Below are 57,671 nucleotides of genomic sequence, written 5' to 3'. Positions count from 1 at the left end.
CCGCCGTCACAACCGCTGCCGTGCGGACGTCCGGGGCCACGAGCGGCTCCGGGTCGAACACCTCGAGCTACCACGTGAAGCAGGGCGACACGGTCTCCGCCATCGCCTCCCGCGTCGGCGTGTCGACCACGGCGCTCCTCCGCGCGAACGACCTGTCACAGCGCAGCGTCATCTACCCGGGGCAGACGCTGCGGGTACCGCACGGCACGTCCTCGTCGACGTCGGTGTCCACGGCGTCGGCGCCGTCGACCCGGTCGAGCGTCAAGATCAGCGCCGGCGACACGGTCGCCTCGATCGCCGCCGCCCACCACGTCTCCGTCAAGTCGCTCCTGTCGGCGAACGGCCTGTCGTACACGAGCACCATCTACGCCGGCAAAACACTCGTCATCCCGTCGTCGAACGCCACTGCCGCACCGGCGGTCGCCGCCAGCGCAGCCGTCAGCGGTGCCGTGGGCCTGAGCGCCGAGCAGCGACAGAACGCGGCGACCATCGTCGCCGTCGGTCGCTCCATGGGCGTCCCCGACCGCGGCATCGTCGTCGCCCTCGCCGCCGCGATGCAGGAGTCCAGCCTGCGGAACATCCCACACGGCGACCGCGACTCGGTCGGTCTGTTCCAGCAGCGCCCGAGCCAAGGGTGGGGCCCCGCGGCGACGCTGCAGGACCCGGTGCACGCCACCAAGCTGTTCTTCGGTGGTCGGGACAACCCGAACGCCGGCAAGACGAGTGGGCTGCTCGACGTGCGCGGCTGGTCCTCGATGAGCATCACCGATGCGGCCCAGGCCGTGCAGCTCTCCGCCTACCCGAAGGCCTACGCCAACTGGGCGACGGCCGCCGAGGGCTGGCTGGCGACCCTCTGAGCCTCATCCGGAAGATCGAGATTGGGTCACGACCGGTGCGCCGGTGCGTCCGGCTGCCGTCTCGATTCGTAGAATGCCGCCGATGACCACCAACGCCGCCACGGACCCCATGATCGGTCGCATGATCGATCAGCGGTACCGCGTCCGCTCGCGCATCGCGCGCGGGGGCATGGCGACCGTCTACCTCGCGACCGACGTGCGCCTCGAGCGACGCGTCGCCATCAAGATCATGCACGGGCACCTGGCCGACGACCAGGCCTTCCGTGAGCGCTTCATCCAGGAGGCCCGGTCGGCCGCCCGGCTGTCGCACCCGAACCTGGTGGGCGTCTACGACCAGGGCGCCGAGGGCGAGACCGCCTACATCGTCATGGAGTACATCCCCGGCATCACGCTGCGGGACCTGCTGCAGGAACACCACGCCCTGACGCCCGAGCAGGCGACGGACATCCTGCGCGCCGTGCTGGCGGGCCTGGCGTCCGCGCACCGCGCCGGCATCGTGCACCGCGACCTGAAGCCCGAGAACGTCCTGCTCGCCGACGACGGTCGCATCAAGCTCGGCGACTTCGGCCTGGCCCGGGCCACGACCGCGAACACGGCGACCGGCGCGGCCCTGCTCGGCACGATCGCCTACCTGTCCCCCGAGCTCGTGACCCGCGGCGCCGCCGACTCGCGCAGCGACATCTACGCGCTCGGCATCATGCTCTACGAGATGCTGACCGGCGAGCAGCCCTACAAGGGCGAGCAGCCGATGCAGATCGCGTACCAGCACGCCAACGACTCCGTCCCGGCCCCGAGCGCCGCCGTGTCCGGGGTGCCGCCGGAGCTCGACGAGCTGGTCGCCTGGTCGACCGCGCGCGACCCCGAGGACCGTCCCCGCGACGCCCGCGAGATGCTCGACCACATGTCGGGCAACCAGCAGCGGGCGACCGGTCAGTACCGCACCGCCGTGCTCCGCCCCGAGAACGGGACCGCGATCCTGCCCTCCGGCGGCGGGGGAACGCTCGGCGCCGCAGCGGCCGCCGCCTCGGTCGGAGCCGCAGGTGCCGGTGCTGCCGACGAGACCGCCATCATCGACCGGGCGGGTGACCGCGACACCGGTGACCGCGTTCGGACGCCCGCGCGGGCCCGCACCAACGCCCCGGGGCCCCGTCGCACCGGTGCCCAGCCCGGCGTCCTGTCCCCCGCCGGCCAGCGGCTCGCCGACCAGTCGGCGAAGCGTCGGAAGCGCGGCTGGATCGCCCTGTCCGTGGTCGTCGTGCTCGCGCTGATCGGAGCCGGCTTCGGCTGGTACTTCGGCCCGGGGCCCGGTGGCAACGTGCGCATCCCGGAAGTCGCGGGCAAGTCGGTCTCGCAGGCCCGACAGCTGCTCGAAGCACAGGGCCTGCAGGCGGCGTCGAAGACCGGGACACGGTTCGACGCCGTCGTCGCGAAGGGGCAGGTCTCCACGACCGAGCCGGCTGCGAGGCGCGAGGTGCAGAAAGGCACGGCGGTGCAGATCGTCGTCTCGAACGGCCCCCGGATGATCCCGCTGCCGGCGATCGTCGGGCAGCCGCTCTCCACCGTGACGGCCGCGCTCGACGACGACTTCGAGCTGCAGGACGACCGGTACCAGTTCTCCGCCGACGCGCCGAAGGACACCGTGATCGCGGCGACCGGTCGGGCGTCCGGGGGCAAGGCGCTCGACCTGACGACGGTGAAGGCGTACGGCGAGACCGGTCGGATCACCCTGACGGTGTCGCTCGGCCCCGTGCCCGACGTGGTCGGGAAGACCGTCGACGAGGCCTCCGCCGCACTCGACGTCGTCGGGCTCGTCCTCGGCGCCCGGACCGAGGAGTACAGCGAGACCGTCCCGACGGGGCAGATCGTCTCCGCCGCCGTGCAGGAGTCCCCCGCCGTGCGCGGGTCGGCGGTGGACGTCGTCGTGTCGAAGGGCCCGACGCCGATCACCGTGCCGAAGGACGGAGTGGTCGGCAAGACCATCAACGAGGCGACGAAGACCCTCGAGGACCTCGGCCTCAAGGTCTCCGTGCCCGACTGCACGAACATCCTCTGCGGCTTCTACGACTGGAAGTCGACGCTGCCCGTCACCGGCACCGATCCGGGCGCCGGCGCGACCGTGTACCGCGGCGACACGGTCACCCTGTCCTACGACCAGTAGGGCCGGCGCAGGCGCTGCATGGGCGGTGTGTGTCGCCAGAGAGCCATTGTCTCGCCCGATCGCGCCGACACCGTCAGGACGGACGGGAGGCCCGTGGCGGCGCCGTCACGGGCCTCCCGTCCGACACGCGAAAGCGACTGAACCCCGCGAACGTGCCGGGAGGTTCTGTCGCTTCGTCGAGATGGTTCCTGCGCTACGAGCGGTCGGGCTGGTGCGCGCCGAGTTCCTCGGCCACCAGGAAGGCGAGCTCGAGGGACTGCATGTGGTTGAGGCGCGGGTCGCAGAGCGACTCGTAGCGGGTGGCGAGGGTGGCCTCGTCGATGTGTTCCGAGCCACCGAGGCACTCGGTGACGTCGTCACCGGTGAGCTCGACGTGCATGCCACCGGGGTACGTGCCGACCTGGCGGTGCGCCTCGAAGAAGCCCAGGACCTCGTCCACGACGTCGTCGAACCGGCGGGTCTTGTAGCCCGTCGGCGTGGTCAGGCCGTTGCCGTGCATCGGGTCGGTGACCCACAGCGGATTGGCGTCCATGCCCTTGATCGCCTCGAGCAGCTTGGGCAGCTCGTCGCGGATCTTCCCGGCACCCATCCGCGTGATGAAGGTCAGGCGACCCGGCTCACGGTTCGGGTCGAGCTTGTCGACGAGCGCCTTCATGTCGTCCACGGTCGTCGTCGGGCCGAGCTTCACACCGATCGGGTTGCGCACCCGCGACAGGAAGTCCACGTGGGCACCGTCGATGTCACGCGTGCGCTCACCGATCCAGATGAAGTGGCCGGACGTGTCGTACGCCAGGCCCGAGCGGGAGTCGATGCGGGTCATCGGGCGCTCGTAGTCCATCAGCAGCCCCTCGTGCGAGGCGTAGAACTCGACGTGCTTGAGCGCTTCGAAGTCGGCACCGCAGGCGGCCATGAACCGGATCGCGCGGTCGATCTCCTTGGCGAGGTGCTCGTACCGGGCGTTCGCCGGGTTCGAGGCGAAGCCCTTGTTCCACGAGTGCACCTGCCGCAGGTCGGCGAAGCCCCCTTGCGTGAACGCTCGGACCAGGTTCAGCGTCGACGCAGCGGTGTGGTAGCCCTGCACCAGACGACGCGGGTCCGCTTCGCGGCTCTCCGGCGTGAAGTCGTAGCCGTTCACGATGTCGCCGCGGTAGGCGGGCAGCGTGACGTCGCCGCGGGTCTCGAAGTCGCTCGAGCGGGGCTTGGCGAACTGTCCGGCCATCCGGCCCATCTTGATGACGGGCGTCGAGGCGCCGTAGGTCAGCACGACGGCCATCTGCAGGATCGTCTTGACCCGGTCGCGGATGGAGTCGGCGGTGGCACCGGCGAAGGTCTCGGCGCAGTCACCGCCCTGCAGCAGGAAGGCCTTGCCCTGGGCGGCCGCGGCGAGCCGTGCGCGCAGCTCGTCGACCTCGCCCGCGAACACGAGCGGCGGGAGCGTGGCGATCTCGGCCGACGCCGCCTCGGCAGCGGCGGCGTCGGGCCAGGTCGGCTGCTGCTTGATCGGGAGCGTCCGCCAATAGTCGAGCCCCTCGATGACGTCCGGATCCTGCAGGGCGACGAAGTCGGTCGACTCGGGCAAGGGCGTTACCTCGGTGTTCTGTGCGGGCGGCCCGGCGACGCTGACCGGCACGTGGCCGCGCGTCGGCGATGGGCGTCCTGGCGGGGTGCCGGGACCATCAGAGCCTAACGTGCAGGCGTCGACTTCCGTTCCCGCATGACGGCCTCGCGCGCAGAGCTCGCGCGCTCCTTCACGCTGGTGGCGTAGACGTCGACGTACTCCTGACGGCTCAGCCCGGCGAGCTCGTGCATGACCTCGTCCGTGACGCTGCGCAGGATGAAGCGGTCCGTCTCGAAGCCCTGGAACCGCGAGAAGTCGAGCGGCTTGCCGAACACGACCCCGACGCGCTTGATCTTCGGGAACCGCTGCCCGATCTGCTGCACCTCGCGCGTGCCGACCATGGCCACCGGGACGACGAGCACGCGCCCCTCGAGGATCATCCGGGCGATGCCGGTGCGTCCGCGGTAGAGCTTGCCGTCGGGGCTGCGCGTGCCCTCCGGGTAGATGCCGAGCTGCTCACCGCGCGCCAGGACCTGCAGCCCGGTGCGCAGCGACGCTTCGGACGCCTTGCCACCGGAGCGGTCGATCGGCAGCTGGCCGATGGCGTTGAAGAACGTCTTCGTCGCCCAGCCCTTCAGCCCGCGGCCGGTGAAGTAGTCGCTCTTCGCCAGGAACGACAGTCGACGATCGAGCACCGCTGGCAGGATCACCGAGTCGATGAACGAGATGTGGTTCGAGGCGAAGATGACCGGGCCCGTCGTGGGGACGTGTTCGCGCCCGACGACCCACGGCCGGAACAGGGTGAGGATGAGCGGTCCGAGCACGAAGTTCTTCAGCAGCCAGTAGGTCATCGACGACTCCAGGTGGTGAGAAGGTCCGGGTGGTGCACGGGTGTTCGCGTTTGCGTTTGCGTTTGCGTTTGCGCGCCGACCCTACGCCGTCCGGGCGTGGATGCGAGCGAGGTCGGCAGCACCGACGACGCCGGCGTCGTTGACGAGTTCGGCGATGACGAAGTCGGGCTCCGGGTGGTACCCGCGGGCCGGCAGGTTGTTGAGGTACGCCTGCTTGATCGGGTCGAGCAGCCGGTCCCCCGCGCTGGCGACGCCGCCGCCGAACACGAAGAGCTGCGGGTCGAGCACGGCGGAGAGCGACGCGCACGCCTCGCCGAGGTGCCGACCGAGCCGACGGAGTGCCGCGAGGGCACCCGGGTCGTCGGCCAGGATCAGGTCGCCGACGATCTTGCCGTCGAGCTGGCCACCGTTGTCGGCGCGGGCGTCGGCCAGGGCCGAACCGATCCCGCCGGCGTCGGCGACGTCGTTGGCCATGCGCTGCAGGGCGCGGCCGGAGCCGTACTGCTCGATGCAGCCACGGGCGCCGCACCCGCAGGGCAGGCCGTTCGGGACGATGCGCAGGTGCCCGATCTCGCCACCGGTGCCGAAGCCGCCGCGGAACAGCCGGTCCTCGGTCACGATGGCACCGCCGACCCCCGTGCCGATGGTGAGCATCGTCATGTCGGACACGAGCCGACCGGCACCGAACCGGAACTCCGCCCAGCCAGCGGCGTTCGCGTCGTTGTCGACGGTGATGTGCAGATCGCCGAGGCGCTGCTGCAGCTTCTGCCGGAGTGGTTCGTTCCGCCACCGGATGTTGGGCGTGTAGTAGACGATCGACTGCGAAGCGTCGATGAACCCGGGGGCGGCGACCCCCACGGCGCCGACCTGGTGGAGCGAGCTGAGTCGCTCGACCATCGAGACGACGTCGTCGAGCATGGCGTTCGGGTCCGCAGCGTTGGTGGCCACGCGGTCCTCGGCGACGATCTCGCCCAGTTCCGTCACGACCGCACCCGCGATCTTGGTGCCCCCGATGTCGATTCCGATGGCGTGCACGAGCAACGAGCCTACCGGTTCGCCGCGAAGTCGAGGAACGCCCGGAGACGCGCCCTATGCTGGCGGTGTCGCCTCGGTGTTGAGGCGCACTCGAGTCGAACCGGCAGACAAGGGAGTCACCGTGAACGATCAGCGTCCTGCACGCAGCAGCGCCTCCGCCGACACGTCCACCGCTGGCAGCGCTGCCACCGGGAGCACACCGTCGGCCGGGGAGCACCCCACCACCCCCGACGCCGGCCCCGTCGCCCCGGACCACGGCTCGGCGGCGCGGCTCCTCGGCGACCGCGTCCGTCTGACGCCGGAGCGTCCGATCCTCGCCCAGCGCCACGGCGACACCTGGACGACCTTCACGGCGGCCGAGACCCTGGCCCGGGTCCGGGGCATCGCGAAGGGCTTCGTCGCCGCCGGGCTCGAACCGGGCGCGCACGTCGCGATCCTGTCGCGCACCCGGCTCGAGTGGACCCTGGTCGACTTCGCCGTGTGGACCGCCGGCCTGGTGTCCGTGCCCGTGTACGAGACGAGCTCCCCCGACCAGGTGCGGTGGATCCTGTCCGACTCCGAGTCGGTCGCCATCGTCGTCGAGCAGGAGGAGCACGCGCGCCGCGTCGCCTCCATCGCACCCGACCTGCCCGCCCTGGGCCAGCACTGGACGATCGACGGCGGCGGCCTCGACGACCTGACCCGGCTCGGCGAGGACGTCACCGACGACGAACTCGACGCCCGCACCGCCCACGTGCACGGCCACGACGACGCCACGATCATCTACACCTCGGGCAGCACCGGCCGGCCGAAGGGGTGCGTCCTGCGGCACGACAACTTCACCGCCACGGTCGAGGGCGCGAGCGAGGCGATGCCCGAGGTCGTCGCCGACGGCGCCTCGACCCTGCTGTTCATCCCGCTCGCCCACGTCTTCGCGCGGTTCATCGCCGCGATGTCGGTCTCCGCGGGTGTCCTCGTCGGCCACGAGCCGGACACCAAGGACCTGATGCGGGCGGTGTCGACCTTCCAGCCGACGTTCCTGCTCGCGGTCCCCCGGGTGTTCGAGAAGATCTACAACTCCGCCGAGCAGAAGGCCGACCTCGGCGGCAAGGGCAGGATCTTCCGCGCGGCCGCCGACACCGCGGTCGCCCACTCCGAAGCCCTCGCCGCCGGCCGGGTGCCGTTCCTACTCTGCCTGAAGTTCAAGCTGTTCGACCGGCTCGTGTACGCGAAGCTCCGCGATGCCCTGGGCGGCCGGGTCGAGTACGCCATCAGTGGCTCGGCGCCGCTCTCCCCGCGGCTCTCGCACTTCTTCCGCTCGATCGGGGTGCTCATCCTCGAGGGCTACGGCCTGACCGAGACCACGGCACCCGCCACGGTCAACCGTGCCCGTGAACTCCGCATCGGCACGGTGGGTCGCGCCCTGCCCGGCATCGAGGTCCGGATCGCCGACGACGGCGAGATCCTGATCCGCGGCGTCGACGTCTTCGACCGGTACTGGCGGAACGACGAGGCGACCGAGCACGCCTTCGCCGACGGCTGGTTCCGCACCGGTGACCTCGGCCGGCTCGACGGCGACGGGATCCTCACGGTTACCGGACGCGCCAAGGAGCTCATCGTCACCGCGAGCGGCAAGAACGTCGCACCGGCACCGCTCGAGGACGGCATCCGCGAACACCCGCTCATCGGCCAGGTGGTCGTCGTCGGCGAGGGCAAGCCGTTCGTCGCCGCGCTCGTGACGCTCGACCGCGAGATGCTGCCCGGCTGGTGCGAGTCCCGCGGGATCGCCCCGGCGCTGAGCGCACACGAGGCCGCCTACGACGAACGCGTGCTGTCCGCCGTCCAGGAGGCCATCGACACCGCGAACAGCCGCGTCTCCCGCGCCGAGTCGGTCCGGTCGTTCACGATCCTCGACACCGACCTGACCGAGGCGTCCGGGCACCTCACGCCCAAGCTGACGATCAAGCGGTCGGTGATCCTGCAGGACTTCGCCGCCGACGTCGACCACATCTACTCCGGGTCGAAGGTGCAGACGACGGCGACCCCGGTCGTCGAGGGGCGGCGCCGAGGCCGCTCCTAGCGCCCGCCGGGCGTACCTGGTCACTTCGGGCGTACCGGGTCGGTTCTTCCGACCAGGGACGCCCGATCCCGCCAGGTGCGCGCGGTTGTGGACGCAACGGTCTGGAGGCCCGGATCGCGTCCGTCGGACGTGATCCGGGCCTCCAGGCGGTCCAGCGGGCGCCGGGGCGCCTGCGGGGTCAGGCCTCCTGCGGCTGCTCCGTCGCGGGGGCGTCGAGGACGGCGGTCGAACCGGTCGTGACGGTGGCCTCGGCCGGTCGACGGTTGGTGCGGGTGCGGTGCGAGCTCAGCTCGTCGTTCTGACTGGTCATGCGGGAGTCCTGGGGGGATCGGATGGGCCGTCGGTGGGAGGCCGACAGCAGCACGGTACCCCCTCGTCAGGACAAAGCGACAATCCCCCGTGGGGGTGTCACACCCGAGTTCACAGCCCGCGAACGCGGGCCTGTGGGACCGCTCAGTGGAACCAGTCCTGCGCGCGGATGTCGCGCAGCGCCTGACGGCGGATCTCGGGGTCGAGCGTCATCACGTAGACCGTGCCGTCGAGGTGGTCGCACTCGTGCTGGAGCGCCTCGGCCATCAGTCCGGTGCCCTCGAGGACGACCTCGGCGCCGTCGACGTCGACACCCCGGACCTTGGCGTACGGGTACCGACGCGTCGGGTAGCCGAGGCCGGGGACGGAGAGGCACCCCTCTTCCATGAGCTCGGGCTCCCCGGAGACCTCGACGACCTCGGGGTTCAGGACGTAGCCGACCTCGCCGTCGACGTTGTACGAGAACGCGCGGAGCCCCACGCCGATCTGCGGCGCGGCCACCCCGGCACGTCCGGGTTCCTTGACGGTGTCGACGAGGTCCTGCACCAGGTCACGGACTCCGGTGCTCCCGAGCAGTTCGGGTCGGATCGGATCGGCCGGCGATCGGAGGACGGGGTCGCCGAACAGGCGGATGGGACGAACGGTCAATTTACTGCAGCACCACCAGGAGGTCGCCGGCGTCCACCTGCTGGGTCACCGGGATCGCGAGTCGGCCGACGGTGCCCGACACGGGCGCCGTGATGGCCGCTTCCATCTTCATCGCCTCGATGCTCGCCACCGGCGTACCGGCTTCGACGACGTCACCGACGGCGACCTTGAGCGTCACCACGCCGGAGAACGGCGCGGCGACGTGCTTCGGGTCGGACGCATCGGCCTTCTCGGCCGCCTTCGTCTCGACCTCGACCGAACGGTCGCGGACGGCGACCGGGCGGAGCTGCCCGTTCATCGTCGCCATGACCGTGCGGATGCCCTTGGCGTCCACCTCGCCGATCGCCTCGAGCCCGACGAACAGGTCGACGCCCTTGCCGAGCGGGACGCTGTGCTCCTGCCCCGGGCGCAGCCCGTACAGGTAGTCGACGGTCGGCACGACGGACAGGTCGCCGTACTGCTCCCGCACACGCTGGAACTGCTGCGTCGGCTGCGGGAAGAGCAGGCGGTTGAGTGCCTGCTGCCGCTCGGGTCCGGGGGTCTCGAGGTGCGCACGCTCGTCCGCGGGCACCGGGGTGATCTCGAGTCGGACGTCACGCCCGGCCAGGACCTTCGAGCGGAACGGCTCCGGCCAGCCGCCGGGCAGGTCGCCCAGTTCGCCGGCCATGAACCCGACCACGGAGTCCGGGATGTCGTACTTGTCGGGGTTCTGCTCGAAGTCGACCGGGTCGGCACCGACCGCGGCGAGCTGCAGCGCGAGGTCGCCGACGACCTTCGACGACGGCGTGACCTTGGTCGGTCGTCCGAGGATCCGGTTCGCCTCGGCGTACCAGTCCTCGACCTGCTCGAACCGGTCACCGAGCCCGAGGGCGATCGCCTGCTGCCGGAGGTTCGACAGCTGACCGCCGGGGATCTCGTGCTTGTAGACACGCCCGGTCGGACCGGCGAGCCCGGACTCGAACGGGGCGTACACGCGACGGACCGACTCCCAGTAGGGCTCGAGGTCACCGACGGCGTCGAGGGACAGACCGGTGTCGCGCTCGGTGTGCGCCAGGGCGGCGACCAGGGCGGACATGCTCGGCTGGCTGGTCGTGCCGGCCATGGGTGCTGCGGCCACGTCGACGGCGTCCGCCCCGGCGCGGGAGGCGGCGAGCAGGGTCGCGAGCTGGCCGCCGGCGGTGTCGTGGGTGTGCACGTGCACGGGCTGGTCGAAGCGCTCGCGCAGCGCGGTGACGAGCTTCTCGGCCGCACCGGCACGCAGGAGACCGGCCATGTCCTTGATGCCGATGACGTGCGCGCCGGCCTCGACCATCTGCTCCGCCAGGCGGAGGTAGTAGTCGAGCGTGTAGAGGTCCTCGGCGGGGTCGAGGAGGTCGGCGGTGTAGCAGAGCGCCGCCTCGGCGACCGCCGTGCCCGTCGCGAGCACCGCCTCCAGCGCCGGACGCAGCTGGCTGACGTCGTTCAGCGCGTCGAACACGCGGAAGACGTCGACGCCGGACCGAGCGGCCTCGTCGACGAAGGCGTCGGTGACCTCGGTCGGGTAGGGCGTGTACCCGACCGTGTTGCGGCCACGGAGCAGCATCTGGATCGGGATGTTCGGCATCGCTTCGCGCAGCGAGGACAGGCGCTCCCAGGGGTCTTCCCCGAGGAACCGGAGGGCGACGTCGTAGGTCGCACCTCCCCAGGCCTCGACGCTGAGCAGCTGCGGGGTGAGCCGCGCCACGTGCGGTGCGACGGCGACGAGGTCCTTCGTGCGGACCCGTGTGGCCAGGAGCGACTGGTGGGCGTCCCGCATCGTCGTCTCGGTCACCGCGAGGGCCGTCTGGGCGCGGAGGGCCCTCGACCACTCGGCCGGGCCCATCGCCAGCAGGCGGTCGCGCTGTCCCTCGGGCACCGGCGTCGTCAGGTCGGTGGCCGGGAGCTTGTCGGCCGGGTCGGTGACGAGCGGCGACCGCTCACCGTTCGGCTTGTTCACCGTGACGTCGGCGAGCCAGGTGAGCACCTTCGTGCCGCGGTCCTTCGAGACGTGGCCGCCGAAGAGCTGGGGGCGTTCCTCGATGAACTTCGTCGAGACGTCGCCGCGGGCGAAGTCCGGGTCCTCGAGCACGGCCTGCAGGAACGGGATGTTCGTGCTGACGCCGCGGATGCGGAACTCGGCGAGGGCGCGCTTCGCCCGGGACACCGCCGCCGGGAAGTCCCGGCCGCGGCACGTCATCTTCGCGAGCATCGAGTCGAAGTGCGGGCTGATCTGCGCGCCGGTGGCGACCGTGCCGCCGTCGAGCCGGACGCCCGCGCCGCCGGGGCTGCGGTAGGTGCTGATCCGGCCGGTGTCCGGACGGAAGCCCTGCGTCGGGTCCTCGGTCGTGATGCGGGTCTGCAGCGCGGCGCCGTGCACGTGGACGGCGTCCTGCGACAGACCGAGGTCGGCGAGGGTCTCCCCTGCCGCGATGCGCATCTGCGACTGCACCAGGTCGACGTCGGTGACCTCTTCGGTGACCGTGTGCTCGACCTGGATGCGCGGGTTCATCTCGATGAAGACGTGCTGGCCGACGCGTTCGCCCTCGGTGTCGAGCAGGAACTCCACGGTGCCGGCGTTGACGTAGCCGATCGAGCGGGCGAAGGCCACGGCGTCGCGGTGCAGTGCCTGCGCGATCGCGGGGTCGAGGTTCGGCGCCGGGGCGATCTCGACGACCTTCTGGTTGCGCCGCTGCACCGAACAGTCCCGCTCGAACAGGTGGATCGTGCCGCCGTCGGTGCCGGTCGCGTCGGCGAGGATCTGCACCTCGATGTGGCGCGGACGGATGACGGCCTGCTCGAGGAACATCGTCGGGTCGCCGAACGCACTGTCGGCCTCGCGCATCGCGGCTTCGAGGGCGTCGCGCAGCTCGGGCTTCGTCTCCACCCGGCGCATGCCACGGCCACCACCGCCGGCGACGGCCTTGGCGAACACCGGGAACCCGATCGCGTCCGCGCCGGCGATGAGCTCGTCGATGTCGCGGCTCGCCGGGGTGCTCGCGAGGACCGGGACGCCGGCCGCGATCGCGTGCTCCTTCGCGGTGACCTTGTTGCCGGCCATCTCGAGCACGTGCTCGCCCGGGCCGATGAAGGTGATGCCGTTCGCGGCTGCTGCCGCGGCGAGCTCCGGGTTCTCGGACAGGAACCCGTACCCCGGGTAGATCGCGTCGGCCCCCGACTCGCGGGCGACGCGGATGATCTCGGAGACGTCCAGGTACGCCCGGACCGGGTGGCCCCGCTCCCCGATCAGGTAGGCCTCGTCGGCCTTGAGCCGGTGCAGGGAGTTCCGGTCTTCGTACGGGTAGACGGCCACTGTACGGGCCCCCAACTCGTAGGCGGCACGGAACGCGCGGATGGCGATCTCGCCACGGTTCGCAACGAGGATCTTCGTGAACACGACGTCCCTTTCAGCCCGGGTTGAGGTGAGACAACCCTAGTGGCGGTAACGTTGCTCAACGTGCATGTACTCAGCGTGAGCTCCCTCAAGGGTGGTGTCGGCAAGACGACGGTGACGCTCGGCCTGACCTCGGCCGCGTTCGCCAAGGGACTGCGCACGCTGGTGGTGGATCTGGACCCGCAGTCCGACGTCTCGACGGGCCTCGACATCAACCTCGCCGGCCACCTCAACGTGGCCGACGTCCTCGAGAACCCGAAGGAGAAGATCGTCCGTCAGGCGATCGCCCCCTCGGGCTGGACGAAGGGGTCGCAGGGCAAGATCGACGTCATGGTCGGGTCGCCCTCCGCCATCAACTTCGACGGGCCGCACCCGTCCATCCGCGACATCTGGAAGCTCGAAGAGGCCCTGGCCAACGTCGAGCAGGACTACGAGCTCGTCCTCATCGACTGCGCGCCGTCGCTGAACGCCCTGACCCGCACCGCGTGGGCCGCGTCCGACCGCGTCACCGTCGTCACCGAGCCCGGCCTGTTCTCCGTCGCCGCCGCCGACCGTGCGCTGCGCGCCATCGAGGAGATCCGCCGCGGACTCTCCCCCCGGCTGCAGCCCCTCGGCATCATCGTGAACCGTGCCCGGGTGCAGTCGCTCGAGCACCAGTTCCGCATCAAGGAACTCCGCGACATGTTCGGCCCGCTCGTGCTCTCCCCGCAGCTGCCGGAGCGCACGTCGCTGCAGCAGGCGCAGGGTGCGGCGAAGCCGCTGCACGTCTGGCCCGGCGAGTCCGCGCAGGAGATGGCGAAGAACTTCGACCAGCTGCTCGAGCGCATCATGCGCACGGGCAAGATCGGTCCGTACGCCGAGGGCGGCGCCGCCTAGGTCGGAGTCGGCACGCCGACGGGTCACAACACCCCGCTCACGTCCGCCGACTGGTCACCAAGGGTCGGCTCGGGCGCGCGCAGCCGACAGTTCGTGACCACTCGGCGATCCGCACGCGACGGTTCGTGACCTCGCCGCGACGGCCTGGAGGCGCGACCCGCCCGGGCAGACACGCCCGGCCCCGGCACGCCCAGCGGTCACAACACCCCGCTCACGTCCTCCGAGCGGTCACCAACGGTCGGCTCGGGCGCGCGCAGCCGACAGTTCGTGACCAGTCGGCGACCCGCACACGACGGTTCGTGACCACGCCGCGACGGCCTGGAGGCGCGCCCCGCCCCGGCAGACACGCCCGGCCCCGGCACGCCCAGCGGTCACGACACCCCGCTCACGTCCACCGACTGGTCACCAACCGTCGGGCGAGGCCTGCGCAAGCGACAGGTCGTGACCAATCGGTGCCGCGCACACGGCGGTTCGTGACCACGCCACAACGGCCTAGAGGCACGCCCCCGCCCCAGCGGACACGCCCGGCCCCGGCACGCCAAGGGTTCACAACACCCCGCTCACGTCCTCCGAGCGGTCACCAACCGTCGGCCGAAGACCGCGCAGACGACAGTTCGTGACCGCTCGGCGCCGCGCACACGGCGGTTCGTGACCACGCCACAACGGCCTGGAGGCACGCCCCGCCCCAGCGGACACGCCCGGCCCCGGCACGCCCAGCGGACACGCCCGACCCCGGCACGCCCAGGGGTCACACCACCCCGCTCACGTCCTCCGAGCGGTCACCAACCGTCGGCCGGCAGCGTCACAGCCGACAGTTCGTGACCACACGGCGACTCACACGCGACGGTTCGCGACCACAGGGCCGGAACGCGGATGGTCAGGAAGCGCGAGAAGCGCGACGAGCGGCGAGCTCGTCGGAGGGGTCGGCCGCAGCGGTGGCGTCGAGCTCGACCAGGGAGCTCTCGACCTCGCGCAGGACCTTGCCGACCGCGATGCCGAAGACGCCCTGGCCGCGGGACACGAGGTCGATGACCTCGTCGTCAGAGGTGCACAGGTACACCGAGGCGCCGTCCGACATCAGCGTGGTCTGCGCCAGGTCGGAGACGCCGGACTCACGGAGCTGGTTGACGGCGGTGCGGATCTGCTGCAACGAGATACCGGTGTCGAGCAGGCGCTTCACGAGCTTGAGCACCAGGATGTCGCGGAACCCGTACAGGCGCTGCGAACCGGAGCCGGCGGCCCCGCGGATCGTCGGCTGCACGAGCTCGGTGCGGGCCCAGTAGTCGAGCTGTCGGTACGAGATGCCGGCTGCCCGTGCGGCGACGGTGCCGCGGTAGCCGTTCTGCTCGTCGTGCTCGGGCAGACCATCGGTGAAGAGCAGCCCGAGGTCGTACCGGGTCACATCAGACTCGGTGCCAGGGGTGTCGTTCCCACTCATGAGCTTGCCTTCCACGACGATCGAGCTCCCACCCGAAGCTTCAACGACGGGTTGAGAGTTGTTCCGAGGTCCACGGTAGCGACTCCGACCGCTCCCGCGCGGGACATCCGACCCGGCGCGTCCGGCGTGTCGAGGATACGCCCCGACCACTGACACACAAGCCCTGTCGGAGCACCGGACGGCGTCATGCGTCGAGACGACCGATGGCCTGGCGGATGAGGTTCGACCGGATGATCTCGAGGTGTCCCGCTATCTCGCGGGCGAGCTCGGTGGCCTTCGCGCGCGAGGTGGCGTCGCCCCGGCGGGAGACCGGCATGAGGGCGGACTCGATGAGACCGACCTCACGCTCCGCGGTACTGCGGAGCGTGCGCAGGTGCCGCGGCTCGATGCCGGTGCGCTGCAGTTCGACCAGGGCCTTCAACACGGAGACGCCGTCGTCGCCGTAGGTGTCGGTGGGCGGCAGGAGCGAGGCCGAGACCGCGTCGGCCAACAGCATCGGCGAGGCACCGGCCGCGCGGACGGTCTCGTCGCGGGTGTACCGACGTTCACGACCGAGGATCGATGGCTTCGGCGCGTCTCCGCCCCCGGGCAGGACCGGTTCGCGCCCGGCGTCGAGGTCGGCGAGGTACTCCTTGATGACCTTGAGCGGCAGGTAGTGGTCGCGCTGCAGTCCGAGGATCACCCGGAGACGCTCGAGGTCGGCGGCGGAGAACTTGCGGTACCCGCTGGCCGTGCGGATCGGGGTGACGAGCTCTCGCTCTTCGAGGAACCGCAGCTTGGAGCTCGACAGGTCCGGGAACTCGGGCTTGAGGCGAGCGAGGACCTGCCCGATCGTGAGCAGGTCCGGTGCCGCGGACCCCGCCCGGGCCGCAGCGGACCGTGCGGCCACTACGCGTTCGCCAGGCGCGCCAGGTCGACCCGAGATGCGTAGAACGTCAGGCGGAACTTGCCGACCTGGACTTCGGCCCCGTCGGTGAGCAGCGCTTCGTCGATGCGGACACCGTCGAAGTACGTACCGTTCAGGGAACCGTTGTCCTTGACGCTGAAGCTCGTGCCGTGGCGCAGGAACTGCGCGTGCTTGCGCGACACGGTGACGTCGTCGAGGAAGATGCCGGCGTCGGGGTGGCGGCCGGCCGTCGTGACGTCGGAGTCGAGGAGGAACCGCGCACCCACGTTGGGGCCACGACGGACCACGAGCAACGCCGACCCGGAGGGCAGGGCGTTGACGGCTTCACGTTCTTCGGTCGAGACACCGGACTCGGCGGTGAGCGCCGCTCCCATGTCCATGCTGAAGGTCAGCGTGGTGTCGACCAGCCGCTGTTCCGGGGACTTCTGACCGCCCGGCTGCGGGACCACTGGATCTGGCATCGGTGGACCTCCTCCTCTTGGCCTACCAGCGTATCGGAAACGAAGCCCCGAGCGGCAGCCCCGATCTGGGACTGTGGAGAGTCTTCCGCGATGCGCGAACGCACGACCGGCGTCAGCGAACCAGCATGACCCACGTCAACGAACCAGCTCGACCAGCGTCAACGAACCAGCACGACCCGCGTCAACGCCCCCGCGCGAGCAACCAGAGCAGGTACGGCGCGCCCACGACACCCGTCACGACCCCCACCGGCAGCGCGTTGCCGGGGATCGCGAACTGGGCGAGCAGGTCGCTTCCGAGCGTGATCGCGGCGCCGACGGCTGCCGCCGGCGCGAGGGCGACCCGACCGCCGCCGACCAGGCGTCGAGCGATCGGGGCTGCCATCAGCGCCACGAACGACACCGGACCCGCGGTGGCGACGGCTGCGGCGGTCAGGCACACGGCGGTGAGGAGCAGGAGCACCTTCGCGCGGTCCGGTCGGAGCCCCAGGGCGGCGGCGACCTCGTCCCCGAGGCTCAGCACCTGCAGCCGAGCGGACTGCAGCAGTGCGAGCACGCCGAGCACGACGAACGCGACACCGAGCACCCCGACCAGGTCACGGTCGACGGCGTTCAGGCTGCCGGAGAGCCACAGCAGTGCGGTTCCGGCCTGGGTGACGGTGCCGCTCGTGAGCATCCACCCGGTGATGCTCAGGCAGATCGCCGCGACACCGATGCCGACGAGGACGACCCGGTTCCCGGTGATCCCCCTCCGCCAAGCGAGCCCGGCGATGGCGATCGCGACCACCACGGCGCCGACGAGCACGACCGAGAACAGCGTGCCGCCGCTCGCGCCGAACAGCACGATGGCGGTGAGCCCGGCGGCGCTGGCCCCCGAGGTGATCCCGATGACGTCGGGACTCGCGATGGGGTTCCGCACGACGCTCTGCACGATCGCGCCGGCGACACCGAGGCTGGCGCCGACGAGGACCGCGCCGAGCACCCTGGGGCCGCGGAGCTGCCCGATCACGAAGTCCGAGATGCGGTCCCCCTGGCCGAACAGGCTGGCCAGCACCTGACCGGGCGTGAGCGGGATCGACCCCGCGCCGAGCCCGATCAGGACGAGCACCGAGATGACCACCACCACGGCGACGAGCACCGCGACCTCACGGCGCAGCCCGACGGAACGGAACAGCGGCTTCACAGTCCCCGCACCGCCCTCGACCGCACGAGCGCGATGAACACCGGCGCCCCGATGAGTGCCGTGACGATGCCGACCTGCAGCTCCCCCGGGTACGCGACGACGCGGCCGATGACGTCCGCCACGAGCAGGAGTGCGGGGGCGACGATCGCCGACAGCAGGATGGTCCACCGGTGGTCCGGGCCGCTCAGGCGACGGACCGCGTGCGGCACGGCGAGGCCGACGAACGCGATCGGCCCGGCGGCGGCCACCGCGGACCCGGCCAGCAGGACGGCGACCAGACCACCCACGGCTCGGACGAGCACGACCCGCTGCCCGAGCGACGCCGCGAGCTCGTCCCCGAGCGCCAGGGTGTTGAGCGACCGACCGAGGCCGAACGCGATCACCAGCCCGACGAGCACCGGTGCCGTGATGACCCCAGCCGTGCCGAGGTCCTTGCCGGCGAGGGCTCCGACCTGCCAGAACCGCAGCTGGTCGAGCAGGCTCTGGTCGGTCACGAGCACCGCGGTGGTGACCGACGACAGGGCAGCGGCGACGACGGCTCCGGCGAGGGCGAGCCCGACGGGAGAGAGCCCGCGCCGGGCGACGGCCGCGATCCCGTAGACGAGCAGGGCCGCGAAGGCGGCCCCGACGAACGCGAAGGGCAGGTACGCGGCCGTCCCGCTGACGCCGAAGAGCGCGATCCCGGCGACGACGGCCAGCGTGGCGCCGGAGTTGATGCCGAGGACGCTGGGGTCGGCGAGCGGGTTCCGGGTCACGCCCTGCATGACCGCCCCGGCCACGCCGAGTGCTGCTCCGGCGAGCAGACCGACGACGGTGCGCGGCACGCGGTTGCCGAGGACGATCAGCCCGATCTCGTCGTTCCTGCCGGGGTGCAGCACCGTGTCGAGGACGGTCCCGAGCGGGATCGGCCGTGAGCCGTACGCGATCGACAGGGCACACGCCACGGCGAGGACGACGACCGCCAGCACGGTCGCACCGACGAGTCGGGGGACGGAGCTGGGAGCCGGGGGCGGGGACGTCGACGGAGGCATGGAGGTAAGGCCACCCTAACGCCGGAGCCCTGTTCGGCGTCCCCCGAGCAAGCCCGGAGCGTGCGCAGGGTTCGTTCATAGGCTCGTCATGGGGAAGCCCTCTGTACTGGTCTCCATCGACGCCCGACCGGGCCGTCGAGGGACGACCGGAGAGCACCGATGAACGAGACCCCGAACCCCGCCGCCGCCGACCACGACGAGAACGGCACCCCCGCCGCGCAGCAGCAGGCTCCCGGGATGCACTGGGAGGCACCGCACGCCGACCCGGCTTCCCTGCGCCCGGCGTACGCGTTCGACGGATCCGGCCCGTACCTGTACGGCCCGGACGGCACCGGCCCCTACGCCTACACGCCCGACGGCCGCGGCCCCTACCTGATCGGCAGCCCCGCCCTCGCCGGCGCGAACCACGCCTGGGCCTCCTCGGCGGCGACCGCGAACCACTACGGTGCCGCGACCCACTCCGGCGCCGCGAACCACCCCGGTCTGACGAAGCGCCCCCGCCGGCTCGGGCTGATGATCGGCTCCGGCATCGCCGCCCTCGCGATCGTCGGCGCTGCGGGCGGCACCGCACTCGGACTGTCCTCGCAGGGCACCACCACCACGTCGAGCCAGTCGCAGGGCACCACCACGCTGCCCGGCACCGGCACCGGTACCGGCAGCAGCAGCGACGGCACGAACGGCTTCACGGTGCCCGGCGACGGCAGCGGCAGCGGCAGCGGCACCGACGGCAGCAGCGACGGCAGTGGGACGAGCACGCAGTCCCCCGCCACTGCGGCGACGGCCGCCGACAAGAAGGGCGTCGTGACCATCAACACCGTCCTGAACTACGACGAGTCGTCACAGGCGGCCGGCACCGGCATGGTCCTGACCTCCGACGGCACGATCCTGACGAACAACCACGTGATCCAGGGCGCGACGAGCATCACCGTCACCGACGAGACCACCGGCAAGCAGTACAAGGCCGACGTGGTCGGGGCCGACGCCACGAACGACGTCGCCGTGCTGAAGCTCGAGAACGCCTCCGGGCTGTCCACGGTCACGCTCGACGACGACGGCGAGCCGAGCACCGGTGACACCGTGAAGGACGTCGGCAACGCCGAGGGCACCGGCAACCTCGTCTCCGCCGAGGGCACCGTCACGGCGACCGACCAGGACATCCAGGTGCAGAGCGAGTCCGGCACCGGCACCGAGTCGCTGAGCGGCCTGCTCGAGATCTCGGCGGACATCGTCTCCGGTGACTCCGGCGGGCCGGTCCTGGACAGCGAGGGCGAGGTCGTCGGCATGGCCACGGCGGCGTCCTCGGGCACGGCCGACGTCACCGGCTACGCCATCCCGATCAGCACCGCGAAGACGATCGCCCAGAAGATCCTCGCCGGGGAGTCGTCGAGCACGATCACCATCGGGCTGCCCGCGTTCCTCGGCGTCGAGGTCAGCAACACCGCCACCACCACGGGCGGCGTCCCGGTCGCCGGCACGGTCGAGGGCTCCGGTGCCGCCAGCGCCGGCCTCGGTGCGGGTGACACGATCACGAGCCTCGACGGCACCGCGGTCACGAGCTCGGACCAGCTGACCAAGGTCGTGCAGTCGCACTCGGTGGGCGACAAGGTCAGCGTCCGGTACACCGACAGCGCCGGCACCGCGAAGACGGTCACGATCACCCTGACCGCCGGCCCCGCCGCGTAGCGGCAGAACCCGGGCGCGCTCAGCCCAGCAGCGCCCGCACCACCGACCGGTACACGTTCGCCGGGGAGTCCGTCCGGAAGGCGGTCTCCCCGGCCTTCGTCGTCCCCACGCGCGCGAACCCGTGTCCCTCGGCCCGCACGATCGTGACCGGTTTCGGCTTGCCCGGTCGACGCAGGTACGAGACCGTCCACGGCGCGGCCCAGAACCGCGCGAGGCGCGGGTCGGCCTCGGCCAGGGCCTCCGGCAGGTCCGGCACGTCCGGACCGCCGGCCAGCTTGCGGCCGAGCAGGTGCCCTGGGAGCGACCCCGTGCGGAACGGGAAGGTCCACGTCGGACCGATGCCGAGCCTCCCGGCCAGCAGCGCAACGGCCCGGTCCGGCGTGACGGAGGCGACCACGGCGCCCGCCGCGTCGGTCCCGTCGACGACGGTCTGCGACCACGCCTGGAGGCGCGACTCGCCCCCGTCGGGCAGGTGCTGTTCCAGCGTGACCGGCTGGGCATCGCCCTGCCAGGGCTCGAGGAGGGTCTGGGTCGACTCCGGCAGGGTGCCGAGCCGGCCGACGAGGCCCGCCTCGATGAGTTCGCGGCCCGCGGCGGTGCGGAGGAGCGTCGGGTTCCACCGGCGTCCGGCGAGGCTCCGCAGGGTGCCGATCGCGTTCGCGCTGAGCCGGGGGCCGTCGAGCGACGGTGCCGGGGCGGGGGCCGGCAGGTGTTCGAGGTCACGCTCGGGGCGGACCGGGACCGTCTCGGTGGCGCGGACGCTCTCGAGGACTGCGAGCACCAGGTCGTCGGTCTCGAGCAGCCGGGCGAGCGGGCGTTCGATCGTCAGGTCGACGCGGTGCCGACCGGTGACGAAGAGCAGGTGGGTGCCGGCGACGTCGCCGTGTTCGTCGGGCCGGACGTACTCGACGAGCCGAGCCGGGGCACCTGCGGCCGTCCAGGGGTCGCAGCCGACGAGCAGCAGCCCCTCGACGGAGCCGGGCAGCCGTGCGAGCAGACCGGTGTTCTCGTCACCGATCGCGCGGTCGCTGGGACGGGATCGGACGGTGAGGACGACGTCGTCGCCGGTGACGCGCAGGTCCGCCTGGGCTGCGTCCTCGCGGCGCCAGGAGTCCGGGCGGCGGAGGGTGAGGCGGGCGGTGCGGTCCTCGGTGCCGAGCGGGACGGGGACTGCCATGGGATGAGCGTATGTCGGGAGCGGGGCGTGGGGGCCTGCGGCTCGCCGGGGTGGGCGGGGCTGGGCGCGGTGCGTCGGGTTCGCACGGAGGTGCTGGTTCGCACGGTGCGAGGCTCGTCAGCTGGTGCGAGGCTGGTGGCTCCGTGCAGCACCACAACCCCGCACCGAGCCTCCGGCCACGCACCCACCGACGAAGTCCGCACCGTGCGACCCCGGCTCCGCGAATCCCGCACGGTGCCGGCCGCGCCACACCGTGCGGAGCTGGTGGCTCCGTGCAGCACCACAACCCCGCACCGAGCCCCCGGCCACGCACCCGCCGATGACGTCCGCACCGTGCAACCCCGGCTCCGCGAATCCAGCACGGTGCCGGCCGCGCCACACCGTGCGGAGCTGGTGGCTCCGTGCAGCACCACAACCCCGCACCGAGCCTCCGGCCGCGCACCCGCCGACGACGTCCGCACCGTGCAACCCCGGCTCCGCGAATCCAGCACGGTGCCGGCCGCGCCACACCGTGCGAGGCTGGTGGCTCCGTGCAGCACCACAACCCCGCACCGAGCCCCCGACGGCGCACCCACCGACGAAGTCCGCACCGTGCAACCCCCGCTCCGCGAATCCAGCACGGCGCGAGCCGAGCGCGTCAGCGCCGCGCGGGTCGCGCGGGTGGGGGCGGCGGGACGGGCTTTGCGGCGACGACGTCGACGAGCCGGACCTCGACCGGGCCCCGGCGGGTCGAGATCGTCACGGCGTCGGACGTCCGGGTCACCAGGTCCCCGAGCGCGTCCTGCGCGCCGTCCCCGTGGTGTGCGCGGACCACCAGGCGGTCCCCGATGGCGGCGTCGCGGAGCACTCCGAGCGCACGGGCCCGCGCGATGGCCGCCTGTTCGTCCGCCTGCACCGCCCCAGGGTACGGGCCGCCTATAGTGTCGGCATGGAGAAGGCCCGGGTCGACAGTTGGATCTGGGCCGTCCGGATCACGAAGACCCGGTCGGCCGCGACCGCCGCGTGCAAGGCCGGTCACGTCCGGGTGAACGGGGAACGCGCGAAGCCGGCGCAGCCGATCGGTCCCGGCGACGAGGTGCGGGTGCGGCAGAACGGCTTCGACCGGATCGTCATGGTGACGGGCATCATCCTGAAGCGCACGAGCGCCCCCGAGGCAGCGAAGCACTTCGAGGACAAGACCCCGCCGCGGCTGTCGAAGGAAGAGGCCGGGTTCGTCCCGATGCGGGAGCGCGGTGCCGGACGGCCGAGCAAGCGGGAGCGCCGCGACCTCGAGAAGCTCCGCGGCTACTGACGCTTCCCGGACCCGGACCCGGGCACGTAGACATCGACCACGATCTCGAACGTGTCGGACTCGACCTCGATCCGTTCTCCGGTCCACGGGGCCTCGAGGTGCCCGTCGTCGTCCGGGTCCGATCCGCCCAGCGCACGACCGGACGGGACGCGGTGGACGGGGATGCGGGTGCCGTCCTCGGCGATGACGAACAGGTCGGCCACCCGACCACGGAACTGCGTGATGCCGAACGGGTCGTCGTGGTGCCGGGACTCGGCGAACCGCGGCGTCCTGCCGTACGCGGAGAAGGCCGCCGTGGTCTCCCGTTCGTACGCGGGCCCGCAGCAGTCGTGCTCCCACCCGCCGACCACGACGACGACCTCTTCGCGCATGCCGTGATCGTACGACGCGTCGGACGGTGACGGTCGGAACCCGGGGTCGGGGCCAGCGGTCGGGGGTCAGACGAAGCGGACGGTCTGCTGCAGACGGTCGCGGATCTCGAACACGTCGACCGAACCGACCGGCGACCAGACGCCGTTCAGCACCTGGGGCAGCGCGCTCCGGCGGACGACGAGCGCCGTGGGCTTCTTCGGGGAGCCGACGAGCTGCACGTCCTCGGTGACGGCGGTGTCCGGCACGACGAGCAGCCGGCCGGAGAACCGCACCCGGGTCTGCTTCTGCACGGCACGGGCGGCGCGGACGAGTTCCTTGACGGGTCGCTCCCCCGGTGCGAGCGTCTCGCCGACGATCTCGCCGTGCTCGACGTGGACCGGCGCACCCCAGTCGATGGACTCGACGGCCCAGAGTCCGCTCGGGGTCAGGACGGCGTGGTCGAGCTTGCCCTCGGCCCCGGCGTCGAGGTCGTGCCACACCGTGACGCCGATCCCCATGTCGGAGACGATCAAGGCGGTCGCCTCTTCGGCCAGGGCCTCGGCGAGCAGCCGCCGGATGTGGCGGGGCGCGGAGCGGATGAGGGTGGGGTCGTAGGGGTCCTCGATGGGGTCGCCGAGGCCGACCCACTCGCGCTCGGCCTGCAGGAAGACCTCGCGTGACCGACCGCCGGGGTGTCCGTGGGACCGGGCCCGGGGGCGTGTGTCGCGACGCGCTGCCGGGGGCGCGTAGGCGTCGCGACCGGTGTCACCCCTGCCGGCGGTCGCCCCGGACGGACCGGACGCGCCGTACGCGCGGGACCCGATGTCGTACGCGCGCCGGGCTGCCGGCGTGCCGATGCGCTCCCATGCGAGCTGGACCTGGCGGAAGCGCTGGGCGTCGCCGCCGAGGTCGGGGTGCGTCTCGCGGGCCGCCCGCCGGTAGGCGCGGCGGAGCGCTTCGTCGTCAGCCGTCGCGGGGACGCCGAGGACTTCGTAGGGGGTGGCGTCGGCCGGGCTGTCCGTCATGGCCCTGCGACATTACCGGAGGCAGTGTCGGAGTCCGCCGCATGGTTGCTGGGTACGGTCTGGGCCCGTGCCGCTGGTCCTGCACCAACGCGCCAGCGGCGGATCGGCCGTGCCGGTGGTCACGCGACGGCGGCGGTGATGGCTGCTGCGTGCTGCTCCAGGTAGGCGACGTCGGCGCGGTACAGGTCGGCGTGGCCGTGCTGCAGGTCGCTGACGAACTTCGGGTTGCCGGCCGCGGCTTCGTGCTCGATCGTCGTGACGAGGGCGACCAGGGACGCGATCATCGTCTCAGCGAGGACTCCGCGGGAGCGGTCGTCGAGGGCGTAGGCGCGGCAGAACTCCGCCGCCCGAGCGAGCCGCTCGTCGAGGTCGGGGGTGGTCGAGCCCTCGACCGCACCGGTGGTGAACGGTGCGAACCGGTAGACGGCACTCGCGACGTCCCAGACGCGGGGGCCGGGGTGCGCGGTGTCGAAGTCGATCAGGCCGACGGCGGCGATGCCGTCGTAGACGCAGTTGTACGGGGCGAAGTCGCCGTGCACGACCGTCTCGACCGGGGCCCGGTCGGCTTGGGACCAGAGGTCGTCCTCGGCGCTGCGCGGGAAGCTGGCGGCGGCGTCGTGGAACTGGCGGAGCAGGCGGGCGCTGGTGACGAGGGCGGCCTCGCTGGCGATGTCTTCTGTCCAGGGGTACTCCCCCGCGACGCCGGGGACGAACGAGACCGTCTCGAGGGTGTCACCGAGGGCGATCGGTTCCGGGGCGGCGACGAACCCCTGCTCGTGCAGGTGGGCGAGCAGCCGGTGCACCGTGGGTGTCCACGGCCCTGCGGGGCGGTGGACTCGGTCGTCGGCCCTGGTGATGCGCTCCAAGGGGAACCTCCTGCTGTTGCGTCTCCGTTGACGGAGGGCCAGCGTACCGGCAAGCGAGCGACGGGCGCTCCGTCGACATCCGGAACACGGCGCGTCGGTCCCCGCGGCCGAGCTGGCCTCAGAGCTGGTCGCGCAACCAGGACGGCCCGTGGACGGTCGCGCCGAGGGCCTCGACGCGGTCACGGAGCTCGCGGTCGGCCGTCACGACGACGACCGGCCCGTCACCGGCCCGGACCGCTGCCCGGGCGGACTCGACGATCGCGTCGTCGCCGGAGGCAGGGGCACGGACGACGTCGACAGCACCGGTGGCGGCGCCGGTGCCGGTGGCCGTGCCAAGGCCGGTGGCAGTGCCAGTGCCAATGCCAGCGCCAGCGCCAGTGCCGTGGTCTGGGTCCGCGGGCTCCGCGGAGCCAGCGGCACGGGCCTCGCCCTCGAGCACCACGGTCCACCGGGGCCACCACCGTGCGAACGGCAGGTCGAGCAAGGTCGCGGACACCCCGCCCGCGGCGAGCGCCGACACCTGTGCTAGCAGCCGTGACGCGGCACCGGCTCGGTCCTTCCACCAGCCGTCGGGCACGCTGCCGACGACGTTCGCCGCGTCGACGACGACGTGCGGGGTGGTCGCGACGGTGGCGCGGAGCGCCGGCCACGACCTGCCGAAGCCGGGGTGCAGGGTCAGGTCGTCGACCTGGTCGATCGGGATCCAGGACAGGGCGAGGCTCTCGCGGTCGGCGATGACGGGTTCGAAGGGCCGGGAGGCGCGTGCCACGACGGTCGTGTAGGTCCAGAACCCCAGGTCGAGCAGTGCGGTGTGGCGCAGGGCGATCGCGTCGTCGGGGACGCCGGCTTCTTCGGCGGACTCGCGGAGGGCTGCGGTCACGGCGGCTTCGCCCTGGTGGCGTGCGCCGCCGGGGATGCCCCAGGTTCCGCCGTGGTGGCTCCACTCGACGCGGTGCTGCAGGAGCACGCGTCCGGCGCCGTCGTCGATGAGCAGGCCGGCGGCGCCGAAGCGTCCCCACGCCTTGGTGCCGTCGGGGCCGACCGCCCAGGCGTCACCGGGGTCGCGGGGGCCGGTTGGGGGCCCGGGTGGCGTTGCATCTGGCACGGTCCAACCCTGGCACACCGTGCCCGGAGCGGGCCTCGAAGTGGTCACCGGGGGTCGTGTACGGTGTCGCTCGAGACACGGGGTGCCGCATCCAGCGGCTGAGATCACACCCGTCGAACCTGCTCGAGCTCGTACTCGCGAAGGGATCGTCCATGGAAACCGTTGCGCCCTCCCCTGATTGGGCCCACCGAACCGCCGAACTGCTCGAGGCCGTGCGTGCCCGGGCCCCGCTCGTGCAGTGCATCACGAACACCGTCGTGCAGAACGTCACGGCGAACGTGTTGCTCGCGCTCGGGGCTTCGCCCGCGATGGTGGACGTGGCGACTGAGGCCGGGCCGTTCGCGCGGGTCGCCGACGCCCTGCTGGTGAACACCGGCACCCCGCACGCCGAACCGCGGGTCGCTGCGCTCGAGGCCGTGCACGCGGCCCGTGACGCCGGCACCCCGTGGGTGCTCGACCCGGTGGCCGTCGGCTCGCTGCCGGTGCGGACGGCCCTGGCGCGTGACCTGCTCGCGCTGCGCCCGACGGTGCTGCGGGGCAACGCCTCCGAGGTGCTCGCCCTGCTCGGTGACTCGGCCGGTGGCCGCGGGGTCGACAGCACCGTGGGCACGGAGGACGCCCGGGTCGCGTCCGTCGCTGCTGCGGACGGGAGGCTCGTGGCCGCGGTGGCGGTGTCGGGTGCGGTCGACCTGCTGGTCGCGCCGGGCATCGGTGTGGTGCGTGTCGCGAACGGCACCGACCTGTTGACGCGGATCACCGGTGGTGGGTGTGCGCTCGGCGCGGTCGTCGCCGCGTTCACGTCGGTCGCGCCGGAGGACGCGGGCGCCGCTGCCGTCGCCGCCACGGCCGTGCACACCGTCGCTGCGGAGCTCGCAGCACGGGACGCGGGTGGGCCGGGGACGTTCCAACCGCTGTTCCTCGACCGGTTGGCGTCGCTGACCCCGGAGGACGTCGTCCGCGAGGCGCGGATCACGGTCGAGACGATGCCCGAGGCCGACACCCGGGCGGTGTCGGCATGAGCGCGTCGCACCCTGCGGGGTTCGGCGTCTACCTGGTGACCGACGGCGCGCTGGCCGACCGGCACGGCATCGGGGTGCTCGGGGTCGTCCGCGCTGCCGTGCACGCCGGGGTCCGGATCGTGCAGGTGCGGGACAAGGACGCCTCGGCGCGTGACCTGTTGGCGCTCACCGCCGCGGTCGCAGACGCCGTCGGGGACCGTGCGACCGTGGTCGTCGACGACCGGCTCGACGTGGCCCTCGCCGCTCGGCACGCCGGACACCGGGTCGCGGGCGTGCACCTCGGCCAGTCCGACGTCCCCGTGACCGTCGCCCGCGCCCTGCTCGGAGCGGACGCCCACGTGGGCCTCACGGCGAACACGCTTGCGCACCTGGCCGTCGTCGAGCGGCTCCCCCGCGGCACCGTCGACCTGCTCGGTGTCGGGGTCGTGCACCCCACGGCGACGAAGGCCGACCACCCGCCGGCCCTCGGCCACGACGGGTTCGCACGGCTGGCCGCCGCGACCGACGTGCCGTGCGTGGCGATCGGTGGGGTGACCCTCGACGACGTCGTGCCGCTCCGGGCAGCCGGTGCCGCGGGCGTCGCGATCGTGTCGGGCATCTGCGCCGCGGCCGACCCGGGGTCCGCGGCGGCGGCGTACGTGGCCGCCTGGGGCCCTGGAACCGGCCACGGGGCGGAGGCGGGGCGGCTCGCAGAGGGTGCACCGGTCCTCCCGGTCTTCACGCGGCGCGGGGCGGACGCATGAGCGTCCCGCGGGTGCTGAGCATCGCCGGGACCGACCCGACGGGCGGGGCCGGGATGCAGGCGGACCTCAAGGCGATCGCCGCACACGACGGGTACGGCATGGGCGTCGTGACGGCGCTCGTCGCGCAGAACACGCACGGGGTGCGGTCGGTGCACGTGCCGGACGTCGGGTTCCTGCGGGAGCAGCTCGACGCGGTGTCGGACGACGTGGTGGTCGACGCGGTGAAGATCGGGATGCTCGGCACCGTCGACGTCGTGCGGGTCGTGACGGACTGGCTGCGGGAGCACCGGCCGCCGGTGGTCGTCGTCGACCCGGTGATGGTGGCGACGAGCGGGGACCGGCTGCTCGACGAGGACGCGGCCGCAGCCATGGGGGCGCTGTTCGCGCTCGCCGACCTGGTGACGCCGAACCGGGCCGAGCTGGCGGTGCTGGCGGAGCTGACCGGGTCCGGTGCGGCTGGTCCTGGTGCGGCTTCGTCGGCGGCTTCGTCGTCGTCGTCGCTGGATGCCGCGCACACCGTGGCGGCACGGTGGGACGTCCTCGTGCTGGGGAAGGGAGGCCACGACGAGGGACCGACGTCGGACGACGTGCTCGTGGCGCCGGACGGCACCGTGCGGGTGTTCACGGGTCCCCGGGTCGCGACGACGAACACGCACGGCACCGGGTGCTCGCTGTCCAGTGCGATCGCGACGCTCGCCGCGCGGCACGGCGACTGGGAACTCGCGGTCGAGGTGGCGAAGGAGTGGCTGACGGCGGCGCTGCGCGGAGCCGACGCCCTGTCGGTGGGCAGCGGCAACGGTCCGATCGACCACGGCGCGCTGACTCGAGCCGCCCTGCCGGCGCTGTCGTACACGGACGTGTGGTGGGCGGACGCGGCGACGGTGCTGCAGGAGACGATCGACTGCGCGTTCCTGGTGGGGCTCGGGGACGGGACGCTCGAGCCGGAGGTGTTCGCCGGGTACCTGGCGCAGGACGTCCACTACCTGCGGGCGTACGAACGGCACCTGGCGGCGCTCGGGGTCGGTGCTACCGGTGCCGGTGCTGCTGCGTTCTGGGCGGCGGCTGCGCAGGGGTGTGCCGACGAGGCGCGCGACCTGCACCACCGTCGGCTGGCCGGCTCGCACGCCGACGATCCCGTGCACCCCACGTGCGCCGGGTACCTCGCGCACCTGCAGGAGGCCGCCGACGCCGGCTCTCAGGCGGTGCTGGCCGCCGCGGTGCTGCCGTGCTTCCGGGTCTACGCGTGGGTCGGCTCGCAGCTCGGGGTCGCGCAGGACGGGCACGCCTTCGCCGACTGGATCACGGCGTACGGGGACCCGGGGTTCGCGGCGTCGAGCGCCGAGGCGACCCGGCTCGTCGAGGAACTCGCCCGTGCGGCGACGCCCGACGAGCGGGGGCGGATGGCGCGGGCGTTCCGGCGGTCGACAGCATGGGAGCTCGCCTTCTTCCGGATGCCGACGGCCGCACACGACGCCCGGGTCTCGCGCTGACGGACGGTCCTCGGGCGACTTCCCCGAGGACACGCCTCGGGGCCGGGTCTCGGGTGGGACTAGCGGGCGACCGGGGGCAGCCGCACCAGCTCGACGGAGAGCACGGCACCGTTGACCGTGCCGCGCATCCACGTGTGGTCGGGCTGGCGACGGCGGTCGGTCGGCGAGCCCGGGTTCAGCAGGCGCATCCCCGACGGCGCCACGGTGTCCCACGGGATGTGCGAGTGGCCGAAGACGAGCACGTCGGTGTCGGGGTACTCGGCGTCCATCCGGCGTTCCCGGCCGGTCGACGCGCCGGTCTCGTGCATCAGGGCGAACCGCAGGTCCTCGACACCGAAGCGGGCGACGAGCGGCAGGCGGTCGTCGAACTCCGGGCCGTCGTTGTTGCCCCGCACGCCCTCGAACCGTCGGGACCGCGCCTGCACGGCGTCGAGGGTGGCCAGGTCGACCCAGTCCCCCGCGTGCACCACCAGGTCGGCGGCGTCGATGTCGTCCCACAACCCGGACGGCAGGTCCTTCGCGCGCTTCGGCAGGTGGGTGTCGGACAGCAGGACGAACGACGTCGTCACGGCTCGGTGGGTGCCGGCATCGGGAGCCCGGCCTCGTCCGCGGCACCGAGGCGCTCCAGCAGCCCGGCGAGGAGCGCGATGTCGTCATCCGACCAGTCGGCGAGCCGTTCGTCGAGCGCGTCGCGGTGCAGCTGCACGGACCGCTCGAGCGCCGCGCGGCCGGCGTCGGTCACCTCGAGGGGCTTCGCGTTGCCGCTGCCACCGTCGGTCGTCCGCACCAGCCCGGTCGCCAGGAGCCCGGACAGCTGCCGCGAGATCGTCGAACGGTTCAGCCGCAGGTACCGGGCGATGTCGATGGCCATGCAACCCGGGTGCTGCACCACGAAGTCGACGAGGGACTGGTCGACGACGCTCAGCACCTGGTCCGAGCCCCGGGCCCGGATGCTCGCCCGACGGGTGATGCGGGCGAGTTCGGTGTACGCCCGGCTGATGTCGCTGTTCCGGACCTTGGAGCTCGGGTGGTCCATGGTGGCTCCAGCCTGTCGGTGCCGGCGCCGGCCGGCGGTCTTCTCGTCCGGTCACCATACCGGCGGGTCGGCCTGGAGTGCGGTCAGTGACCGGCGGCTGCGGCCTGCAGCGCCGGGATGTCCAGCTTGACCATCTGCATCATGGCCTCGAAGACCCGGGCGTTGGCATCGGGGTCACCCGATCCGCTCATCAGCTCCCCCAGCATCGACGGGGTCACCTGCCACGCCAGACCCCAGCGGTCGGTGAGCCATCCGCAAGCCATCGGGCTCCCGCCGTCGGCGAGCAGCGCGTCCCACAGGCGGTCGAGCTCGTCCTGGGTGTCCACGTCGATCTGGAACGAGACCGCGTCGGTGTGCGGGTGGCCGGGACCGCCGTTCATCGCGCGGTACGGGGTGCCGAGCAGGGTGAACTCGACGACGAGGGCGCGGCCGTCCGACATCCGGCTGACGCTGTCGACGCGGCTGTCGGGGAACAGTCCGACGTAGTACTCGGCGGCTTGTTCGGCCTGGTCGTCGTACCACAGGAACGGTGTGATGGCGGGCACGGGGAGCCCCTTCGTTCGGTGCTCAGTCCGCGGCGCTGCGGCTGAGCAGGTCGGCCTTCTCGGGGTGGTCGTCGAACCACTTGCCGACGAACCAGCACATCGGGACGATGCGCTTCGTGGTCGTCGACTCGACGTCGGCGACCGCGTACTCGACGAGCTGCGCCGCGTAGCCGTGGCCGCGGTGCTTCGGGACCGTGTACGTGTGCGGGAACGCCACGGCGTCATCGTTCACCCGGTAGTCGAGCACGCTCACGAGCTCGCCGCCGACGTACATCGCGTAGCGGTCCTGATCGGTCTCGTCGCGGAACTCGTGGTCCATGCCCGCCATCATGCTCCGAGCGGGCGCGTCGTGCCGTCAGGGGAATGGGCGGCGTCCGGCAGACGTTGCCCGGACACATGACAACCATCGGAATCATCGGCGCCGGCAACATCGGATCCCAGCTCGCACGACTCGCGGTACGGAACGGCCACCAGGTCGTCATCGCGAACTCCCGCGGCCCGGAGACCCTGACCGACCTGGTCACGGAACTTGGCGACTCGGCACGTGCGGCGACCCGCGACGAAGCAGCTGCAGCGGGCGAGATCGTCGTCGTGACGGTCCCCCTCGCCGCGATCGAGACGATCCCCGTCGAACCCCTGGACGGCAAGGTCGTCATCGACACGAACAACTACTACTGGGAGCGCGACGGCCACATCCCCGCACTCGACGACCAGTCCACCACCACCGCGGAGATGCTGCAGGACCACCTGCCCGGTGCCCTGGTCGTCAAGGCGTTCAACCACATCGCCGCCGACGACCTGACCGGCCACGCGACGCCCGCCGGCACCCCGGACCGCCGTGCCCTCGTCATCGCCGGCGACGACGACACCGCCAAGCAGACCGTCACCGAACTCATCGACGCGTTCGGCTTCGACGTCGTCGACGCCGGGCCCCTCGCCGAGGGCTGGCGCATCCAGCGGGACACCCCCGGCTACGGCCCGCGGCTGACCGTCGCCGAGATGCGCGACGCCCTGGCCGCCGCCACCCGCTAGTCCCGCTGGTCCACGGCTCGGCGCAGCAGCATCACCACCGCCGCCGCGCAGCCGCCGTTTCGCGCTGAGCGACACCTCACTGGCCCCACCGCCCGTGAGCGGTCGCTCAGCGCGAAACACCCAGCGCTAGGTACCCAGCGCGAAACACCCAGCGCGACCCGACCGCGCCCGCTCAGGCCCGGTCGAAGATCGTCGTCATGTCGGCGATGTCGTCCTCGGTCGGCGTCCAGGTGGTCCCCGCCTCGACGTTCTGCGTGATCTGCTCCGGCTTCGTCGCCCCCGCGATGACGCTCGACAGCCCCGGCTGCGCCAGGAGCCACGCGAACGTCGCCTGCAGCATCGTGACGCCACGGTCGTCGCAGAACCGCTGGTACTCGTCGAGGACCTCCCACGGTGCGGCCTCGAGCAGCTGCGGCTTCGAGGTCGTCAGCCGCCCGTCGGCCGGGCCGCCCGCCTTCGTGTACTTGCCGGTGAGCAGCCCGTTGTACAGCGGGAAGAACGGCAGGAACCCGAGCGCGTACGCCCGCACGGCCGGCAGGACCTCGGCCTCGGCAGCCCTGGCGAGCGGGCTGTACTCGTTCTGCGCGGACACGAACGCCGTGGTACCGGCGATCGACGCCGTGAGCTCCGCCTCGGCGATCTGCCACCCCGCGAAGTTCGAGTGGCCGACGTACCGGATCTTGCCCTCGCGGACCAGGTCGTCGAGGACCGACAGGGTCTCCTCGATCGGCGTCACGTCGTCGGGCCGGTGCATCTGGTACAGGTCGATCCAGTCCGTCCCGAGGCGCCGGAGCGACGACTCGACGGCGAGCCGCACGTACCGGCGGGATCCGCGGACGCCCCAGTCCGGACCGTTCGCGCCCTGCATGTCCATGCCGAACTTCGTGGCGAGGACGATCTCGTCGCGCCGACCGCGGATCGAGCGTCCGAGCATCTCCTCGGACATGCCCGGCACGCCGCCGTAGATGTCGGCGGTGTCGAAGAGCGTCACCCCGGCGTCGAGGGCCGCGGACACGACGGCGTCGGTGCCTTCCTGCGACTCGGACGCGGTGCCCCGCCGCCCGAAGTTGTTGCAGCCGAGGCCGACGGTGGAGACGACGAGCCCGGAGGGGCCCAGTGGACGGTGTTCGATTCCGGTCATGCCCCGAACGTACCGGCGACCCCGAACCGGGGCTGCGACCCCCGCAGCGGTTGCCGCTACGACTGAGCACGGATCAGTCGACGGAGAGGAGCGCCGCAGTGGCAGCGCATCGCATGCCCGAATCGGACCGTCCCGGTCGGCCCGTCCCGGCCTGGGTGACCGCGCCGCCCGTCGACGAGGTCGCCCCCGAGCGGGTCGCCGCCGCCGGTCACGTGAACGCCTCCGGCCGGGAGGCCCGCCCCACCCCCGCCTCGTCGCGCGCCGCCCACGCGGCGCCGGTCCGGCCGACCACGGTCACCGGGTCGGCCCGATCGGCTCCCGGACGCCCCGACGCTTCGCCCACCAGCAGGCCGCCGCACGGTCGGCCGACCCCGCCCCCGCACAGGTGCTCGGCCCCGCTCCCGCCCGGTCGTTCGACACCGTGCTGCACGCCGCGGCGTCCCCCGCCGACGCGACCACGGTCGTGACCGCGCCGACCCCGGTGCCGCGGTGTGGTGGCGGGGGCGATGCGTGCCTCCCGACCGAGCTGCTGGAACAGCCCGTGCCCGGAGCCGCCGCACCGGAGCCGCGCCGTGCACTCGGCGTGACCGCCGGGGCGGGGCTCGGTGCCGTCGCCGGCATCGCGACGATCGGTCTGGCCGCCTGGTGGTTCACCGCGCCGTCGACCGTGCACGGCGTCGGCGTGGTGCTCGGACTGCTCGCGCTGGTGGTCTCGATCGTGGCGCTGCGCGACCGGACGTCCACGTGGCAGCGGCCGGTCGCGCTGCTCGGCGCCGTGCTCGGTGGTGTCGGCACCGTCGTGCTGCTGTGGGCGGTCGCCGCGGCGTTGCTGCCGCTCGCAGGGGTGACGCTGCCGGACGTCACCGGAACCGGCGTGACCCCGACGCTCGCCCCGTAGCGCCGCGACCGCTCAGACGCCGGCGTCTCGGTGCGACGCCCCGGGGACGTCGAGACGCCCCCGAAAGCCGCGGCGTATCGATGACTCTGCGGCGTCGATGGAACACGCCGGCGTCTCGCAGCACGCACCGGGGGCGACACACCGGCGTCTGAGCGCTGGCGGACGCAGGTCGCAACCGCTCAGACGGCGCGGACGACCCCGCGCGACAGGATCGCGTTCGTCAGGGCGTCGATCGGCTCCCGCTGCACCGTCGGGTTCGCGATGAGGACGTAGTCGACCGCGGGCAGGTCGGGCAGCCCGAGCCGCTGCGACACCTTCACCAGGTCCGCCGGGATGAGCGAGTGCGGGAACACCGCGACGCCGATGCCCGCGCGCACCGCGGCCAGCACCCCGTTCACGTCGCGGGTGTTGCAGGTGATCCGCCAGGTGCGGCCGGCGGCCTCGAGCGCGTCGATCGCCATCTGCCGGCTGATGCTCGGCGCCTGGTACGCGATGAGCGGCACGGGTTCGCCGGGTTCCAGGGCGATGCCGTCCTGCGCCATCCACACCATCTGGTCGGTGGCGACCCGGGTGCCCTCGGCCGACTCCCCCGCCGTCTGCTTGATGAACACCAGGTCGAGCTGACCGGCGTGCACCCGCCGGAGCAGCGGCGACGACTGGTTCACCGTGAGCTCGAGGTTGACCTGCGGGTGCAGCCGCCGGAAGTCCCGCAGGATCCGGGGCAGCTGGGTGATGGCGAGGTCGTCCGCAGCGCCGAACCGGAGCCGTCCGCGAGTTGCCGCGCCGGAGAAGTAGGCGTCGGCGGTGGCGTGTGCGGCGAGGATCGTCCGCGCGAACCCCGCCATCGCGTCCCCGTTGTCGGTGAGCGCGACGCCACGGGTGTCCCGGGCGACCAGGGTGCGTGCCACCGCGGTCTCCAGACGCCGGACGTGCTGCGACACCGTCGGCTGGCTGATGCCGAGCCGGGTGCCGGCCTGCGTGAAGCTGCCGGTCTCCGCCACGGCAAGGAACGTCTGCAACAGGACCGGATCGAGCACAGGGCACCTCGTTCGTTCGCGCGGGCGTTCGAGCTGTCGTTCGAGCAGCCATCCATGCGGGCATTCGCGCGGTCATTCGACATCGCAATGGACTGATAGCCACCATAGGGGTATCGAATGGCTCGGCACCACGTAGTTTCGTTGGGGTACCAGATCCACACCGACGTCCGGAGAACCCCGCACCGTGAGCGCGTCACCGACGACCCTCCCCCCGCCCACCGAACCGCTCCCGATCCAGGCCACGCGACCGCCGTGGCGCCACACGCTCATCGCCCTGTCCGTGCCGAACTTCCGGCTGTTCACGGCGACGAACCTGGTCGCGATGACCGCCGGCTGGATGCAGCGCATCGCCCAGGACTGGCTCGTGCTGCAGCTGACCGGCTCGGTCGCGCAGGTCGGCATCACGGTCGCCTGCCAGTTCGCGCCGATGCTGCTGTTCGGGCTGCTCGGCGGCGTGCTGGTCGACCGGTTCTCGAAGCGCGCGCTCATGATGATCACGCAGGGCGTCTTCGCCGTGCTGTCCGCTCTGCTCGCCGTGCTGACGCTCGCCGGCGTCGTCGAGGCGTGGCACATCTGGGTGATCGCGTTCCTGGTGGGCATGGTCACCGTGATCGACAACCCGGCCCGGCAGGTGTTCGTCACCGAGATCGTCGGGCACAAGCACCTGCGGAACGCCATCAGCGTGAACTCGTCGGTGTTCCAGCTCGGCGGCATGATCGGTCCGGCACTGTCGGGGGCTCTGCTCGTCGCGGTCGGTGCCGGCTGGTCGTTCGGCGTGAACGCGATCGCCTGTGTCGCCGTCGTCGTGACGCTCGGGTTCCTGAAGGTCTCCGAACTGCACCGCACACCCCCGGCACCGCGGGGCAAGGGGCAGCTCGTGGAGGGCCTCCGCTACGCCGTCAACAAGCCGACGATCATCGTGCCGGTGATCCTCGTGGCGTTCTTCTCGGTGTTCGCGTTGACGATGCCGGTGCTGCTGTCCGCCTTCGCGTCACAGGTGTACGACGTCGGCGCCGGTGGCTACGGGGTGTTCAACTCCGCCGTCGCGATCGGCGCCCTGGTCGGCGCGCTGCTGTCCACCCGTCGGGCCGTCGTGCGGCTCCGCACCATCGTCGGCGGGGTGTTCTGGACGGGCGTGCTGCTCGTCGTGTCGGGGTCGATCCCCGCGATCGCGCCGTTCACCGTCGCGCTCGTGGCCGTGGGGATGTCGCAGCTGCTGTTCCAGACCGCGTCGAACTCGCTCGTGCAGCTGTCGTCGAACGTGGCGATCCGCGGCCGGGTGATGTCGCTCTACGTCCTGGTGCTGCTCGGTGGACAGGCGATCGGCGGCCCGCTGATGGGCCAGGTCGTCGACCGCTTCGGTGCGCACGTGGGGATGATGGTCGCCGGTGGCGTGCCGGCTGCGGCCGCCGCGGTGATCGCGCTCGTGCTCGCCCGCCGAGGGGGCCTGCACCTGGCGGTGCGGATGCGCCACCACCTGCCGGTGCCGGCGATCGTCGCGCACTGACGCGGGACTTCGCGGTGACCACTCGCCGGCCTGGAGGCCCGTGGCGGCCCCGCCCCGCGCCTCCCGTCCGCCCCTTGGTCGCGCCAGGCCGTACGCAAAACACCGGTGTCCACGCTCGACGCCGCGGAATCCCGCGGTGTGTTGCGCGAACACCGGTGTCCTGCGAGGGGCAGTGCCTCAGTAGGCGACGCCGAAGCGCGTCTGGTGGTGCGCCGGGGTGACGATCTCGTCGACGAACGCGATCGCGTAGTCGGCGCCGGAGATGTCCGAGTTGCCCTCGGCGTCGGCGAGCAGGACCTCGTCCGAGGCGCGGTAGGTGCCGCGGCGCTCGCCCGGGTTGTAGCTGCCGAAGGCCGCGGCGGGGCTCACGTAGAACCAGTCGACCTGGGTGTCCGAGGCGCGGAGGGCGTCGAGGATCTGCGCGTGGCTCTTCGCCTCGCCCTTGAAGGCGTCCGGGAAGCCGTCGGTGTCGAAGAGGCGGGGGCCGTCCTCGGACACGCGCATCGAGCCGGCACCGCCGACGATGCCGAGCCGCGCGCCAGCCGCGGCGGCGGCGTCGACGAAGTGCTGGAACTTGTCCTTCAGCTCGCTGCCGTCGGCCTGCACGGCGTGGAGCGAGACGACGACGACGTCGGCACCCTTGGTGACCTCGGACACGAAGTCGGCGTCGAACGCGTCGCCCTGCGCCAGGGTGAGGCCCTCGGCCGGCTCGAGCTTGCTCGTGTCGCGGGCGACCGCGGTGACGGTGAGGCCGCGGGAGAGGGCCTCGTGGGTGATGGCGGAGCCGGCGTAGCCGGTGCCTCCGAAGACGACGATGTTGGTCATGGTGTTCCCTTCGTGGACGTTCTGGGCGTCGGTGACGTTGACAGTCACCGTACAAGAGTTACTCTCTTTGAGTAAGTAGGCACCTGACGGTGCGTTGCGGAGGACACCATGTCAGCACTCGAGTACAGCCCCTACGCGGCGGACTGCCCCAGTCGGCAGCTGCTCGACCGCATCGGCGACCGCTGGAGCGTGCTGACGATCGGCGTCCTCGCCGACGGTCCCGCACGGTACTCGGCGGTGGCGGCCCGGGTGCAGGGGGTCTCGCAGAAGATGCTCACCCAGACCCTGCGGGCACTCGAACGCGACGGCATGGTCACGCGCACGGTGTTCCCCGAGATCCCGCCGCACGTGGAGTACGAGCTGACCGATCTCGGACGGTCCCTGCGCACGGTCCTCGTGCCGCTGGAGGACTGGGCGACCTCGCACATGCCCGACGTCGCGGTGGCGCGCGAGGGGTACGACGCGCGCTGAGCTCCGGCGCGCAGCGCTCCGGCGCACTCGGAATCCCCGACGGTGACGAGTGGTTGCCTGGGGACATGCGATCGATCGTCTACACGAAGCCCGGTGCCAGCAACGTCCTCGAACTCGTCGAGCGGGAGATCCCGGAACCCGGCGCGGGAGAGGTCCGCGTCCGCGTCGTCGTCTCCGGCGTCAACCCGACCGACTGGAAGGCCCGCGCCGGCGGCACGTACGGCGACGGCCTGCCCTTCCCCGAGATCACGCCGAACCAGGACGGCGCCGGTGTGGTCGACGCCGTGGGCCCCGGTGTCGAGGGACTGGCCGTCGGTGACCGCGTCTGGCTGTTCATGGCGGCGGCGTCACGGCCGACCGGCACCGCGCAGGAGTACACCGTCGTCCCCGAGTCCCGCGTGGTCCCGCTGCCCGACGGCATCTCGTTCGACGTCGGCGCCGCGCTCGGGGTCCCCGCGATGACGGCGCACCGAGCCCTCACCACCCACGAGGACGGCCCCGCCCGACTCGGCCCCGATGCCCTGGACGGCTTCACCGTGCTCGTCGCCGGCGGTGCCGGCGCCGTGGGGCACGCCGCGATCCAGCTCGCCCGCTGGGCCGGAGCGACCGTCATCACGACGATCAGCTCGGACGCGAAGGCAGCGCTGGCGACGGCGGCCGGCGCGCACCACATCGTCAACTACCGCGAGGAGGACGCCGCCGAGCGCATCCGGTCGATCGCGCCCGACGGCGTCGACATCGTCGTCGAGGTCTCGATCCCGCAGAACGCCACACTCGTCGCCGACGTGCTGGCGAACCACGGCGTCGTGTCGATCTACGCGAACAACGGCGGGGACGAGGCGAGCCTGCCGATCCGGCCGAACATGACCGTGAACGCCCGCTACCAGTTCCTGCTGCTCTACACGATCGGTGACGAGGCGCTGTCCGCTGCGGCCGAGGACGTCACCGAGGCGCTGCACGACGGCGTACTGCCGGTCGGCGAGGAGGCCGGACTGCCGCTCACCCGGTTCGCGCTCGAGGAGACCGCCCGGGCGCACGACGCGGTCGAGCAGGACACGGTCGGCAAGGTGCTCATCGACGTGACCGAGGCGCCGTAGCCGCGACACCGGATCCCACTCCGGGTCCGGCTCCGGCTCGGCGGACGACGAACGGCTCCCACGCACGCGTGGGAGCCGTTCATGGTGGACGGTGCGGGAGGGGTCAGCGACCCAGACGCGCAGCGATGGCAGCGGTGACCCGGATCCGGGCTGCTGCGCGCTCGCGCTCGATGTTGGCGGCGATGACGTCGAGGTCTTCGTAGTCGGCGTCGGTGGTGGTGTCGTTCCAGTTCGGTGAGGAGATCCGGGCACGCCCGAACGACGGCGGAGCAGGGTTCACGGTCGTCATGGGGGCATCGTACGTCGAGCGTCTGACAGAGCGTGTGAGCATCACGGGCCTTTCCTTGGATTGCGGTCGCGCTCGGGGAACGAGTAGGTCAGCGAGAACGCGACGGCCATGAACGACGCCATCATCGCGATGTTCTTGGCGTCGAGTTCGGTGAAGGCGTCGGGGACCGGGGAGTCGACGGTGAGCATGCCGAACGAGTACTGGTCGGACCGGATCACCACCGACACGTACGAGGAGTACCGCGGTTCGAAGCCCGGCACGTCCTGGTCGACGTCGACGTCGGCGGAGCGGTCGCCGACGATCCGGGGTGATCCCCCGACCAACACCCACTCGAGGTTGCGGTCGCCGTAGGGCGTGCCCGCGCGGAAGACACCGGCGGTGTCGCCGGCGCCGGCGTGACCGATCGGCTCGAGCGCCCGCAGATCGGTGGACAGCTGGTAGACGTTGGCGCGGACGTCGGGCACCTTCGGCAGCAGGTAGAACGCCAGGGCCACGGCGACGCGGTCGGCGACGACGGAGAGTTCGCCGTGGCGCTCGGACCGGCGCAGTTCGGTGAACCGGACGAGCCGGGTGGCGATCTGACCGAACGCGTACCGGACGGCCGTCGACTGCTCGAGCTCCGCCGCGGTGGCGTTGTCCTCGGCCACCGAGCGCGCGGCGTCGCTGCGCCGGGTCCGGACCACCTGCACCGTCACCGCGGCGACGAGCACGACGAGCCCGAACGCGACGAGCGAGAGTCGGACCGCCGGGGCGACGAACAGGTTGGGCAGCTGGAACGCGGCGGTGGGCGCAGCAGCCACCACGATCGGCCACACGACCGTGCCGACCCGTCCTGAACGCTGATGCCCCATGACCACGACGCTAGGTCACGCCACCGACTCGGTCGGAGTTGTCCACAGGTCGGTTCTCCACAGGATCCGACGGCCTCCACCAGCCCGTCGCACGCAGCTGGTAAGCAGGACCCATGACCGACGTCAGCACGCCCGTTCCCGGATCCAGAGCCCTCGTCCTCGGTGGCGGAGGTGTCGCCGGCATCGCCTGGGAAGTCGGCGTCCTCGTCGCCCTGCAGGAAGCCGGCGTCGACCTCGACGCCGCCGACCTGGTCGTCGGCACGAGCGCCGGCAGCGTCGTCGGCGCCTTCGTCCGGAACGGTGCCGTCCAGCAGGCCCACGACCAGCAGCACAGCCCGGCCCCCACGACCTACGAAGAGCCGGCACCGATCGACGTCGAAGCCGTGCAGCAGCACATCGGCGCAGCACTGCAGGGCGCGACCGACGAACAGGACGCCCGCGCTCGACTCGGCCAGGCCGCCCAGCAGGTCGTCGGCGGGCAGACCGACGACGAGCGCATCGTGACCTTCGGCGAGACGCTCCCGTCCACCGAGTGGCCGGAGAAGCCCCTCGCCGTCACCGCGGTCGACGCCACCGACGGCACCTTCCGCCTGCTGACCGCAGCGGACGGCGTCCCGCTCCCCCGCGCGGTCGCCGCCAGCTGCTCGGTGCCCTTCGTGTGGACCCCCGTCAGCATCGACGGCCGCCCCTACGTCGACGGCGGTGTCCGCTCCGGTACCAACGCCGACGCCGCCGCCGGGTACGAGCGGGTCCTCGTCATCGCCTGCGGACCGGAAGGGCCGTCTCCGTGCGGACCCTGGCTCGACGTCGCGGTCGAGGCCCTGCGCGCCGGTGGCTCGTCGGTCGAGGTCGTCGTGGCCGACAGTGCGTCCCAGCAGGCCTTCGGCACGAACTCGCTCTCGCTCGCCACCCAGGCGCCGTCGGCCGAGGCCGGCCACGCCCAGGGCACCGCGGTCGCCGAGCAGATCGCCGCCTTCTGGGCCGAGGACCTGGCGAGCGTGCACGCATGAGCGCCCCGTTTTCTGACCTCGACCAGTACATCGCGCTCCCCCGCGTCGACGGCATCGACGTCAGTCCGGACGGCACTCGCGTCGCCCTGACGGTCAGTGCACTCGATCCGGACGGCACCGGTTCCCGCCGGTCCATCTGGCAGGTGCCCACGTCGTCGACCGACGACAGCCGGTCCGCTGCGCGCCCGGTCCGCCTCACCCGTTCCGCCAAGGGCGAGGGCGGCATCGCCTTCACCCGCACCGGCGACCTGCTCTTCGTCTCCGCCCGGCCAGACGCGGACGCCAGCGACCTCGAGGCGGCGCAGCTCTGGGTGCTGCCCGCCGCGGGTGGCGAGGCCCGCCCGCTCACCCGTCTCGCCGGGGGTGTCGGTGGCGTCCTGGCCACCGCGTCGTCGTCGGACGTCGTCGCGCTGACCGCCGACCTGCTGCCGGGGGCCGGTTCCGACCCGTCGACGGTGCTCGAGGCCGACGCCGGGCTCCGGAAGACCCGCAAGGACAAGCACGTCCGCGCGATCCTGCACGAGACCTACCCGGTGCGGTACTGGGACCACGACCTTGGTCCGGCCCAGACCCATGTCCTGACGCTCGACACGGCCGGCGGCGCGGACGAAGTCGCTCAGCCCGTGGACCGCACGCCGTCCCCCGGCCGCTCCCTCGACCACGTCAGCGGAGCGCTCACCCCCGACGGATCGGTCCTGCTGGCAGCCGTGGGCGTCCGGGAGGCCCGTGGACACCGCTCGACGCTCGTCACCATCGACCTGTCCAGCGGCCACCGCACGGTGCTGTTCGACGACGTCGACGTCGACCACGAGATGCCGGCGCTCAGCCACGACGGTCGGACGATCGCCTGGGTCCGCACCGTCCGCTCCACCCCGGCCGGTGCGAACCAGCAGGAGGTCTGGACGGCCGGCATCGACGGCTCCGACGCCCGCCGCATCGCGGCCGACTGGGACCGTTGGCCAAGCGAGCTCGTGTTCGAGCACGGCGACGGGGCGCTCCTGGCGGTCGCCGACCAGGACGGCCGCGCGCCGGTCTTCCGCATCCCGCTCGACGGCGGCGCCGTCGAGCAGCTGACGCACGACGACTGGGCGTACTCGAGCCTGCGCGTGGCGGAGGCGACGGGCGTGGTCGTGGCGCTCCGGGCTTCCTGGGCGGCGCCGCTGCACCCCGTGCGGATCGCGACGGACGGTACGGTGACCGCGCTGGCGACGCCGGCGCCCCTGCCGGACGTGCCCGCCCACCTGGAAGAGGTCGAGACGACCGCTGCCGACGGTGCCCGTGTGCGCGGCTGGCTGGTCGTACCCGAAGGCGACGGGCCGCACCCGCTCGTCCTGTGGATCCACGGTGGGCCGCTCAACTCCTGGAACCAGTGGTCGTGGCGGTGGAACCCGATGCTGCTCGCGGCACGCGGGTACGCCGTGCTGCTGCCGGACCCCGCGCTGTCCACCGGTTACGGGCTCGACTTCGTGAACCGCGGCTGGAACGCCTGGGGGCAGGCGCCGTACACCGACCTGATGGCGATCACCGACGTGGTCGAGGCCCGAGCCGACATCGACGCCTCCCGCACCGCGGCGATGGGCGGGTCGTTCGGCGGGTACATGGCGAACTGGGTCGCCGGGCACACCGACCGGTTCCGGGCGATCGTCACCCACGCCAGCCTGTGGGCGCTCGACCAGTTCAACGGCACGACGGACTCGTCGCAGTACTGGTCGTCGATCTTCGACGCCGACGGGATCGCGGCGAACGACCCGCACCGGTTCGTGGGCGACATCACGTCACCGATGCTCGTCATCCACGGCGACAAGGACTACCGGGTGCCGATCGGCGAGGGGCTGCGGCTGTGGTCCGAGCTCGCGGAGCACCACGCGGCGCCGGACGGCTCGATGCCGCACCGGTTCCTGTACTTCCCGGACGAGAACCACTGGGTGCTCTCCCCGCAGCACGCCGTGGTCTGGTACGAGACGGTGTTCGCGTTCCTCGGGCAGCACGTGCTCGACCAGGAGTGGGAGCGACCCGAGCTGCTCGGCTGAGCGACACGTCCGGACCGAAGGAGCAGCCGCCGACGATCCCTGCCCGCGCCGCGACCACGGCTCAGAGGGCTTCGAGCACGTCGAGCGCCCGCTCGACCCCGTGCTCTGCCCGCATCCGTCGACCCACGTCGGCGGCACGGTCGCGGCGGGTCAGGGCATCGCGCATCGCGGGTTCGAGCGTGCCCGCCGACACGCGACGCAGCGGAACCGGAGCGGCGGCCACGCCCTGTCGGTGCAGCTGCGCGGCCCAGAACGGCTGGTCCGCGGTGACGGGCACGACGACCGCGGGCACGCCGGCGCGGGCAACGGCGTGCGCGGTACCAGCCCCGCCGTGGTGCAGGGCGAGCGTCGCGCCCGGCAGCACCGCGTCGAACGGCGTCGACCCCACCGCCAGCACGTCGGGGCCACGGAGCGCAGCCGGCAGCGCGAGGCCGCCCGCCCCGGTGACGAGCAGCACCCGGAGGCCGTGGGAACGGGCAGCCGTGACGATCGCAGACCCTCGAGCCGCTGCGTCCCGCGCCGTCCCCGTCGCCATGGACCCGAACGAGGCGACGATGAAGCGACCGGCCCGCAGGAAGTCGCCGACCTCGGGGTCGAGTGACGCCGACGGTGTCGCCTCGTACCAGGCCCCCGTCTGGTGCACCCGCTCGGGCCAGTCGTCGGGCCGCGGGAGCAACGCGGGACTCACAGCCATGAGCGTCGCACGCGACGGCGACCGCCGCGCGGGACGACGGCCGCCCGGCAACTCGGCGGCGGCGCGCACCACGTCGGCGTCGAAGAGACGGGCGACGGCGCGGGGGACGGCGTAGGTGGACCGGTTGCGCGGGCCGAGGTCTCGGGTCGCCGTCGGGCCTCCGGCGGCGGGGAAGCGCTCGCTCGGGGTCGCCACGGGTGCGAACTCCACCAGCACGCGGGGGACGCCGAGCGCGTCCGCCACCATCGGAGCGCTCAGGATCAGCGGGTGGTGCACCACCACGCCGGGGCCGAAGTCGACGCTCTCCCGCACCGCGGCCGCGAGCATCCGGCGCATCGCAGGACGCACCTCGGTGCGCAGGTGGTGCGCGAGCACTCGAGGGGTGCGCCGGACAGGGAACAGCACCCGGTGCGCGTCCAGGCCGAGGCGCACGGTGTCGACACCGTCAGGCGCGACCGCGTCGTCCGGCAGCGCCAGCCGCACCTGGTGTCCGCGGGACAGGGCACGTCGTGCCAGTGCGGCGAAGGGCTCGACGTCGCCGCGGGTGCCGGCGGTGAGCAGCATCATGCGCATCCGACCAGTGTGGCGGGGAAGCCGGCGCCCGGCGTCACCGTCGGCCGGGTACGCTCGGGCCCGTGACTGACGGACTCGAGCGGATCCCGCGAACCGCGCTGTCCGGGATCGGACCGGCCGTGCGCCGGCTCCTGCTCATCTCGCGACCGGTGCTGTGGATCAACACCATCGGCTCCGGGCTCGTTGCCGTGTGGCTCACCGGCGCGCTGTTCGACGTGCGGGCGTTGCCGCTCATCCTGTGGCTCACCCTGCCGTTCAACCTGCTCATCTACGGCGTCAACGACATCTACGACCAGGACACCGACGCGGCCAACCCCCGCAAGGGGTCGATCGAGGGTGCCAGGATCCGACAGTCCGAGGTGCGGCTGATCGCCTGGGCCGTCGCGGTCGTGAACGTCCCGTTCCTCGTCTACTTCTCCATCGCACTGCCGCCGCTCGCGAACGCGGTGATCCTGCTCTACGCGGGTGTCTTCGTCTTCTACTCCGCACCGCCGCTGCGGTTCAAGGCGCGGCCGTTCCTCGACTCGCTGAGCAACGCCGCGTACGCGCTGCCGCTGGTCATCGTCCCCGCGGCGCTCTCGGTCACCCCGGTGTGGCCGGCTGCCCTCGGCCTGATGGCGTGGAGCGTGGCCAAGCACGCCTTCGACGCGGTGCAGGACATCGAGGAGGACCGCCGTGCGGGCATCACCACCACCGCGGTCCGGCTCGGCGCGCGCGGGACGGCATGGTGGAGCGGGTCCTGGTGGATCGCCTCGACGGCACTCTTCGCCGTGGTGAGCGTGCCCGTGGCCGCAGTCAACCTGCTCATCGCCGGCATCCTGGTGGTGTCCCTGCTTCGTGATCCGACGCCGGAGACCGGTCACCGCCTGTACCGTCTGTCGGTCGCCTTCCCGTACATCGCGGGGTCGTTCGTCGGGGTGCTCCTCATGGTGTCGATCGTGTTGGGAGGCCGCTCGTGAGCCGCATCGTCGTGGTCGGGGGCGGGATCGGCGGCCTGACCGCCGCCGCGCTGCTCGCACGTGCTGGCCATCGGGTCACCCTGCTCGAATCCTCCGCAGAGCTCGGCGGCAAGAGCCGGCGCATCCACCTGGGTGCGGACCGGATCGACACCGGCCCGTCGTTGATGACGTTCCCCGCCGTGTGGGACGAGTTGCTGCGGCGACTCGGCGACGGCGCGGACGCGGGCGCACCCGAGCGCACTCGCGATGCCGGTCACCTCGACCTGGTGCGGATGCCCGAGGTCGGTCGCTACTACCACGACGGCGAGGAGACCTCGCTGCCGGTGGCGCCCGACCACCCGTGGTACCCCGCCTGGCGCCGGTTCTCGGACCTGCACTCACCCCTCGCCGACGACGTGACCGAACTGCTGCTCGCCGACCCCCTCGACCGCGCGGCCCTCCCGGCGCTCCGTCGGCTCCTGGCCGTCTACGGTTCGCGACTCACGACGCGCGCCTACCTGGACGGCTTGCCGTGGCTGCCGGACGGGCTGCGCGAGATCATCGCGATCCACACCCTCAACGCGGGCGTCTCGCCGGCACGCACCCCGGCCCTGTACGCGAGCATGCCGGCGATCATGGCGGAGACCGGTGCCTGGGTGCCGCGCGGCGGGATCTACGAGATCGTGCTCGCGCTGGCCCGGCTGGCCGAGGCCGCCGGAGCCGAGGTGCGCACCGGGGAGGCCGTCACCCGCATCGAGCGCGGGTGGGTCACCACCGAGGTCGGGCGGTACCCGGCCGACCTCGTCGTCAGCGCCGTGGACGCCGACCGGCTCACCACACTGACGGGCCCGTCGCGGATCCCACCGCTCCCCCGTCTGCGTCCGCGCACCCTCTCCTGCTCGGCCGTCGCGGTGTACGGCGTCCTCCGCCAGGAGTTGCCGGCGGACCTCGCGGCGCACAGCGTGGTGCTCCCGACGAAGCCGGCGGCACTGCACCGCAGCCTGGAGGCCGGCGACGAGCCGGCGGACACCATGGTGTTCGTCAACCAGTACCGCGCGGGCGAGGTGTACCCGAACGGGCGCAGCACCGCAGGGATCCTGCTCACCGCGCCCGCCGACGGCGGTCACTACACGGCGGAGCACCCCTTCGTGCGGCGCGAGGTCGACCGTGTCTCCCGCGCGATGGGACTCGACGGGCCCCTCACCGACCTGCTCGACGAGCAGGTCGTGCTCGATCCGCAGTACTACGGCGAGGGCGGCGAACCACACGGGGCGCTCTACGGAGCGGCACGTCCGCCGTGGCTGAGCGGGCCGTTCCACCGTCCCTCGTACAACGACCCCTGGCGGCCCTGGCTGTGGCGGGTCGGTGCGTCGGTCCACCCCGGCGGCGGCGTCCCGGCGGTGGTGGGTGGCGCGATGATCGCGGTGAACCGCCTGCTCAAGTCGACACCGGCCTGACACGAACGGGCGAACCAGCGAACCGGCGAACCGGCGAACCAGCGAACCGGCGAACCAGCGAACCGCTCCACACCAGCCGGGCAGTTACACGAACGCGGCCTGCCCGGTGATCGCCCGGCCGACGATCAGGGTGTTCACCTCGCGCGTGCCCTCGTACGAGTAGATCGCCTCGGCATCGGAGAAGAACCGAGCGACGCCCTTGTCGAGCACGATGCCGTTGCCGCCCTGCACCTCGCGGCACCAGGCGACGGTCTCGCGCATCTTCGAAGTGGCGAACGCCTTGGCCATCGCGGAGTGCTCGTCGCCACCGACCCCGGCGTCCTGCATGGCCGAGGCCTGCGTGCAGAGTGCGATCGAGGCCGTGATGTTCGACAGCGACTTGACGAGCAGGTCCTGCACGAGCTGGTGCGCGGCGATCGGCTTGCCGAACTGGACCCGCTCGCGGGCGTAGGCCAGGGCGGCCTCGTACGCGCCGATCGCGATGCCGACCGCCTGCCAGGCGACCTCGGTGCGGGTCAGCCGGAGCACCTCGGCGGTCGAGCGGAACGACGTGGCGTTCTGCAGCCGACGCGACTCGGGGACACGGACGTCCCGAATGACGATGTCGGCGTTCTGCACGCCGCGCAGCGCGATCTTGTCCTCGATCTTCGTCGCGGTGAAGCCCGCGGTGTCGGTGGTGACGAGGAAGCCCTTGACCTGGCCGTCGGCGACGTCCTTCGCCCAGATCACGACGACGTCGGCGAAGGTGGCGTTGCCGATCCAGCGCTTCTCGCCGTCGAGCACCCACTCGTCGCCCTCGCGCCGTGCGGTGGTGCGCAGGCCTTTGGCGGAGTCGCTGCCGGAGTACGGCTCGGTGAGTCCGAAGGCCCCGATGAGCTCGCCGGCGGCCATCCGTGGCAGCCACTCCCGCTGCTGCTCGTCGCTGCCGGCGACCGCGATGGAGTTCATCGCCAGGCCGGACTGCACACCGATGAAGGTGGCGACGCTGGCGTCGACCCGGCCGAGCTCGAGCGCTGTCCACCCGCGGTAGACGGCCGAGTTCTCGAACTGGCGCACCATCGGCACGCCCGGCCCGTACATGCCGAGCTCGGCGAGCGGCGCGATGACCTGCATCGGGAACTCGGCACGCGCCCAGTACTCGTCGGCGATCGGCCGGACCTCCCGCTCGAGGTACTGCCGGAGCTGCCCGAGCGACGCACGCTCCTGCTCGGTGAGCTGCTGCTGGAAGCCGTAGAAGTCCGATTCGAGCAGGGCCGTGGCGGGCATGGTCGTTGACATGGGAACCACGATGCATCATTCTCGAAAACGTTGCAAGAGAGGATCGCGTGTACACATCAGACTCTGCGCTGCGCGCCTTCCGGGAGGCCCGTCACACCTTCATCGCCGGGTCGCGGATCGACATGGGGGCGTTGGCTGCCGCACTCGGCGTCGATCGCACGTCACTGTTCCGCTGGGTCGGCAACCGTGACCGGTTGCTGTCCGAGATCTTGTGGTCCCTCGCCGTCCCGACGCTCGACGGGGCAACCCACGCCGCCGACGAGATCGGAGCGACCGGGGCAGCCCGGCTCGTCGTCGTGCTCGACCGGTTCACCGCGGACCTGATCGACGCCCCGTACTTCCGTGCGTTCCTGACCCGCGAACCGGCTCGGGCGATGCGTCTGCTGACCACCTCGGAGAGCGACGTGCAGAGCCGGTTCGTCGCCCGGGTCACCGCACTCATCGAGCAGCAGGAGTCGTCCGGTACGTTCGATCCGGCACCGTTGTCGGCTGAGGAGCTCGCACGGCTGCTCGTCCGGATCTCCGAGTCGTTCACCTACGCCGAGTTCATCTCCGGTGAGACCCCTGATCCCGACCGGGCACGTGCGGCGTTCGAGTACGTCCTGCGGCCCGACGCGGTGCACGCCACACCCGCACCACCGATCGGAGACCGATGACCATCGACGAATACCCGTTCCGCCGCTCCTACCCCACCAGGTGGAACGACAACGACATGTTCGGGCACGTCAACAACACGATCTACTACTCGGCGATGGACAACGCGTCGACGTACTGGTTCCGCGAGTTCGCCGGGCTCGACCCGTTCTCGTCGGAGTGGATCGCCGTGCTGGTGTCGTCGAGCTGCCGGTTCGTCGAGTCCGCCGTCTGGCCGGACGTCATCGAGGTCGGGATGCGCTCGAAGCACCTCGGCACCACGAGCCTGTCGTGGGAGTTCGGCCTGTTCCGGCAGTCCGACGGGGCGCTGCTCGCCACCGGTGAGTTCGTGCACGTCATCATCGACCGTGAAGGTGCTCGTCGTCCGATCCCGCTGCCCGCCGAACTCCGAGAGCTCGTCACGGGTTCGATGGTCGCGCAGCAGCCCGCCGTCGCCGACTGAGGACCTCAGCCCTTCAGCGCAGCCAGCTCGAGGTTGATGTCGTCGGGGTCCTGCACGGACAGGATCACCATGCCGGCGTCGCCGAGGTCGGTGACCTCGCCGTGCTCGACCCCTGCGGCGTCCAGGCGGGCAGCCGCCTGGTGCAGCTCGTCGACCGACCCCACGACGAAGCTCACGTGGTCGAGGCCGACGGTGTCAGGGTCGAACGTCTGCCCCGCCGGGGCGACCGGACGGAGCCCGAACACCTGGTCGCCGAGCCGGAACACGGAGCCGCCGTAGAAGCGCTCACGGTCCTCGCGCACGCCGGGCTCGTCGACCTGGTCGCTGAAGTCGATCGCCGGGTCGGTGCCGAGCAGCTGCTGGTAGAACGCCTTGCTGCGGTGGATGTCGGTCACGGTGACACGGACGTGGGCCAGGGCGGTCGGGCGTGCGAACGGCTCGGTCATGGTGGAGCTCCTCAGGGTTGCGCGCCGTGGTTGCGACGCGCACCCGAGGCAACCCTCGGTGCCTCCGAAGCACCCGAGGCCGTGCGGCGACCGGACAGCCGCGCGCACGACGTTCCGCACGCCGCACAACCAGAGCGCCCCCGAACCACGCGATCGCGCGGTTCGGGGGCACTTCGGTCGTGCAAGCGGCGCTGGACCCGAACGCCAGCGCCGCGGTCCGGGGTCAGATCAGGTCGTCGGTCAGGTGGTTCGGCGTGCCGAAGCGGTGCGCCGTGATCGACACCGCCTGCTCGCGGACGAACGGCAGGATCTCGAGCCGCCCGGCCTCGGTCACCGGGCCGCCGTGCACCGCGACGTCCGGACGACCACCGACGGCGGAGTACAGCGCCGAGGTGTCCCCACCGATGAGCCGCACGCGGGTCGAGGGACCCGAGGCGACCGAACTCGCGAAGGCCCCGTCGGACACCGTCTGCGACAGCGAGCGCACGATCGGCAGCGACCGGATCGCCGAGGCGACGGACGACGGCAGCGTCGCGGCCGTGGAGACCTCGATCGTCGTGCCAGCCCGGAGTGCGGCTGCGACGACGCGGACGAGCTCGATCACCGAGGCGTCAGCGTCCGCGTCGGCGACCGCGGCCAGCCGCACCTGCACCGACGGGAACGGCAGGTACCGGGCGATGTTCCGCTCGGCGGAGAGCGCCGAGACGTCCGTCGCGGTGCCGAACAGCGTCGACCAGGCCTGCTCGTCGGACGCCAGCGCGCGGTCGAGCATCGGCGAAGCGACCTCGGCAGCCCGGGCGAACGCCGAGACCGGACCCGACACGGCGACACCGGACGCACCGGCCGCCGGTGCCGGCGTCCACGACCCGAGCCCGAGCAGGTAGTTCAGCCCACCGGCCTTCGTGCCCGCACCGACTGCCGACTTCTTCCACCCGCCGAACGGCTGCCGCCGGACGATGGCGCCCGTGATGCCACGGTTGACGTAGAGGTTGCCCGCCTGGATCCGCGACAACCACGTGCCGATCTCGGCCGGGTCGAGCGAGTGCAGTCCCGAGGTCAGGCCGTAGTCGACCTCGTTCACGATGTCGATCGCCTCGTCGAGGGAGTCGGCGGTCATCATGCCGAGGATCGGGCCGAAGTACTCGGTGCGGTGGAACTCCGAGCCACGGCGGACGCCCTGTCGGACGCCCGGGCTCCAGAGCTTGCCGGTCTCGTCGAGCTGCTTCGGCTCGACGGCCCAGGACTCCCCCGCCCCGAGCGTCGTCAGGCCGTCGAGCAGCTTGCCCGATGCCGGCTCGATGACCGGGCCCATCTGGGTCGCCGCGTCGGTCGGGTAGCCGACGGTGAGCGACGACACCGCGTCGAGCAGCTGGTTCCGGAAGCGCTTGGACTTGGCGACCGAGCCGACCATGACCACGAGCGACGCTGCCGAGCACTTCTGACCGGCGTGCCCGAACGCGGACGCGACGACGTCCTTCACGGCGAGGTCGAGGTCGGACGACGGCGTGACGATCACGGCGTTCTTGCCCGAGGTCTCGGCGAGCAGCGGCAGGTCCGGCCGGAACGAGCGGAAGAGCTCGGCCGTCTCGTACGCACCGGTGAGGATGACCTGGTCGACCATCGGCGACGCGATGAGCTGCTGCCCGAGGTCGTCCTCGGACACCTGCAGGAACGCGAGCACGTCGGCCGGTGCCCCGTGGGCGTCGAGCGCGGTCTCGATGATCGAGGCGAGCACGGCGCCGGAGCGTTCGGCGGGCGGCGCGGGCTTCAGGACGACGGCCGACCCGGCGGCCAGTGCGGCGAGGGTGGACCCGGCGGGGATCGCGACGGGGAAGTTCCACGGCGGCGCGACGAGGGTCAGCGCTGCGGGCGTGAAGGTCGCACCGTCGACGTCGTCGAGCGAGGACGCCAGGGTGCCGTAGAAGTGCGCGAAGTCGATCGCCTCGGACACCTCGGGGTCGGCCTGGTCGATGGTCTTGCCGGTCTCCGACGCCATGACCTCGATGAGGGCGGCACGGTTCGCCTCGAGTGCGTCGCCGACGGCGTGCAGCACGGCGCCACGGGCACCACCGGACCAGGTCCCCCAGACCGCACCGGCGGCCTTGGCGCGACCGAGCGCGGAGTCGAGCGCCGTGGCGGAGCCGACCCGGGCCTCCTGGACGGCACGGACGCCGAGCGTCGACGAGGCGACCCGTGCGGTGATGGCGTCGCCCCAGGCACGGACGGCGCCGACCGAGGGGTCGCTGTCCGGGGTGTTCTCGAAGTGGCCGGGGCCGGGGCGGCCGACGGCGGCGTACCGGTCGGCGACCCGGTGTGATGCCGGCGCTTCGAGTCCCTCGGGCGTCGCGAGCGGCACCAGGGAGGCGCGGAAGCGCTCTTCTTCGCGGGCGAACAGCGGCGGCGACGACACGAGCGAGAAGACGGCGGACATGAAGTTGTCCTGCGACGCGCCCTCTTCGAGACGACGGATCAGGTAGGCGATCGCCACGTCGAACTCGCCCGGGTGGACGACCGGCGTGTAGAGCAGGAGCGAACCGACCGTGTTCTTCACGGCCGATGCCTGCCCCTGCGCCATGCCGAGCAGCATCTCGAACTCGATGCCGTCCCGCACGCCGCGCTCACCGGCGAGCAGCCAGGCGTGGGCGACGTCGAACAGGTTGTGCCCGGCGACACCGACGCGGACGTTGTCGACGCGCGATGGGGTGAGCGCCCAGTCGAGCACCCGCTTGTAGTTGGTGTCCGAGTCCTGCTTGGTGTGCCAGGTGGCGAGCGGCCAACCGTGCACCGAGGCCTCGACCTGCTCCATCGGCAGGTTCGCGCCCTTCACCAGCCGGACCTTGATGCCGGCACCGCCGCGGGCACGGCGGGCGGCGGACCACTCCTGCAGCTCCTGCATCGCGGCGAGCGCGTCGGGCAGGTACGCCTGCAGCACGATGCCGGCTTCGAGGCCCAGGAACTCGGGCTCGTCGAGGAGCTTCGTGAAGACCGCGATGGTGAGGTCGAGGTCCTTGTACTCCTCCATGTCGAGGTTGATGAACTTGGCGGGGCTGGCGGCTGCGGCGCGCTGGAAGAGCGGTCGGAGCTGCTCGACGATGTCGTCGACGGCGTGGTCGAACGCCCACGGGGAGTGCGGGTGCACGGTGGACGACACCTTGATCGAGACGTAGTCGACGTCGTCGCGGGCCAGGAGCTTGTGGGTGCCCTCGAGCCGGCGGGCGGCTTCGCGTTCGCCGAGCACGGCCTCGCCGAGCAGGTTGACGTTGAGGCGGACGCCGTCGCGCTTGATGCCGGCGATGGCCGGGCCGAGCTTGGAGTCGGTGGCGTCGACGATCAGGTGGCCGACCATGTTCCGGAGGACGCGGCGGGCGATGGGGACGACGACGTTCGGCAGGACCGGGGCCATGCCGCCGCCGAGCCGGACGAGTCCGCGGAGCGCGGCGGGCAGGAACCCGGGGGCGTCCGGGGCGATCTGGCGGAGCTTGCGGGCGGCGACGGCGAGGTCTTCCGGTCGCACGACGCCGTCGACGAACCCGACGGCGAAGTCGAGGCCGGCGGGGTCGGCGAGCACCCCGGCGAGCTGCTTCGCGGAGCCGTCGACGGGGTACGACTCGGCCTCGGCGAGCCACTGTCGGACGAGCGCGACGGACTGGTCCGCCAGGGCGTCGTGGTCGATGGCGGAGTCCTCGTGCAGCGTCGTCATGGGTTCAGTGTGGAGGTCCGGGATGCGGTAGCGGAAGTGAGCGTTCCTGATGGATACCGTTCAGTTGCGCTACCGTTCCGGTCGCGCTCCGGCTAGCGTCGGACCATGCTCGACGTCCGCCGTCTCGTGCTCCTCCGTGAGCTGTCCATCCGTGGCACGATCGCGGCCGTCGCCGAGGCGGTGAACTTCACCCCGTCGGCGGTCTCGCAGCAGCTCAGCGCCCTGGAGCGGGAGGCCGGTGTGCAGCTGTTCCGCAAGGCCGGCCGACGGCTGCAGCTCACCCCGCAGGCCGAGGTGCTGGTCACCGCGGCGGGCCAGGTGCTCGACGTCCTCGAGCACGCGCAGTCCCAGGTCGAGGAGACCCTGTCGTCCGTGCAGGGCCGGGTGCGGGTTGCCGTGTTCCAGTCCGCGGCCCTGGCCCTGATGCCGAGCGCCCTGCACGAGATGGCGACGGAGCACCCCGACGTCCGGGTCGAGATGGTGCAGCGGGAGCCGGAGACCGCACTGAACGAGACGTGGGCTCGTGACTTCGACATGGTGATCGCCGAGCAGTACCCGGCACATGCCGCACCGCACCTGCCCGGGCTCGACCGATCGGACCTGACGACCGACGCGGTGCGGCTCGCCCTGCCCCCGCTCGACACCGCACTGCGCCCGGTGTCGTCGCTCGAGGACGCGCGCACCATGCCCTGGGTGATGGAGCCCCGCGGCACCGCGTCGCGGCACTTCGCCGAGCAGGTCTGTCGGCGCTGGGGTTTCGAGCCAGACGTCCGGTACGAGACCGCCGACCTGCAGACGCAGATCCGCCTGGTCGAGTCCGGCAACGCGGTGAGCCTGATGCCGGACCTGATGTGGACCGGCCGGACGACGACCTGTCGACTGCTCGAGCTGCCGGAGGGTCCGCGACGGACGATCTTCACGGTGGTCCGCGCCGCTGGCGCGTCGTCGCCAGCGGTGCGTGCTCTCCGCGCCGCGCTCGAACGTGCCGCGTCCGTCGTCGGAGCGTGACACGGCGGTCTGGAGGCGCGGCTCGGGTCGGCACGACAGCTGCGGAGCTCCGTTGCCGTCGTGATCATTCTGTGATCGAGCGATCGTCAGGACTGGCCAGCGGGCGACATTCCCTGAGTAGAGGACGCTGATCCGGCGTCCCGTCCAGGCATCCGAGGGGGATCCCGTGAACCAGTCCTGCAAGTACACCTTCCGCCGCAGCGCGGCGATCGGAGCGGCGATCGCGATCGTCACCGCTTCGTCGGCGTTCGGCATCGGGGCGAGCGCCGCCTCCGCAGCGACCGACGAGACCGCTGCGCCGAGCACCACCGCGACGTCGGCTCCGCAGGGCACGACCGCCGCGGGCACCGCGCCGACGCCCCCCGCCGCCGCCGCAGAACAGGCTGCCCCCGAGGCATCGACACCCGTCACCTGGGCGGAGCCGTCGAGCAAGGACGCGCCGATCGTCCTCACCGTGACCGCCGGCCAGCCGTTCTCGCACACCTTCACCGCCCAGGGCGGCGACGGCCCGTTGGAGTACCTGTTCAACCCGTTGAACTTCGACCCGACCAACGACGTCAACGGCTGGTCCTGGAACGAGCAGACCGGTGTCCTGAGCGCCACCCCGAAGAGCACGTTCGACGGACCCGCACTGTTCCAGGTCACCGCGACCGACCTGCACCAGACCGCCGTGCAGTACGTCCAGGTCGACATCGAGCCCGGCGCCCCGGTGGGTGTCACGTTCGGCGTCGACAGCTCGGACTCCGACGTCAGCTGGCAGGTCGACGCCGACGGGACGATCCGGGAGTACGCGCCGGGTGGCACCGGTGACACCGTGGTGTCGGAGGTCCCCGCCACGGTCGGCTCCTCGATGACCCTCGCGGGGCTGGCCGTCGACGCGCTGGGCAACCGCACCACCCCGGGCGACGAGTACCCGCGCTCGACCGTCACGAGCACCACCGCGTCCGACGGCGTGGTCTGGGACCCGAACTGGTCGGCGAACACGGTGACGTTCTCGGAGCCGGGCACCCGCACACTGACGGTGTCCGAGGGCGGCGTCTCGACCTCGTTCACGGTCCGCGTCCCCGAGGCCCCCGCTGCCGTCGCCGGCATCACCATCGGGGTGCTCCCCGCGGACGGGACCTCCGGCGACCGGTGGGGCGTCGATGGCGACGTGATCACCTACTACCCGGCGGACGGCGACCCGCAGCAGGTCGACGCGATCCCGGCCCGACAGGGTGACCGGGTGCAGATCCGCGCCCTGGCCGTGGACGCCGACGGGCAGCCGGTCGGCGACCACACCGACCTCACCTTCACGAGCGACGTGGCCAGTGACCGCACCGAGTACGACCCCGAGGCTGTGGCCACGTGGGTGACCTTCGAGCACGCGTCGCCGCACACGATCACCGTCGCGTCCGGAGACGTGACGAGCACCATCCGCTTCGAGGTGCAGCCGACGGCGACGACCACGGTCACGACCACCCACACGCCGACCGCGTCGGGCACCCTCGCGTACACCGGTGCCGACGAGTCCGGCCCGCTCGCGTGGGCCCTCGGTCTCCTGGCATCGGGCGCCGGCCTGCTCGTCTGGCGCCTGCGTCGCCGACTCGGCTGAGGCACGTCACGGCAACCGCCTGACGGACCGGAGGTGCGCGGCGAGACCGCCCCGCACCTCCGGCCCGTCGTCGCGCGTTTCTGTGAAAAACCCCAGATGAGAGCCGGTAGTACCGAGACGAAACCGTGATCTCCGGCAGGGGTCGGAACGGGTCCGTGAACCGTAACGTCAGCACAGAGGAGCGCGCGGGCACCGCGTGCTCACCACCAGACTCCCGAGGGGGAACCATGCACCAGTCCACCAAGCCGCCCGTCCGCCGCGCGGCGACGATCGGCATCGTCGTCGCGGCGACCGCCATCGGCTCGGTCATCGGCGTCAGCGCGCCCGCGACGGCGGCGACGCCGACGCGGACGACGACACCGACGAGCACCACGGCGACCGCGACACCGGGTGCCAGCCTGACGCACGCCGCCAGCCCCGCCGCGAAGGCCACGGACAGCGCCACCCCGGCGGCAGCACCGGGTGACGGCAGCGACCTCGCGTTCACCGAGCCGTCGACCCAGGCCGCCCCGATCGCCCTCACCGCGACGGTCGGCACGCCGTTCAGTCACACGTTCACCACCACGGGCGGCAACGGCACCGTCGGGTACGCCATCCAGGACGCCCCGTCGGCGGACTACACGGTGAACGTCGAGACCGGCGTGCTGAGCGGCACGCCGACGACCGCCGGCACATTCGACTTCGAGGTCGTGGCGCTCAGCGGCTCGACACAGGTGACCGAGTACGTCCGCCTGACCGTCTCGCCGTCGCCGGTCGTCTTCACCGAGCCCTCGACGAAGGCGAAGCCGCTCGCCCTCACCGCCACCGCCGGCGCGACGTTCACGCACACGTTCCGCACCACGGGCGGCACGGGTTCGCTGGCGTACGCGATCCAGGACGCACCCTCGTCCGACCTGACCGTCAACGTCGAGACCGGGGTGCTCACCAGCACCGTGACCACCGCTGGCACGTACGACTTCGAGGTCGTCGCCCTCCGCGGCACCGCGACCGCCACGGAGTACGTGCGCCTGACCGTCCTGCCGGCCGCACCCGTCGGGGTCCGGGCGATCGTCGACACCGGCACACCCGGCGCAGCGGTCTGGTCGGTCGCACCCGGTGGCGTCATCAGCGCGTTCTCCGGCGGGGGCGACCCCCTCGGCACCGTCACTTCGATCCCCGTCCAGCAGGGCGGCTCGCTGGTGGTGTCCGGCCTCGCCGTCGACCGGTTCGGCAACCCGACCGCGCCGGCTTCCGTGAGCACCGGGTTCGGCGCGACGGTGACGAGCTCGGTCGCGTCGGACAAGATCGCCGCCGATCCCCGGGGCGACGCCTCGAAGGTGACGTTCCCGCACGCCTCGGACCACCGTCTCACCATCACCCAGGGCGGCGCCTCGACCACGTTCGTCGTCGCCGTCCGTCCCGTCGCCACGGCCGCGGTCGCGACCACCACGAGCGGCACCCCCGGCACCCTCGCCTACACCGGCGCCGACGAGACCACGCCGTTGGCGTGGGCGCTCGGCCTGCTCGCCGCCGGCGGCGGCCTGCTGGTCCACCGTCTGCGGCGCCGTCGCGCCTGAGACGCGACCGACGAACGGACGGGAGGCCCGGTGCC

At 72.1% G+C, this 57,671-nt stretch carries 53 protein-coding genes and 1 riboswitch (1 of these 54 only partly in view); of the genes, 23 read left to right on the top strand and 30 right to left on the bottom strand.

All coding sequences use genetic code 11. From position 1 onward, the window contains the following. Together H489_RS25800 and pknB are read left to right on the top strand one after the other, a co-directional pair. On the top strand, positions 1-857 hold the 3' portion of the coding sequence (locus H489_RS25800; protein ID WP_017886612.1) for a LysM peptidoglycan-binding domain-containing protein. Its footprint begins 430 nt before the window's first position; only the last 857 of its 1,287 coding nucleotides appear in the window; its start codon lies beyond the left edge, outside the window; it ends in the stop codon at positions 855-857. Between the two features lie 82 nt (positions 858-939). Next, positions 940-3,015: a Stk1 family PASTA domain-containing Ser/Thr kinase gene (pknB, locus tag H489_RS25795; protein WP_031259424.1), complete on the top strand. Its 2,076-nt coding sequence runs from the start codon at positions 940-942 to the stop codon at positions 3,013-3,015. Positions 3,016-3,208: 193 nt separating this feature from the next. On the opposite strand, the gene H489_RS25790 is transcribed toward pknB, so the two are convergent. The 3 genes from H489_RS25790 to H489_RS25780 form a co-directional block, all read right to left on the bottom strand. Further along, positions 3,209-4,594 carry a class II 3-deoxy-7-phosphoheptulonate synthase gene (locus H489_RS25790; protein WP_042537455.1) on the bottom strand — a complete coding sequence of 462 codons (1,386 nt, stop codon included), beginning with the start codon at positions 4,592-4,594 and terminating at the stop codon, positions 3,209-3,211. Positions 4,595-4,698: 104 nt separating this feature from the next. Further along, positions 4,699-5,424 carry a lysophospholipid acyltransferase family protein gene (locus H489_RS25785; RefSeq protein WP_017886609.1) on the bottom strand — a complete coding sequence of 242 codons (726 nt, stop codon included), beginning with the start codon at positions 5,422-5,424 and terminating at the stop codon, positions 4,699-4,701. Between the two features lie 81 nt (positions 5,425-5,505). Next, positions 5,506-6,459, bottom strand: a complete 954-nt coding sequence (locus H489_RS25780) for an ROK family glucokinase (RefSeq protein ID WP_017886608.1) — start codon at positions 6,457-6,459, stop codon at positions 5,506-5,508. Positions 6,460-6,580: 121 nt separating this feature from the next. Between H489_RS25780 and H489_RS25775 the strand changes: the two genes are divergently transcribed. Beyond that, positions 6,581-8,518, top strand: coding sequence for an AMP-dependent synthetase/ligase (locus H489_RS25775; protein ID WP_017886607.1), 1,938 nt, complete (start codon positions 6,581-6,583; stop codon positions 8,516-8,518). Positions 8,519-8,696: 178 nt separating this feature from the next. Here H489_RS25775 and H489_RS38740 read toward each other — a convergent pair whose 3' ends face one another. The 3 genes from H489_RS38740 to H489_RS25765 form a co-directional block, all read right to left on the bottom strand. Further along, on the bottom strand, positions 8,697-8,828 hold the full coding sequence (locus H489_RS38740) for a hypothetical protein (protein ID WP_017886606.1): 132 nt from the start codon (positions 8,826-8,828) through the stop codon (positions 8,697-8,699). 143 nt (positions 8,829-8,971) lie between these two features. After that, positions 8,972-9,475 (bottom strand): peptide deformylase, encoded by a 504-nt coding sequence (locus H489_RS25770; RefSeq protein ID WP_017886605.1) that lies wholly within the window; start codon positions 9,473-9,475, stop codon positions 8,972-8,974. Between the two features lies 1 nt (position 9,476). Then, on the bottom strand, positions 9,477-12,887 hold the full coding sequence (locus tag H489_RS25765; protein ID WP_017886604.1) for a pyruvate carboxylase: 3,411 nt from the start codon (positions 12,885-12,887) through the stop codon (positions 9,477-9,479). A 60-nt stretch (positions 12,888-12,947) separates the two neighbouring features. Here H489_RS25765 and H489_RS25760 point away from each other — a divergent pair, with 60 nt between their 5' ends. After that, a complete protein-coding gene (locus H489_RS25760) occupies positions 12,948-13,760 on the top strand; it encodes a ParA family protein (protein ID WP_027465232.1) in 813 nt (270 codons plus the stop codon). Between the two features lie 877 nt (positions 13,761-14,637). On the opposite strand, the gene H489_RS0118690 is transcribed toward H489_RS25760, so the two are convergent. The 5 genes from H489_RS0118690 to H489_RS25740 all read right to left on the bottom strand — a co-directional run bounded on the left by H489_RS0118690 (position 14,638) and on the right by H489_RS25740 (position 18,777). Beyond that, positions 14,638-15,198, bottom strand: coding sequence for a MerR family transcriptional regulator (locus tag H489_RS0118690; RefSeq protein ID WP_027465231.1), 561 nt, complete (start codon positions 15,196-15,198; stop codon positions 14,638-14,640). A 184-nt stretch (positions 15,199-15,382) separates the two neighbouring features. Then, positions 15,383-16,087, bottom strand: coding sequence for a MerR family transcriptional regulator (locus H489_RS25755; protein ID WP_017886601.1), 705 nt, complete (start codon positions 16,085-16,087; stop codon positions 15,383-15,385). Continuing rightward, entirely contained in the window at positions 16,087-16,566 is a 480-nt protein-coding gene (locus H489_RS25750) for an FHA domain-containing protein (RefSeq protein ID WP_042537353.1), read from the bottom strand. Before H489_RS25750 ends, H489_RS25755 begins: the two co-directional genes overlap by 1 nt. Positions 16,567-16,747: 181 nt before the next feature. Further along, complete coding sequence (locus H489_RS25745) at positions 16,748-17,746, bottom strand: FecCD family ABC transporter permease (RefSeq protein ID WP_017886599.1); 999 nt, start codon at positions 17,744-17,746, stop codon at positions 16,748-16,750. Beyond that, the gene (locus H489_RS25740; RefSeq protein WP_017886598.1) at positions 17,743-18,777 is read right to left on the bottom strand and encodes a FecCD family ABC transporter permease; all 1,035 of its coding nucleotides are present in this window, start codon (positions 18,775-18,777) and stop codon (positions 17,743-17,745) included. The genes H489_RS25745 and H489_RS25740 overlap by 4 nt, the downstream gene beginning before the upstream one ends. 159 nt (positions 18,778-18,936) lie before the next feature. Here H489_RS25740 and H489_RS0118685 point away from each other — a divergent pair, with 159 nt between their 5' ends. Further along, complete coding sequence (locus H489_RS0118685; RefSeq protein WP_017886597.1) at positions 18,937-20,460, top strand: S1C family serine protease; 1,524 nt, start codon at positions 18,937-18,939, stop codon at positions 20,458-20,460. Positions 20,461-20,479: 19 nt separating this feature from the next. On the opposite strand, the gene H489_RS37665 is transcribed toward H489_RS0118685, so the two are convergent. Both H489_RS37665 and H489_RS25730 read right to left on the bottom strand, forming a co-directional pair. Further along, positions 20,480-21,637: a hypothetical protein gene (locus tag H489_RS37665; RefSeq protein ID WP_017886596.1), complete on the bottom strand. Its 1,158-nt coding sequence runs from the start codon at positions 21,635-21,637 to the stop codon at positions 20,480-20,482. A 637-nt stretch (positions 21,638-22,274) separates the two neighbouring features. Further along, entirely contained in the window at positions 22,275-22,532 is a 258-nt protein-coding gene (locus tag H489_RS25730) for a hypothetical protein (protein WP_017886595.1), read from the bottom strand. 33 nt (positions 22,533-22,565) lie between these two features. On the opposite strand from H489_RS25730, the gene H489_RS25725 reads away from it, so the two are divergent. Continuing rightward, the gene (locus tag H489_RS25725; RefSeq protein ID WP_017886594.1) at positions 22,566-22,928 is read left to right on the top strand and encodes an RNA-binding S4 domain-containing protein; all 363 of its coding nucleotides are present in this window, start codon (positions 22,566-22,568) and stop codon (positions 22,926-22,928) included. Here H489_RS25725 and H489_RS0118680 read toward each other — a convergent pair. The 4 genes from H489_RS0118680 to H489_RS25710 form a co-directional block, all read right to left on the bottom strand. Next, on the bottom strand, positions 22,922-23,299 hold the full coding sequence (locus tag H489_RS0118680; RefSeq protein WP_017886593.1) for a hypothetical protein: 378 nt from the start codon (positions 23,297-23,299) through the stop codon (positions 22,922-22,924). The two genes, H489_RS25725 and H489_RS0118680, sit on opposite strands and share 7 nt — an antisense overlap. 66 nt (positions 23,300-23,365) lie before the next feature. Continuing rightward, on the bottom strand, positions 23,366-24,304 hold the full coding sequence (locus H489_RS25720; RefSeq protein WP_017886592.1) for a J domain-containing protein: 939 nt from the start codon (positions 24,302-24,304) through the stop codon (positions 23,366-23,368). A gap of 119 nt (positions 24,305-24,423) precedes the next feature. After that, positions 24,424-25,170, bottom strand: a complete 747-nt coding sequence (locus tag H489_RS25715) for a phosphotransferase enzyme family protein (RefSeq protein ID WP_031259419.1) — start codon at positions 25,168-25,170, stop codon at positions 24,424-24,426. Between the two features lie 118 nt (positions 25,171-25,288). Further along, complete coding sequence (locus H489_RS25710) at positions 25,289-26,275, bottom strand: NUDIX domain-containing protein (protein WP_017886590.1); 987 nt, start codon at positions 26,273-26,275, stop codon at positions 25,289-25,291. Positions 26,276-26,343: 68 nt separating this feature from the next. Further along, positions 26,344-26,439, top strand: a riboswitch (TPP riboswitch). Here H489_RS25710 and thiM point away from each other — a divergent pair. From thiM to thiD, 3 genes are all read left to right on the top strand, one after another. After that, positions 26,428-27,294 (top strand): hydroxyethylthiazole kinase, encoded by an 867-nt coding sequence (gene thiM / locus H489_RS25705; RefSeq protein ID WP_051067371.1) that lies wholly within the window; start codon positions 26,428-26,430, stop codon positions 27,292-27,294. It overlaps the preceding riboswitch by 12 nt. Then, complete coding sequence (thiE, locus tag H489_RS25700) at positions 27,291-28,037, top strand: thiamine phosphate synthase (RefSeq protein WP_017886588.1); 747 nt, start codon at positions 27,291-27,293, stop codon at positions 28,035-28,037. Before thiM ends, thiE begins: the two co-directional genes overlap by 4 nt. Further along, positions 28,034-29,527: a bifunctional hydroxymethylpyrimidine kinase/phosphomethylpyrimidine kinase gene (gene thiD / locus H489_RS25695; protein WP_017886587.1), complete on the top strand. Its 1,494-nt coding sequence runs from the start codon at positions 28,034-28,036 to the stop codon at positions 29,525-29,527. The genes thiE and thiD overlap by 4 nt, the downstream gene beginning before the upstream one ends. Positions 29,528-29,586: 59 nt before the next feature. On the opposite strand, the gene H489_RS25690 is transcribed toward thiD, so the two are convergent. The 4 genes from H489_RS25690 to H489_RS25680 all read right to left on the bottom strand — a co-directional run bounded on the left by H489_RS25690 (position 29,587) and on the right by H489_RS25680 (position 31,427). Next, the gene (locus tag H489_RS25690) at positions 29,587-30,096 is read right to left on the bottom strand and encodes a metallophosphoesterase family protein (protein WP_017886586.1); all 510 of its coding nucleotides are present in this window, start codon (positions 30,094-30,096) and stop codon (positions 29,587-29,589) included. After that, positions 30,093-30,563: a MarR family winged helix-turn-helix transcriptional regulator gene (locus tag H489_RS36710; protein WP_017886585.1), complete on the bottom strand. Its 471-nt coding sequence runs from the start codon at positions 30,561-30,563 to the stop codon at positions 30,093-30,095. Before H489_RS36710 ends, H489_RS25690 begins: the two co-directional genes overlap by 4 nt. 83 nt (positions 30,564-30,646) lie before the next feature. Next, positions 30,647-31,108, bottom strand: coding sequence for a VOC family protein (locus tag H489_RS25685; RefSeq protein WP_017886584.1), 462 nt, complete (start codon positions 31,106-31,108; stop codon positions 30,647-30,649). A 22-nt stretch (positions 31,109-31,130) separates the two neighbouring features. Next, positions 31,131-31,427 carry a GNAT family N-acetyltransferase gene (locus tag H489_RS25680; protein ID WP_017886583.1) on the bottom strand — a complete coding sequence of 99 codons (297 nt, stop codon included), beginning with the start codon at positions 31,425-31,427 and terminating at the stop codon, positions 31,131-31,133. A 77-nt stretch (positions 31,428-31,504) separates the two neighbouring features. Here H489_RS25680 and H489_RS25675 point away from each other — a divergent pair, with 77 nt between their 5' ends. Continuing rightward, positions 31,505-32,140: an NADPH-dependent F420 reductase gene (locus H489_RS25675; protein WP_017886582.1), complete on the top strand. Its 636-nt coding sequence runs from the start codon at positions 31,505-31,507 to the stop codon at positions 32,138-32,140. A 172-nt stretch (positions 32,141-32,312) separates the two neighbouring features. On the opposite strand, the gene H489_RS25670 is transcribed toward H489_RS25675, so the two are convergent. Then, on the bottom strand, positions 32,313-33,281 hold the full coding sequence (locus tag H489_RS25670) for an aldo/keto reductase (protein ID WP_017886581.1): 969 nt from the start codon (positions 33,279-33,281) through the stop codon (positions 32,313-32,315). A gap of 541 nt (positions 33,282-33,822) precedes the next feature. Between H489_RS25670 and H489_RS25665 the strand changes: the two genes are divergently transcribed. After that, complete coding sequence (locus tag H489_RS25665; protein WP_152427211.1) at positions 33,823-34,179, top strand: hypothetical protein; 357 nt, start codon at positions 33,823-33,825, stop codon at positions 34,177-34,179. A gap of 179 nt (positions 34,180-34,358) precedes the next feature. Here H489_RS25665 and H489_RS25660 read toward each other — a convergent pair whose 3' ends face one another. Then, positions 34,359-35,216 (bottom strand): LysR substrate-binding domain-containing protein, encoded by an 858-nt coding sequence (locus H489_RS25660; protein WP_017886578.1) that lies wholly within the window; start codon positions 35,214-35,216, stop codon positions 34,359-34,361. 184 nt (positions 35,217-35,400) lie between these two features. Here H489_RS25660 and H489_RS25655 point away from each other — a divergent pair, with 184 nt between their 5' ends. Beyond that, entirely contained in the window at positions 35,401-36,723 is a 1,323-nt protein-coding gene (locus H489_RS25655) for an MFS transporter (protein ID WP_017886577.1), read from the top strand. 177 nt (positions 36,724-36,900) lie between these two features. On the opposite strand, the gene H489_RS25650 is transcribed toward H489_RS25655, so the two are convergent. Further along, positions 36,901-37,548 (bottom strand): NAD(P)-dependent oxidoreductase, encoded by a 648-nt coding sequence (locus H489_RS25650; protein WP_031259414.1) that lies wholly within the window; start codon positions 37,546-37,548, stop codon positions 36,901-36,903. A gap of 108 nt (positions 37,549-37,656) precedes the next feature. On the opposite strand from H489_RS25650, the gene H489_RS25645 reads away from it, so the two are divergent. Together H489_RS25645 and H489_RS25640 are read left to right on the top strand one after the other, a co-directional pair. Further along, positions 37,657-38,019 carry a winged helix-turn-helix transcriptional regulator gene (locus H489_RS25645; protein WP_017886575.1) on the top strand — a complete coding sequence of 121 codons (363 nt, stop codon included), beginning with the start codon at positions 37,657-37,659 and terminating at the stop codon, positions 38,017-38,019. A 65-nt stretch (positions 38,020-38,084) separates the two neighbouring features. After that, complete coding sequence (locus H489_RS25640; RefSeq protein ID WP_017886574.1) at positions 38,085-39,116, top strand: NADPH:quinone reductase; 1,032 nt, start codon at positions 38,085-38,087, stop codon at positions 39,114-39,116. Positions 39,117-39,219: 103 nt separating this feature from the next. Here the strand turns inward: H489_RS25640 and H489_RS25635 are convergent, their stop codons facing one another. Next, positions 39,220-39,405 (bottom strand): hypothetical protein, encoded by a 186-nt coding sequence (locus H489_RS25635; RefSeq protein WP_017886573.1) that lies wholly within the window; start codon positions 39,403-39,405, stop codon positions 39,220-39,222. Between the two features lie 41 nt (positions 39,406-39,446). Further along, complete coding sequence (locus tag H489_RS25630) at positions 39,447-40,256, bottom strand: GAF domain-containing protein (protein ID WP_140447925.1); 810 nt, start codon at positions 40,254-40,256, stop codon at positions 39,447-39,449. Positions 40,257-40,369: 113 nt separating this feature from the next. On the opposite strand from H489_RS25630, the gene H489_RS25625 reads away from it, so the two are divergent. Beyond that, positions 40,370-41,266 carry a patatin-like phospholipase family protein gene (locus tag H489_RS25625; protein WP_017886571.1) on the top strand — a complete coding sequence of 299 codons (897 nt, stop codon included), beginning with the start codon at positions 40,370-40,372 and terminating at the stop codon, positions 41,264-41,266. Beyond that, positions 41,263-43,296, top strand: a complete 2,034-nt coding sequence (locus H489_RS25620) for an alpha/beta fold hydrolase (RefSeq protein ID WP_017886570.1) — start codon at positions 41,263-41,265, stop codon at positions 43,294-43,296. Before H489_RS25625 ends, H489_RS25620 begins: the two co-directional genes overlap by 4 nt. A 61-nt stretch (positions 43,297-43,357) precedes the next feature. On the opposite strand, the gene H489_RS25615 is transcribed toward H489_RS25620, so the two are convergent. After that, complete coding sequence (locus H489_RS25615; RefSeq protein ID WP_017886569.1) at positions 43,358-44,563, bottom strand: glycosyltransferase; 1,206 nt, start codon at positions 44,561-44,563, stop codon at positions 43,358-43,360. A 62-nt stretch (positions 44,564-44,625) separates the two neighbouring features. Here H489_RS25615 and H489_RS25610 point away from each other — a divergent pair, with 62 nt between their 5' ends. Both H489_RS25610 and H489_RS25605 read left to right on the top strand, forming a co-directional pair. Beyond that, on the top strand, positions 44,626-45,522 hold the full coding sequence (locus H489_RS25610; protein WP_017886568.1) for a UbiA family prenyltransferase: 897 nt from the start codon (positions 44,626-44,628) through the stop codon (positions 45,520-45,522). Then, complete coding sequence (locus tag H489_RS25605) at positions 45,519-46,958, top strand: phytoene desaturase family protein (protein ID WP_017886567.1); 1,440 nt, start codon at positions 45,519-45,521, stop codon at positions 46,956-46,958. Before H489_RS25610 ends, H489_RS25605 begins: the two co-directional genes overlap by 4 nt. A gap of 84 nt (positions 46,959-47,042) precedes the next feature. Here the strand turns inward: H489_RS25605 and H489_RS25600 are convergent, their stop codons facing one another. After that, on the bottom strand, positions 47,043-48,236 hold the full coding sequence (locus tag H489_RS25600) for an acyl-CoA dehydrogenase family protein (protein WP_413813392.1): 1,194 nt from the start codon (positions 48,234-48,236) through the stop codon (positions 47,043-47,045). A gap of 47 nt (positions 48,237-48,283) precedes the next feature. On the opposite strand from H489_RS25600, the gene H489_RS25595 reads away from it, so the two are divergent. Both H489_RS25595 and H489_RS25590 read left to right on the top strand, forming a co-directional pair. Further along, positions 48,284-48,892, top strand: a complete 609-nt coding sequence (locus tag H489_RS25595; RefSeq protein WP_017886565.1) for a QsdR family transcriptional regulator — start codon at positions 48,284-48,286, stop codon at positions 48,890-48,892. After that, positions 48,889-49,332: an acyl-CoA thioesterase gene (locus H489_RS25590; RefSeq protein WP_017886564.1), complete on the top strand. Its 444-nt coding sequence runs from the start codon at positions 48,889-48,891 to the stop codon at positions 49,330-49,332. Before H489_RS25595 ends, H489_RS25590 begins: the two co-directional genes overlap by 4 nt. Before the next feature lie 5 nt (positions 49,333-49,337). On the opposite strand, the gene H489_RS25585 is transcribed toward H489_RS25590, so the two are convergent. Further along, a complete protein-coding gene (locus H489_RS25585; protein WP_017886563.1) occupies positions 49,338-49,778 on the bottom strand; it encodes a VOC family protein in 441 nt (146 codons plus the stop codon). A gap of 223 nt (positions 49,779-50,001) precedes the next feature. Then, positions 50,002-53,478, bottom strand: a complete 3,477-nt coding sequence (locus H489_RS25580; protein WP_017886562.1) for a proline dehydrogenase family protein — start codon at positions 53,476-53,478, stop codon at positions 50,002-50,004. Positions 53,479-53,583: 105 nt separating this feature from the next. Between H489_RS25580 and H489_RS25575 the strand changes: the two genes are divergently transcribed. From H489_RS25575 to H489_RS25565, 3 genes are all read left to right on the top strand, one after another. Beyond that, positions 53,584-54,486, top strand: a complete 903-nt coding sequence (locus tag H489_RS25575; protein ID WP_017886561.1) for a LysR substrate-binding domain-containing protein — start codon at positions 53,584-53,586, stop codon at positions 54,484-54,486. A 166-nt stretch (positions 54,487-54,652) separates the two neighbouring features. Beyond that, positions 54,653-56,080, top strand: a complete 1,428-nt coding sequence (locus H489_RS25570) for a hypothetical protein (RefSeq protein ID WP_020381108.1) — start codon at positions 54,653-54,655, stop codon at positions 56,078-56,080. 227 nt (positions 56,081-56,307) lie between these two features. Then, entirely contained in the window at positions 56,308-57,636 is a 1,329-nt protein-coding gene (locus H489_RS25565) for a hypothetical protein (RefSeq protein WP_017886560.1), read from the top strand. Positions 57,637-57,671: the final 35 nt, after the last annotated feature.

This window comes from Curtobacterium flaccumfaciens UCD-AKU (assembly GCF_000349565.1).
Classification (GTDB): Bacteria; Actinomycetota; Actinomycetes; order Actinomycetales; family Microbacteriaceae; genus Curtobacterium; species Curtobacterium poinsettiae.
The sequence above is the reverse complement of the archived record's forward strand: the minus strand, read 5'-3'. Positions and strand labels throughout refer to the sequence as shown.

Coding starts and splice junctions, on each gene's coding strand:
- H489_RS25785 (WP_017886609.1), bottom strand. CDS start 5,424: ATGACCTACTGGCTGCTGAAGAACTTCGTGCTCGGACCGCTCATCCTC.
- H489_RS25680 (WP_017886583.1), bottom strand. CDS start 31,427: ATGGACCACGAGTTCCGCGACGAGACCGATCAGGACCGCTACGCGATG.
- H489_RS25585 (WP_017886563.1), bottom strand. CDS start 49,778: ATGACCGAGCCGTTCGCACGCCCGACCGCCCTGGCCCACGTCCGTGTC.
- H489_RS25635 (WP_017886573.1), bottom strand. CDS start 39,405: ATGACGACCGTGAACCCTGCTCCGCCGTCGTTCGGGCGTGCCCGGATC.
- H489_RS0118685 (WP_017886597.1), top strand. CDS start 18,937: ATGAACGAGACCCCGAACCCCGCCGCCGCCGACCACGACGAGAACGGC.
- H489_RS25615 (WP_017886569.1), bottom strand. CDS start 44,563: ATGCGCATGATGCTGCTCACCGCCGGCACCCGCGGCGACGTCGAGCCC.
- H489_RS25645 (WP_017886575.1), top strand. CDS start 37,657: ATGTCAGCACTCGAGTACAGCCCCTACGCGGCGGACTGCCCCAGTCGG.
- H489_RS25640 (WP_017886574.1), top strand. CDS start 38,085: ATGCGATCGATCGTCTACACGAAGCCCGGTGCCAGCAACGTCCTCGAA.
- H489_RS25650 (WP_031259414.1), bottom strand. CDS start 37,548: ATGACCAACATCGTCGTCTTCGGAGGCACCGGCTACGCCGGCTCCGCC.
- thiD (WP_017886587.1), top strand. CDS start 28,034: ATGAGCGTCCCGCGGGTGCTGAGCATCGCCGGGACCGACCCGACGGGC.
- H489_RS25620 (WP_017886570.1), top strand. CDS start 41,263: ATGAGCGCCCCGTTTTCTGACCTCGACCAGTACATCGCGCTCCCCCGC.
- H489_RS25725 (WP_017886594.1), top strand. CDS start 22,566: ATGGAGAAGGCCCGGGTCGACAGTTGGATCTGGGCCGTCCGGATCACG.
- H489_RS25580 (WP_017886562.1), bottom strand. CDS start 53,478: ATGACGACGCTGCACGAGGACTCCGCCATCGACCACGACGCCCTGGCG.
- H489_RS25630 (WP_140447925.1), bottom strand. CDS start 40,256: ATGGGGCATCAGCGTTCAGGACGGGTCGGCACGGTCGTGTGGCCGATC.
- H489_RS38740 (WP_017886606.1), bottom strand. CDS start 8,828: ATGACCAGTCAGAACGACGAGCTGAGCTCGCACCGCACCCGCACCAAC.
- pknB (WP_031259424.1), top strand. CDS start 940: ATGACCACCAACGCCGCCACGGACCCCATGATCGGTCGCATGATCGAT.
- H489_RS25565 (WP_017886560.1), top strand. CDS start 56,308: ATGCACCAGTCCACCAAGCCGCCCGTCCGCCGCGCGGCGACGATCGGC.
- H489_RS0118680 (WP_017886593.1), bottom strand. CDS start 23,299: ATGCGCGAAGAGGTCGTCGTCGTGGTCGGCGGGTGGGAGCACGACTGC.
- H489_RS37665 (WP_017886596.1), bottom strand. CDS start 21,637: ATGGCAGTCCCCGTCCCGCTCGGCACCGAGGACCGCACCGCCCGCCTC.
- H489_RS25600 (WP_413813392.1), bottom strand. CDS start 48,236: ATGTCAACGACCATGCCCGCCACGGCCCTGCTCGAATCGGACTTCTAC.
- thiM (WP_051067371.1), top strand. CDS start 26,428: ATGGAAACCGTTGCGCCCTCCCCTGATTGGGCCCACCGAACCGCCGAA.
- thiE (WP_017886588.1), top strand. CDS start 27,291: ATGAGCGCGTCGCACCCTGCGGGGTTCGGCGTCTACCTGGTGACCGAC.
- H489_RS25670 (WP_017886581.1), bottom strand. CDS start 33,281: ATGACCGGAATCGAACACCGTCCACTGGGCCCCTCCGGGCTCGTCGTC.
- H489_RS36710 (WP_017886585.1), bottom strand. CDS start 30,563: ATGGACCACCCGAGCTCCAAGGTCCGGAACAGCGACATCAGCCGGGCG.
- H489_RS25720 (WP_017886592.1), bottom strand. CDS start 24,304: ATGACGGACAGCCCGGCCGACGCCACCCCCTACGAAGTCCTCGGCGTC.
- H489_RS25625 (WP_017886571.1), top strand. CDS start 40,370: ATGACCGACGTCAGCACGCCCGTTCCCGGATCCAGAGCCCTCGTCCTC.
- H489_RS25590 (WP_017886564.1), top strand. CDS start 48,889: ATGACCATCGACGAATACCCGTTCCGCCGCTCCTACCCCACCAGGTGG.
- H489_RS25675 (WP_017886582.1), top strand. CDS start 31,505: ATGACAACCATCGGAATCATCGGCGCCGGCAACATCGGATCCCAGCTC.
- H489_RS25740 (WP_017886598.1), bottom strand. CDS start 18,777: ATGCCTCCGTCGACGTCCCCGCCCCCGGCTCCCAGCTCCGTCCCCCGA.
- H489_RS25750 (WP_042537353.1), bottom strand. CDS start 16,566: ATGCCAGATCCAGTGGTCCCGCAGCCGGGCGGTCAGAAGTCCCCGGAA.
- H489_RS0118690 (WP_027465231.1), bottom strand. CDS start 15,198: ATGAGTGGGAACGACACCCCTGGCACCGAGTCTGATGTGACCCGGTAC.
- H489_RS25575 (WP_017886561.1), top strand. CDS start 53,584: ATGCTCGACGTCCGCCGTCTCGTGCTCCTCCGTGAGCTGTCCATCCGT.